Annotated in this window: 56 protein-coding genes and 1 tRNA gene (2 of these 57 cut by a window edge); 21 read left to right on the top strand and 36 right to left on the bottom strand. The window is 68.2% G+C overall.

Features of this window, described 5'->3' with window-relative positions:
- The 3 genes from JOE48_RS30570 to JOE48_RS26800 all read right to left on the bottom strand — a co-directional run.
- Nucleotides 1–301, bottom strand: the 5' portion of a protein-coding gene (locus tag JOE48_RS30570; RefSeq protein ID WP_245252975.1) for a hypothetical protein. It extends 200 nt beyond the left edge of the window; 301 of the gene's 501 nt are visible here — the first part of the coding sequence; its start codon is at nt 299–301; its stop codon lies beyond the left edge, outside the window.
- An 856-nt stretch (nt 302–1,157) separates the two neighbouring features.
- A complete protein-coding gene (locus JOE48_RS26805; RefSeq protein WP_210034350.1) occupies nt 1,158–2,030 on the bottom strand; it encodes a class I SAM-dependent methyltransferase in 873 nt (290 codons plus the stop codon).
- Between the two features lie 106 nt (nt 2,031–2,136).
- Entirely contained in the window at nt 2,137–3,750 is a 1,614-nt protein-coding gene (locus JOE48_RS26800; protein WP_210036080.1) for a GMC family oxidoreductase, read from the bottom strand.
- 650 nt (nt 3,751–4,400) lie between these two features.
- Here JOE48_RS26800 and JOE48_RS26795 point away from each other — a divergent pair.
- The 6 genes from JOE48_RS26795 to JOE48_RS30930 all read left to right on the top strand — a co-directional run bounded on the left by JOE48_RS26795 (nt 4,401) and on the right by JOE48_RS30930 (nt 9,755).
- Nucleotides 4,401–5,081 carry a Crp/Fnr family transcriptional regulator gene (locus JOE48_RS26795; protein WP_210034345.1) on the top strand — a complete coding sequence of 227 codons (681 nt, stop codon included), beginning with the start codon at nt 4,401–4,403 and terminating at the stop codon, nt 5,079–5,081.
- A gap of 22 nt (nt 5,082–5,103) precedes the next feature.
- On the top strand, nt 5,104–5,625 hold the full coding sequence (locus JOE48_RS26790; protein WP_210034344.1) for a FecR domain-containing protein: 522 nt from the start codon (nt 5,104–5,106) through the stop codon (nt 5,623–5,625).
- 14 nt (nt 5,626–5,639) lie between these two features.
- Entirely contained in the window at nt 5,640–7,511 is a 1,872-nt protein-coding gene (locus JOE48_RS26785; RefSeq protein ID WP_312893381.1) for an adenylate/guanylate cyclase domain-containing protein, read from the top strand.
- Between the two features lie 100 nt (nt 7,512–7,611).
- Complete coding sequence (locus tag JOE48_RS26780; protein ID WP_210034343.1) at nt 7,612–7,956, top strand: hypothetical protein; 345 nt, start codon at nt 7,612–7,614, stop codon at nt 7,954–7,956.
- A 408-nt stretch (nt 7,957–8,364) separates the two neighbouring features.
- On the top strand, nt 8,365–9,549 hold the full coding sequence (locus tag JOE48_RS26775; protein WP_210034341.1) for a DUF3095 family protein: 1,185 nt from the start codon (nt 8,365–8,367) through the stop codon (nt 9,547–9,549).
- An 83-nt stretch (nt 9,550–9,632) separates the two neighbouring features.
- Entirely contained in the window at nt 9,633–9,755 is a 123-nt protein-coding gene (locus tag JOE48_RS30930) for a hypothetical protein (RefSeq protein WP_280921337.1), read from the top strand.
- A 300-nt stretch (nt 9,756–10,055) separates the two neighbouring features.
- Here the strand turns inward: JOE48_RS30930 and JOE48_RS26770 are convergent, their stop codons facing one another.
- From JOE48_RS26770 to JOE48_RS31275, 6 genes are all read right to left on the bottom strand, one after another.
- Nucleotides 10,056–10,823: an alpha/beta fold hydrolase gene (locus tag JOE48_RS26770; protein ID WP_245252974.1), complete on the bottom strand. Its 768-nt coding sequence runs from the start codon at nt 10,821–10,823 to the stop codon at nt 10,056–10,058.
- A gap of 280 nt (nt 10,824–11,103) precedes the next feature.
- The gene (locus tag JOE48_RS26765; protein ID WP_245252973.1) at nt 11,104–11,541 is read right to left on the bottom strand and encodes a hypothetical protein; all 438 of its coding nucleotides are present in this window, start codon (nt 11,539–11,541) and stop codon (nt 11,104–11,106) included.
- Nucleotides 11,542–11,550: 9 nt separating this feature from the next.
- Nucleotides 11,551–13,917, bottom strand: a complete 2,367-nt coding sequence (locus tag JOE48_RS26760; RefSeq protein WP_312893380.1) for an MMPL family transporter — start codon at nt 13,915–13,917, stop codon at nt 11,551–11,553.
- 98 nt (nt 13,918–14,015) lie between these two features.
- The gene (locus JOE48_RS26755) at nt 14,016–14,531 is read right to left on the bottom strand and encodes a hypothetical protein (protein ID WP_210034337.1); all 516 of its coding nucleotides are present in this window, start codon (nt 14,529–14,531) and stop codon (nt 14,016–14,018) included.
- Between the two features lie 100 nt (nt 14,532–14,631).
- Entirely contained in the window at nt 14,632–14,961 is a 330-nt protein-coding gene (locus JOE48_RS30565) for a hypothetical protein (RefSeq protein WP_245252972.1), read from the bottom strand.
- Between the two features lie 97 nt (nt 14,962–15,058).
- A complete protein-coding gene (locus JOE48_RS31275) occupies nt 15,059–15,163 on the bottom strand; it encodes a hypothetical protein (RefSeq protein WP_409518649.1) in 105 nt (34 codons plus the stop codon).
- A 466-nt stretch (nt 15,164–15,629) separates the two neighbouring features.
- Between JOE48_RS31275 and JOE48_RS26745 the strand changes: the two genes are divergently transcribed.
- Nucleotides 15,630–15,911, top strand: coding sequence for a hypothetical protein (locus JOE48_RS26745; protein ID WP_210034335.1), 282 nt, complete (start codon nt 15,630–15,632; stop codon nt 15,909–15,911).
- Between the two features lie 55 nt (nt 15,912–15,966).
- Here the strand turns inward: JOE48_RS26745 and JOE48_RS26740 are convergent, their stop codons facing one another.
- Entirely contained in the window at nt 15,967–16,689 is a 723-nt protein-coding gene (locus JOE48_RS26740) for a Crp/Fnr family transcriptional regulator (protein WP_210034333.1), read from the bottom strand.
- A 546-nt stretch (nt 16,690–17,235) separates the two neighbouring features.
- Nucleotides 17,236–17,481 carry a hypothetical protein gene (locus JOE48_RS26735; RefSeq protein WP_210034331.1) on the bottom strand — a complete coding sequence of 82 codons (246 nt, stop codon included), beginning with the start codon at nt 17,479–17,481 and terminating at the stop codon, nt 17,236–17,238.
- A gap of 296 nt (nt 17,482–17,777) precedes the next feature.
- Here JOE48_RS26735 and JOE48_RS26730 point away from each other — a divergent pair, with 296 nt between their 5' ends.
- The 4 genes from JOE48_RS26730 to JOE48_RS26715 all read left to right on the top strand — a co-directional run bounded on the left by JOE48_RS26730 (nt 17,778) and on the right by JOE48_RS26715 (nt 20,216).
- Nucleotides 17,778–18,527, top strand: a complete 750-nt coding sequence (locus JOE48_RS26730) for a sigma-70 family RNA polymerase sigma factor (protein ID WP_210034329.1) — start codon at nt 17,778–17,780, stop codon at nt 18,525–18,527.
- Nucleotides 18,528–18,607: 80 nt separating this feature from the next.
- Entirely contained in the window at nt 18,608–19,024 is a 417-nt protein-coding gene (locus JOE48_RS26725) for an energy transducer TonB (RefSeq protein ID WP_210034328.1), read from the top strand.
- Nucleotides 19,025–19,510: 486 nt separating this feature from the next.
- Nucleotides 19,511–19,783 carry a hypothetical protein gene (locus tag JOE48_RS26720; protein WP_210034325.1) on the top strand — a complete coding sequence of 91 codons (273 nt, stop codon included), beginning with the start codon at nt 19,511–19,513 and terminating at the stop codon, nt 19,781–19,783.
- A 193-nt stretch (nt 19,784–19,976) separates the two neighbouring features.
- Nucleotides 19,977–20,216 carry a hypothetical protein gene (locus JOE48_RS26715; RefSeq protein ID WP_409518614.1) on the top strand — a complete coding sequence of 80 codons (240 nt, stop codon included), beginning with the start codon at nt 19,977–19,979 and terminating at the stop codon, nt 20,214–20,216.
- A gap of 37 nt (nt 20,217–20,253) precedes the next feature.
- Here JOE48_RS26715 and JOE48_RS26710 read toward each other — a convergent pair whose 3' ends face one another.
- The gene (locus JOE48_RS26710; protein WP_245252970.1) at nt 20,254–20,457 is read right to left on the bottom strand and encodes a hypothetical protein; all 204 of its coding nucleotides are present in this window, start codon (nt 20,455–20,457) and stop codon (nt 20,254–20,256) included.
- Nucleotides 20,458–20,985: 528 nt separating this feature from the next.
- Here JOE48_RS26710 and JOE48_RS26705 point away from each other — a divergent pair.
- Complete coding sequence (locus JOE48_RS26705) at nt 20,986–21,207, top strand: hypothetical protein (protein WP_210034322.1); 222 nt, start codon at nt 20,986–20,988, stop codon at nt 21,205–21,207.
- Between the two features lie 159 nt (nt 21,208–21,366).
- The gene (locus tag JOE48_RS26700) at nt 21,367–21,576 is read left to right on the top strand and encodes a hypothetical protein (RefSeq protein ID WP_210034320.1); all 210 of its coding nucleotides are present in this window, start codon (nt 21,367–21,369) and stop codon (nt 21,574–21,576) included.
- 937 nt (nt 21,577–22,513) lie between these two features.
- Here JOE48_RS26700 and JOE48_RS26695 read toward each other — a convergent pair.
- From JOE48_RS26695 to JOE48_RS26630, 14 genes are all read right to left on the bottom strand, one after another.
- Nucleotides 22,514–22,939, bottom strand: a complete 426-nt coding sequence (locus JOE48_RS26695) for a DUF4399 domain-containing protein (protein WP_245253535.1) — start codon at nt 22,937–22,939, stop codon at nt 22,514–22,516.
- 38 nt (nt 22,940–22,977) lie between these two features.
- Nucleotides 22,978–24,519: an SUMF1/EgtB/PvdO family nonheme iron enzyme gene (locus JOE48_RS26690; RefSeq protein WP_312893378.1), complete on the bottom strand. Its 1,542-nt coding sequence runs from the start codon at nt 24,517–24,519 to the stop codon at nt 22,978–22,980.
- 295 nt (nt 24,520–24,814) lie between these two features.
- Nucleotides 24,815–26,329, bottom strand: coding sequence for a class I adenylate-forming enzyme family protein (locus tag JOE48_RS26685; protein WP_210034308.1), 1,515 nt, complete (start codon nt 26,327–26,329; stop codon nt 24,815–24,817).
- Nucleotides 26,317–27,141, bottom strand: a complete 825-nt coding sequence (locus JOE48_RS26680) for a VOC family protein (RefSeq protein WP_210034306.1) — start codon at nt 27,139–27,141, stop codon at nt 26,317–26,319. The genes JOE48_RS26685 and JOE48_RS26680 overlap by 13 nt, the downstream gene beginning before the upstream one ends.
- The gene (locus JOE48_RS26675) at nt 27,138–27,569 is read right to left on the bottom strand and encodes a PaaI family thioesterase (RefSeq protein WP_210034304.1); all 432 of its coding nucleotides are present in this window, start codon (nt 27,567–27,569) and stop codon (nt 27,138–27,140) included. Before JOE48_RS26675 ends, JOE48_RS26680 begins: the two co-directional genes overlap by 4 nt.
- A gap of 11 nt (nt 27,570–27,580) precedes the next feature.
- Nucleotides 27,581–28,597 (bottom strand): zinc-binding dehydrogenase, encoded by a 1,017-nt coding sequence (locus JOE48_RS26670; RefSeq protein ID WP_245252969.1) that lies wholly within the window; start codon nt 28,595–28,597, stop codon nt 27,581–27,583.
- Between the two features lie 48 nt (nt 28,598–28,645).
- A complete protein-coding gene (locus JOE48_RS26665) occupies nt 28,646–29,626 on the bottom strand; it encodes an ABC transporter substrate-binding protein (protein ID WP_210034303.1) in 981 nt (326 codons plus the stop codon).
- Between the two features lie 52 nt (nt 29,627–29,678).
- Nucleotides 29,679–30,494, bottom strand: coding sequence for an ABC transporter permease (locus JOE48_RS26660; RefSeq protein ID WP_210034295.1), 816 nt, complete (start codon nt 30,492–30,494; stop codon nt 29,679–29,681).
- Entirely contained in the window at nt 30,488–31,255 is a 768-nt protein-coding gene (locus JOE48_RS26655) for an ABC transporter ATP-binding protein (protein ID WP_210034294.1), read from the bottom strand. The genes JOE48_RS26660 and JOE48_RS26655 overlap by 7 nt, the downstream gene beginning before the upstream one ends.
- Nucleotides 31,252–32,013: a GntR family transcriptional regulator gene (locus JOE48_RS26650; RefSeq protein WP_245252968.1), complete on the bottom strand. Its 762-nt coding sequence runs from the start codon at nt 32,011–32,013 to the stop codon at nt 31,252–31,254. The genes JOE48_RS26655 and JOE48_RS26650 overlap by 4 nt, the downstream gene beginning before the upstream one ends.
- A 415-nt stretch (nt 32,014–32,428) precedes the next feature.
- Nucleotides 32,429–33,913, bottom strand: coding sequence for an amidase (locus JOE48_RS26645; RefSeq protein WP_210034293.1), 1,485 nt, complete (start codon nt 33,911–33,913; stop codon nt 32,429–32,431).
- A complete protein-coding gene (locus JOE48_RS26640; protein WP_210034292.1) occupies nt 33,910–34,695 on the bottom strand; it encodes an ABC transporter permease in 786 nt (261 codons plus the stop codon). The genes JOE48_RS26645 and JOE48_RS26640 overlap by 4 nt, the downstream gene beginning before the upstream one ends.
- Nucleotides 34,692–35,486 (bottom strand): ABC transporter ATP-binding protein, encoded by a 795-nt coding sequence (locus JOE48_RS26635; protein WP_210034290.1) that lies wholly within the window; start codon nt 35,484–35,486, stop codon nt 34,692–34,694. The genes JOE48_RS26640 and JOE48_RS26635 overlap by 4 nt, the downstream gene beginning before the upstream one ends.
- Nucleotides 35,483–36,589, bottom strand: a complete 1,107-nt coding sequence (locus JOE48_RS26630) for an ABC transporter substrate-binding protein (protein ID WP_210034288.1) — start codon at nt 36,587–36,589, stop codon at nt 35,483–35,485. The genes JOE48_RS26635 and JOE48_RS26630 overlap by 4 nt, the downstream gene beginning before the upstream one ends.
- A 443-nt stretch (nt 36,590–37,032) precedes the next feature.
- Between JOE48_RS26630 and JOE48_RS26625 the strand changes: the two genes are divergently transcribed.
- The 3 genes from JOE48_RS26625 to JOE48_RS26615 all read left to right on the top strand — a co-directional run bounded on the left by JOE48_RS26625 (nt 37,033) and on the right by JOE48_RS26615 (nt 38,133).
- The gene (locus tag JOE48_RS26625; RefSeq protein ID WP_210034282.1) at nt 37,033–37,284 is read left to right on the top strand and encodes a hypothetical protein; all 252 of its coding nucleotides are present in this window, start codon (nt 37,033–37,035) and stop codon (nt 37,282–37,284) included.
- A 315-nt stretch (nt 37,285–37,599) separates the two neighbouring features.
- Nucleotides 37,600–37,770, top strand: a complete 171-nt coding sequence (locus tag JOE48_RS26620) for a hypothetical protein (RefSeq protein WP_210034280.1) — start codon at nt 37,600–37,602, stop codon at nt 37,768–37,770.
- A gap of 9 nt (nt 37,771–37,779) precedes the next feature.
- Nucleotides 37,780–38,133, top strand: coding sequence for a hypothetical protein (locus tag JOE48_RS26615; RefSeq protein WP_245252967.1), 354 nt, complete (start codon nt 37,780–37,782; stop codon nt 38,131–38,133).
- A gap of 142 nt (nt 38,134–38,275) precedes the next feature.
- Here the strand turns inward: JOE48_RS26615 and JOE48_RS26610 are convergent, their stop codons facing one another.
- Complete coding sequence (locus tag JOE48_RS26610) at nt 38,276–38,587, bottom strand: hypothetical protein (protein ID WP_210034278.1); 312 nt, start codon at nt 38,585–38,587, stop codon at nt 38,276–38,278.
- 357 nt (nt 38,588–38,944) lie between these two features.
- Between JOE48_RS26610 and JOE48_RS26605 the strand changes: the two genes are divergently transcribed.
- Nucleotides 38,945–39,739, top strand: a complete 795-nt coding sequence (locus tag JOE48_RS26605; RefSeq protein ID WP_210034276.1) for an ABC transporter permease — start codon at nt 38,945–38,947, stop codon at nt 39,737–39,739.
- A gap of 345 nt (nt 39,740–40,084) precedes the next feature.
- Here JOE48_RS26605 and JOE48_RS26600 read toward each other — a convergent pair whose 3' ends face one another.
- The 6 genes from JOE48_RS26600 to JOE48_RS26575 all read right to left on the bottom strand — a co-directional run bounded on the left by JOE48_RS26600 (nt 40,085) and on the right by JOE48_RS26575 (nt 45,324).
- Entirely contained in the window at nt 40,085–40,339 is a 255-nt protein-coding gene (locus JOE48_RS26600; protein ID WP_210034274.1) for a hypothetical protein, read from the bottom strand.
- Between the two features lie 506 nt (nt 40,340–40,845).
- Nucleotides 40,846–40,992: a hypothetical protein gene (locus JOE48_RS30555; RefSeq protein ID WP_245252966.1), complete on the bottom strand. Its 147-nt coding sequence runs from the start codon at nt 40,990–40,992 to the stop codon at nt 40,846–40,848.
- A gap of 61 nt (nt 40,993–41,053) precedes the next feature.
- A tRNA-Gln gene (locus tag JOE48_RS26590) sits at nt 41,054–41,128 on the bottom strand.
- Between the two features lie 95 nt (nt 41,129–41,223).
- The gene (locus tag JOE48_RS26585; protein ID WP_210034273.1) at nt 41,224–42,801 is read right to left on the bottom strand and encodes an aldehyde dehydrogenase (NADP(+)); all 1,578 of its coding nucleotides are present in this window, start codon (nt 42,799–42,801) and stop codon (nt 41,224–41,226) included.
- Between the two features lie 61 nt (nt 42,802–42,862).
- Entirely contained in the window at nt 42,863–44,533 is a 1,671-nt protein-coding gene (locus JOE48_RS26580; protein WP_210034272.1) for a thiamine pyrophosphate-binding protein, read from the bottom strand.
- 125 nt (nt 44,534–44,658) lie between these two features.
- Nucleotides 44,659–45,324, bottom strand: coding sequence for a GntR family transcriptional regulator (locus tag JOE48_RS26575; protein ID WP_210034271.1), 666 nt, complete (start codon nt 45,322–45,324; stop codon nt 44,659–44,661).
- 227 nt (nt 45,325–45,551) lie between these two features.
- On the opposite strand from JOE48_RS26575, the gene JOE48_RS26570 reads away from it, so the two are divergent.
- The 4 genes from JOE48_RS26570 (at nt 45,552) to JOE48_RS26555 (ending at nt 50,514) form a co-directional block, all read left to right on the top strand.
- Nucleotides 45,552–46,271: a ribonuclease activity regulator RraA gene (locus JOE48_RS26570; RefSeq protein ID WP_210036071.1), complete on the top strand. Its 720-nt coding sequence runs from the start codon at nt 45,552–45,554 to the stop codon at nt 46,269–46,271.
- An 81-nt stretch (nt 46,272–46,352) separates the two neighbouring features.
- The gene (locus tag JOE48_RS26565) at nt 46,353–47,711 is read left to right on the top strand and encodes an MFS transporter (RefSeq protein WP_210034270.1); all 1,359 of its coding nucleotides are present in this window, start codon (nt 46,353–46,355) and stop codon (nt 47,709–47,711) included.
- Between the two features lie 16 nt (nt 47,712–47,727).
- Nucleotides 47,728–49,458, top strand: a complete 1,731-nt coding sequence (araD, locus tag JOE48_RS26560; protein ID WP_210034269.1) for an L-arabinonate dehydratase — start codon at nt 47,728–47,730, stop codon at nt 49,456–49,458.
- Between the two features lie 51 nt (nt 49,459–49,509).
- Nucleotides 49,510–50,514, top strand: coding sequence for an SMP-30/gluconolactonase/LRE family protein (locus JOE48_RS26555; RefSeq protein WP_245252965.1), 1,005 nt, complete (start codon nt 49,510–49,512; stop codon nt 50,512–50,514).
- A gap of 133 nt (nt 50,515–50,647) precedes the next feature.
- Here the strand turns inward: JOE48_RS26555 and metH are convergent, their stop codons facing one another.
- The 3 genes from metH to JOE48_RS26540 all read right to left on the bottom strand — a co-directional run.
- Nucleotides 50,648–54,400 (bottom strand): methionine synthase, encoded by a 3,753-nt coding sequence (metH, locus tag JOE48_RS26550; protein ID WP_210036068.1) that lies wholly within the window; start codon nt 54,398–54,400, stop codon nt 50,648–50,650.
- Nucleotides 54,401–54,702: 302 nt separating this feature from the next.
- Nucleotides 54,703–55,623, bottom strand: a complete 921-nt coding sequence (gene metF / locus JOE48_RS26545) for a methylenetetrahydrofolate reductase [NAD(P)H] (protein ID WP_210034268.1) — start codon at nt 55,621–55,623, stop codon at nt 54,703–54,705.
- 56 nt (nt 55,624–55,679) lie between these two features.
- Nucleotides 55,680–55,774, bottom strand: the 3' end of a protein-coding gene (locus tag JOE48_RS26540) for an ArsR/SmtB family transcription factor (protein ID WP_210034267.1). The gene runs 916 nt beyond the window's last position; only the last 95 of its 1,011 coding nucleotides appear in the window; its start codon lies beyond the right edge, outside the window; its stop codon occupies nt 55,680–55,682.

The following is a 55,774-nucleotide window of genomic DNA, read 5'->3' as shown; positions in this document are numbered from 1 at the left end:
GGACCAATTCCCGCGCTAAGCGCTCGTCGAGGCCCGGCGCCACCCAGCCCGAGGGCGGCGAACAGGTCGTCTTCGTATACATCTCGGCGGTGGAGCGGGTCGGCCGGCGCCACTTCGGATGATGCCGGCCACCAACGCGCTCGACCAAGCCTTCACCCTCCAGGACATCGCAGGCCAGTTTGACGAGCTCGCCACGCCGCCGCGCCGTGATGCCAGTCCGCGCCGCAAGCTGCAGCGTTCCGATCGGCTCGTCGGTCAGAGCGATCAGGATGCAGGCACGGAGCGAGGGTTGTCGGCTCATGGTCACGCGGATCCCTTGGCCATGATGGCGGCCGGGCGCCGTCCACCGTGGCTGTTCCCGCAACGGTTGAGCCGCCCAGACCGTTCATCGATCCCTTGATGAACACCCTCAGCCTGCCGGATGCCTGGGCCGATTCCGGCGAAGCGATCTCGCGGAGATGGTGCGACGGAGGACCCGTACTCGGAGGCGTTGTCCCAAGTGTCTGAGGCCTCGCTGGTGACGGGCCGCAGCGTCTCTCCTTGGGCCGGATCCGCGACGCCGGCACCGCCGCCGGATGAACCGCCCGCATGGCTGCCGCCCGGTCTACTCCTCGACGCACCGGATGAGTCGCCCGTCGGCCCTGATCCGTTGTCTGCCACGGTTAGCTCTCCTCCCGCGCTCTGAGAGGCACAAGAGGGAGAACGGCTCAGCGGTGGAGGTGCTCCCCGTAAGCGTTCCGACCGTGTGCTGGGCGGCCACTTCAACGAGCCGAGCCGCATGCGACTGGCCGATCGCAGCCCGTAGCGTCCGCTTACGGGCCGTCACCAGGGCCTTCGGAATGACCGGGATGGGCGCCGACCCGAACGTCCGGTCTTGCACGCGATTGGGATCCGGCGCGACGCAGTCTGGCCGAGACCCGCCGGTCCGCTTCGGGGGCCAACTGCACGGGAGCGGACACTCGAAGCGGTTCAGGCAGCGGCCTCAGGGTGCGCCCCATCAACCGGATCGCGGCTTCGGAAGTCATTCGATAGCGCGACGCGGCAGCGGCTCTCGAGCCGCCCGATCGTCGGTCCTGATCGCGCTGCCTTTGGACCCGGCCGTACTGGCCGGCTTGATGCGCCGCGTCGCGGCAGGCCGCCGCCTCGACGGAAAGCCTCTACACGCGTCGTCCCATCACGAGCGTGACCGGCTGTCCCGCAGAAGTCTCGATGGCGGTAAATCTACGGGCGCGAAGTTCAGCCTCCATCGCAGCACACGACCATAGGTGGCCGCCGCTTCGGGCCAGCCGCAGGGCTGCAAGCGCGGCGCCGACCGGATCCGGAGGCGGAGCGTAGAGACCGACAACAAGGTATCCCTTCGGCTCGAGGGCAACCGTCAGCCGGTCGAGCGCTGTCCGAGCCGCGTCCTGGGAGAGGAAGGGCGCCGGAAGCCACGTCAGCGCGTAGCCGGCTGGATCATCGAACTGGGTCACATCCTGCAGGCGGAGATCAATACGGCGGCGGAATGGGCTTGCCGCCACGTTCGCACGGGCCAGTTCGAGGGCCGGCTCCCAGATGTCCAGGCCCACGACACGCAGCGAGGGCCACTGCGCTGCGGCTTCGAGAGCAATGCCGCCCACACCCGTTCCGACATCCAGGAAGCGCCCGGTGAGCGCGGCCGCGAGCGCCGGGCGGTCGGCCGCCAGGGCCGCCAAGCGCCGTACGACGACCCGCGAGGCTTGGCCCTGAGCCTGCAACATCGCAGGATCGCGGACCTGCCAGACGGGCGGTCGCTCGGGACACTCCAACAAATCCCGCGCCTCCTGCAGCGCGTGCGTGACGGAGGCCAGGGACGCGGAGACCTGCGCCTGATCAAGGTCATCGAGGCCGCCCGGCACCACGGCGGCGACCACGTCGTGCAACCGGCGCGCGACCTCGGGATGAATGTCCGGCGCCTCCTGCCGCAGGCGTAGGGCTGCACCGATCGCGGCAAGGCCTCTTGCCGCATCGCCCATCTGCCGCAGCGTGTGTTGAACGTCTTGGAAAGTCATCGGCGACCGCCAGAATGATCTTCACCACGACGCGGCGTGGCGCCCGAAGCAGAAGAGCCGGATCCGGCAGCCTCGGAACCCGGCCGGGCCGCGACCCGCAGGGTGATCACAGGCCGTGCGCCTGAGCGATCATCTGTGCCGCCCGCTCTCCGATGATGGCGCAGGGCGCCTGCGTGTTTCCCGCCGTCACACGCGGCATGATCGAAGCATCCGCGATGCGCAGAGCGTCGATCCCGTAGACGTTCAGCGATGCATCGACCACCGACATGGCATCGCGGCCCATCTTGGCCGTGCAGCTCTGGTGCCAGTAGGTCACGGCGGCATCACGGATGAAGTCTTCGAGTGCGTCTCCCCTGATGTCGCCCGGCATGGCCTCTCCGCGGACATGCGGCCGAAACGCCTGGGCGTTGCCCAGCGCGCGGCACAGATCCACGCAGGCGACGGCCGTCGTCAGATCCGCGGGATCGGACATCATGTTGGCCTCGATCGCCAACGGCACTCTGGGATCGGTACTCGTCAGCCGAAGCCGGCCGCGGCTCGCCGGGCGCGCCAGACCGGCGAACATCGTCCAGCCCTGCGCCGGCACACCGCGCGCCGCGGTCCGATCGCTCGGCACGGGAAATTCGACCTGGCAGAAGAGCACGTCCGGCGCATCGAGCCCGGGGCGGCTCGTCCAATACAGGGTCGCCTCGCTGCCGCTGTTACGGGGGGCGATGGGTTCGGCATACTCCCAGATGCATCCGAACGAGACATGGTCCTGAAAGTTCTGGCCGCCGCCCGGCAGGTGCTGCACCACCGGGATGCCGAAGCGCGTCAGCTCCGCATGGTCCCCGATGCCGGAATGCATCAGAACCTTGGGCGTCTGGATGGCGCCCAGGGACAGCACCACCTCGGCCCGGGCTCTGATCTCCAGGACCTGCCCGGCGCGGACCACTTCGACGCCGACCGCGCGCTGCTGCTCGATCAGGACGCGCCGCACGGTCGTGTCGGTGAGGACCGTCAGGTTGGGGCGGTCGAGCCAAGGGTGGACATAGGCCCGGTAAAGCGATTGGCGCCGGCCGTCGCGAACCAGCATGTCCGAAATCGAGGCGCCGCCCGGCCCATCCATCATCTGGCCATTCGGATGCGCGAAGGTCGGGATGCCGACCTCGCGGGCCGCATCGAGAATCGCGTATGCGATGGGGCTGGGATCCGAGGCGGGCTGGACCCAGACCGGCCCGGACTCGCCGCGATACCGCGGATCCGGTGAACCCTGCCAGTTCTCGATTCGACGATAGATCTGGAGGACGCTGTCGTAACTCCACTCGGCATCGCCCGCCTCCGCAGCGAAGTAATCCCAGTCACTGCGATGCCCGCGCGCCCAGACCATCACGTTGATGCTGGAGCCGCCCCCGAGACCTTTGCCCATCGACATCGACAGGGCACGACCGTTCAGGTGCGGGTTCGGCTGCGCCTGAAATCCCCAATCCCGCTCGCTGCCCAAGTTGGCCGGCCATTGTGCAGGGTCGAGCACCGTCTCGGCATCGTCGCTGCCTCCGGCTTCGATCAGCAGCACGCGCAGGTCGGGATTTTCCGCGAGGCGCCGCGCCACGACCGAGCCCGAGGATCCGGCGCCGCAAATGATGACATCGTATTGCGAGCGCAGGTCGGCGACCAGGCGCTGCTGGTTCTCCTGCGCGCGCCGGGATGAATCGCGGTCCTCGCGACGAGACTGGCTCATGATAGGCAACATCCTTCTACTGCTGCGCTGCCGTTGCTGAGGAGCGGTACGATTTGTCCCGCCAACACGGCGGGTCCCGCGAAAATGATCCTGAGCCGCAGGAATTCGGGTGGATGTTCCATGCCTTCGACCTCCGCGACTGTGATCGACGTCACATTGGAAGCGCGGGATGAAGTTCACGAGGGCCTGTTCGCTTCGGCTCCCGAATGCGTTACGGAGATCTTCGCGGACCTGCATGCCGCGCTTCTCGTGATAGGCTCGGTTCACCCCCACGCCATTGTCGTCGATCTTGCGGACGGAGATGCGTCTTGGTCCGGCCTTCTGCAAAGCCTCGGGGCGAACCGATCCCTCGGTCACAGCCGCATCCCGGCTGTGGAAAGCTCCGACATAGCAGGCCCGTCCGGAGGTTCGGCGGGCGGCTCGCATCGCGTCTCCCCGAGCGGCGGTGGCGGCCATACGCCGATCGCTGGCCGATAGCCGATAGCCGGTCCTCGTGGGACGGCGTGGCCAGCCGGGCTGTGAGTTTTGTCACGGACCCGCCCACCGGTCAGAGGCGACACGGTGCGGCATCATGCTGACACCAGGCTGCGCCGCGGAGAACTCTGCGGAGCGCACACGAGCCTGGGTCGGCGCAGTCGAGAGAGGATGTCGTGAGCGCGCCGAACAGGCTTGTCGGGCTCCTGGCCGCCAACGCGTTCTTCGCCGAGCTGGGCCAAGACGCTCTTCAAGCCATCGCCGGCCTTTGCCGGATGCGCAGCGTTGCGCGTCACGAGATCCTCTTCCAGAAGGGGGATCCAGGCGATGCCCTCTACGCGATCCGTCGCGGGCAGATCCGCATCGCCACCGGCACCGAGGACGGCCGGTCCGTGACGCTCAACCTCCTCGGCCCGGGCGATGTCTTCGGCGAGATCGCCCTGCTCGATGGCCATGCCCGCACCGCAGAGGCCATCGCGCTCGAGGCGACGGATCTCTTCGTCATCGACCGGCGGGACTTCCTCGAACTCCTGGCGCACGACGCGACCCTGGCGGCGCGGATCATCGGCTTCCTGTGCCGACGGTTGCGCTGGATGAGCGAGCGCATGGAGGAGGCTACGCTCCTTCCCCTCGATGCCCGGCTGGCGCGGCGTCTGGTTATGCTGTCCGAGGATTACGGCGCCGAAATCCAGGTGACACAGCAAGAGCTCGCCGCTTACGTTGGCGCGGCGCGGGAAAGCGTCAATCGCGTCCTTCAGGATTGGCGTCGATCCGGCATCATCGATCTTGGGCGCTCACGCGTGCGTGTGAAGGTCGCGCCGCGTCTGGCGGCCCTCGGCGCGCCCTCACGGATCTGAGGCGGCAGAAGGGATCCACCACATGAGGAATCTCGCGCGCGTCGTGACCGCATGCGCGGCCGTCGTCGTCCCGGTCTCCGTCCATGCCCAGACGCGCTGCACGGAAACGACCCGCTTCGACCCGCCTCTGCGGATCCTGCGATGCACCGACGGTCTCACGCTCGAAGCCGAGCGAGCGGCCACGTTACGGCCGGTGGATCGGGACGGCGACGGGCAGCTCGAGGGAGCGGAGATCGGCGGCAGCGCCGTACTCGTGACCCTGCCGCCGCGCTCGAACACGCGCCGGGGCGGCTTCCAGATCCTCACCCCCCACGCGATTGCCTCCGTGCGCGGCACGATCTACGCCGTCGATGTGACTACCGCCAAGACGGCAGTTTTCGTGGCTCGAGGCCGCGTCGCCGTCGCGCGCCGGAGCACCCCGGCCGTGTCCGTCACGCTCGGCCCGGGTGAAGGCGTCGATGTCGGTGAGGATCAGGCCCCCCTGGACGTGCGACGGTGGCCGCAGGAGCGCGTCAGAAGCCTGCTCGAGCGCTTCGGGCGGTGAGAGCCGCGGGTCTGGTGCCGGGGCTTGAATCGATCTCGCGCCCCGGGCGGACCAAGCGACGCTTCGCCCTCCTCATGTTCGTGGCCGCGCTGGGGTGGAGCGGCTGGCTCGCGCACCTGCACATCGCCGGACGGGCAACGCCCCTCGATTACCTGGAGGCGGCGGCGACGGACCTGCGCATGCGCCTGGCCGGTCCACGCACGCCGCCCAAAGATGTCGCGATCGTCGCCATCGACGACGAAATCGTCCGCCGGGAAGGAGGCTTTCCCATCTCGCGCACGACGATGGCGCGGCTGATCGAAACGATCGCCGCGGCCCGCCCCCGTGCGCTCGCCGTCGATGTCCTGTTCCTCGAAGACGGGCGCCAGCCCGAGGCGGATCATGCCCTCGCCGCCGCCCTCCGCAAGGTGCCCGCCGTCCTGGCGGCGGCAGCCGTCTTCGACGAGGCCACGAACGAAGGGGGCATCCCGGTCGCCACCGCCGTGCATCGCCCGATCCCGGTGATCGGCGCGGCCGCGCTGACGGGACTCGTCAACCTGTCCGAGGACGCCGCCGGCGTTCCGCGGCACCTTCCTCTCGTTGCCAGGGCGGACAACGGCGTTGCGGCCCATTTCGTCCTGCGCACAGCGGCCCTGGCGGCCCGAAGCGATCCGGTTCTGCGCGACGGACAGGTACGGATCGGGCCAACCGTCATCCGGCTCGACCTCGGCTATCATCTTCCGCTCCGTCCTTACGGACCGCGCCGCACGATCCAGACCTTGAGCGCCGCCGCACTTCTCGATGGGACGGCACCCGTCGCCGCTCTGGCGGACCGTGTCGTGGTGATCGGCGCGACGGCACTCGGGGGCAGCGACACCTTTGCGACGGCGTTCGATCCCGTGATGCCCGGCGTCGAACTGCTGGCGACCGGCATCGCCCATCTGACCGCGGGCGACGGACTCGTGCGCGATGCGCGCGTTCGGCGGCTCGACGGGGTGGCGGCCGTGATTCTCGCGGGCGCTGCCGTGCTCCTGATCGCGCTGGCCCCACCGCTCCCAGCAGCCATCCTCGTGCTCCTCCTCCTGGCCGCCTGGTTCGCTCTGGGCACCGTCGCCTTCAGCCAGGGCATCTGGATGAGCGCCGCCCTGCCGCTCGCAGCCGCTGGCCTGCCGACGCTCCTGTGCGCGGTGGCCCGCCAGACGCTGGATCGCCGCCAGGGCCTGAGGCTCGCGCGATCGGAGCAGACCCTGCGCCGACTTCAACCCGCCGCGCTCGCGGAACGGCTCGCCTGGGACCCGACCTATCTGGCTGCACCCCTCACGCGCGAGATCCCGGTGCTCTTCATCGATCTGACCGGCTTCACCGGCCAGAGTGAGCGACTGGGCCCGGTCCGCACCCGCGCCCTCCTCAAGACGTTCCACGATCTCGTGGACGAGACCGCCTCGTCGCACAAAGGCCTCGTCGTCAACTTCATGGGCGACGGCGCGATGGTCGTGTTCGGCGCCCTGGACCCCGATCCGGCGCAGGCGGAAAACGCCGTGCGGGCGGCCAGCGATCTCATCGTCCGGACCCGCGACTGGATCGCGCGCGATCCCGAACTGGCAGGCGCCGGACGGGCGCTCGACGTGCGGATCGGCGCGCATTCCGGACCGGCGATCCTCTCGCGCCTCGGCAGCGACACCAATCAGCAGGTCACGGCGACGGGTGATACCGTCAACGTCGCGAGCCGCCTGCTGGCCGTGGCGTCGGAGGCCAAGGCCCGCCTCGCCGTCAGCGCCGATCTCCTGACGGCTGCCGGCATCGTTGAGCCGGCCGGCCTCTTCGACGAGCGGCGGACGGCTTCCATCCGCGGACGGTCCCAACCCATCGCGGTTTGGTTGACGCGCGAACCTGCGCGGCTGCCATAGATCCCGCGCCACGCCGCGTTTCCGGGCCTCTGTGACCGCGGTCACAGCGGCCGGCCATCGTCGGGCGCAGAGTGCTGTCACCCCAACAGGGAGAAGCACGATGAAGACGACTTCGACGAGGACGATGATGGTCGCAGGTCTCGCGCTCGCGACACTGGCGGGCGGTGCCGCCAGCGCCGATGCCCGCGGGTTCGGTCACGGCGGGTTTGGTCACGGCGGCTTCGGCCATCACGGCGGCTTCGGCCATCGCGGATTCGGGTACGGCCGCTTCGGGGACGGCGGGTTCGGCCACCATCGATACTTCCACCACCGTGGCTACCGTCGGCACTTCGGCGGGTTCGACTGGAATTATCCCACGGGTGGCTACTTCCTCAGCTCGGATTTCAGGGATTGCCGCGTCGTCTACAACCCCCTGTTCTTCGGACACGAGCGCGTCTGCAGCTGACGGAGCATCCGTCTTCGGCTGATTGAGGCCCCGGTGCGCGATCGGCCGCCGCTGCACCCGCAGCGGCGGCCGGTTGGCCGACGTCGTCACACCAAAGCTTGTCGTGACGACGGGATGGGAGCCGGCACCACGGACCCATTCGTCCCGAAGACGCCGCCCGAATATCGAAATTCAAACCGCAACCGCATTAGACATGAGCCGAGCGGCAGCGCGGAGCGGTCGTCAGTTTGTCGCCGCCGTAGCGCGTTCGCTTGAAGGCGTGCACGCGACCGTGGTGATGGTGGTCCCACCAAGGATGATGTCGGTGCCGGGTTCCGGGCGCGCCGCGCGTCCGAGGCTGTGCCGGGGAGCGGGGCGATGGCGGCGACGAGGACATCGGGACGTGCAGAGGAGCCAATCGAACCCGCAATGGGCCGCACGACCCCTGATTTCTACGCGAGCCTGCCCCGGTTCACCGCCTTCTCCAGCCTCATGGATCCAGGCCTCTATCGGCCTCTTCCCACGACTTGGTGGCTGGGTGTGACCGATGTCGTCGGCTCTCAGCAACAGATCGGGCTCGGCCGCTACAAGGCGGTCAATGCGGCCGGCGCAGCCATCATCGCGGCCGTTTCGAATGCTCTCGGCCGGCGCGCGTTCCCGTTCGTCTTCGCCGGCGACGGGGCAAGCTTCGCGATTGCCCCGGAAGACGTGGACGCCGCCAGAGAAGCGCTGGCCGCAACGGCCGTCTGGGTCCGTGAGGCGCTGCAGCTCGAGCTGCGCACCGCTCTGGTACCGGTCTCAGCCGTGCGCGATCGCGGGCTCGACGTGCGCGTCGCGCGCTACGCGCCCAGTGCTCACGTTTCCTATGCCATGTTCAGCGGAGGCGGCCTGCCCTGGGCAGAGGCCGCCATGAAGGCCGGCGACTATGCCGTCGCACCGGCTGAGCCCGGCAGCCAGCCTGACCTGACCGGCCTCTCCTGCCGCTGGCAGGCAATCCGTCCCCGCCACGCGCTGATGCTCTCGCTCATGCTCGTGCCGCAGCACAGTGGCGACGCGCCGGCCTTCCGGCAACTCGTGCAAGAGATCCTGCACAATGTGGAGATCAGTGCCGAGGTCGCACGTCCGATGCAGGATGAGGGACCGCAGATGCACGGACCGTGGGCGGGGCTGGATCTTGAACTGCGCGCCATGCCGGGCTCCCGTCGGAGCCGCCTCTGGCGCAAGCTTCGCCTCGTGGCACGATCGATTCCCGAATACCTGATCTACCGCACGGGCTTGCGGGTGGGAGCGTTCGATCCGGCCGCGCTTCGGCACGAGATCGTCGGGAATACGGACTTCCGCAAATACGATGATGCGCTGCGGATGACGCTGGACTGCACAGAGGCCTTCGCGGATCAGCTGGAGGCGCAGCTCGCCGGCGCAGAGGCACGGGGGATCTGCCATTTCGGGCTGGAACGGCAATTGGCTGCGCAGTTGACCTGCATCAGCCCTCCGGTGCCCGGCAGCGGGCACATGCACTTCATCGATGGCGCTGGCGGAGGCTACGCGGCGGCCGCCGCAAGGCTGAAGGGTCGGGCGGCAAGCGTCGGGGCCGTGGTGCCGACCAGCCCGTGAGGGGGGGGCTGTGAAGCGTGGCTGCTGCCGGACGAAGCGCGGGCGCTCGGGACGACCGACCTCGAGCGGCGTTCAGGATCACTGTGCAGCACCGCATCGGCGAGCGTTTGGTCGATGGCGGGACCTTCGCGGTCGGCGCCAGCCTGACCGGTGCCGCGGCCTGCGCGCGGCGAAAGGTGGAAGGCGCGAAAATCTTCACCGTGTAGGAGCTTCTCCGGCCTGGAATCTTCGCGGATGGGATGTCCGCTGCGGAGCGTTCTCGAAACAGGCTGAATGACCGGGATGGGCGCAAAGCCGAAAATCCGGCTCGGCAGGTGCAGCCCGCAGACACGCGCGATCCCATATGGGCGCCTGCCAGCCAGCAGCCGAAGCCGGCCATCCGGACGCCAAGAGCCGACCGCAAAACTGGGAAAATTTGATCGCGGCAGTGCTCGACAGGCACTGCCGATTTCTCGGTACGATGTCCGCTGGCTATCGGCGAAGGAACATCGGCTGCGCTTCCACCGTCAAGCGGCTATGAACGCGATCAGATCCGCATTCACCTGATGCTTGTGCGTCGAGCACATACCGTGCGGCGCGCCCGGGTAGATCCTGAACTCGGCGTCCTTGACCAGCTTCACTTGCAGCTCGCCGGCGCCCGCAATCGGCACGATCTGGTCGTCATCGCCGTGAAGGATCAGCGTCGGGATCGTCACGCTTTTCAGATCGTCGGTCTGGTCAGTCTCCGAGAAGGCCTTGACGCAGTCATACTCGGCCTTCAGCCCGCCCATCATGCCCTGCAGCCAGAAGGAGTCGCGCAGGCCCTGGCTGACCGTCGCGCCGTCCCGGTTGGCGCCGTAGAAGGGACCGGAGAGGTCCTTGAAGAACTGGGAGCGATCGCCTGCGACGCCCGCGCGGATGTCGTCGAACACCGTCATGGGCAGTCCGCCGGGATTGGCTGGCGACTGCACCATGATCGGCGGCACGGCGCTGATCAGCACGAGCTTGGAGGCGCGGCCGTGCGCGTGCTGAGCGACGTAGCGCAACGCTTCGCCACCGCCGGTCGAATGGCCGACATGGACAGCGTTGGTCACGCCGAGGGCCCCGACGACGGCCGCGAGATCGGCCGCGTAGGTGTCCATGTCGTGACCCGACCAGGTCTGGCTCGAGCGTCCATGCCCGCGCCGGTCATGGGCGATGCAGCGGAAGCCTTGGTCCGCGAGGGCCATCATCTGGTCCTCGAAGGCGTCCGAGGACAACGGCCAACCATGGCTGAACACCACCGGCCGGCCCATCCGCGGCCCCCAATCCTTGTAGAAGATCTGCGTTCCGTCGGCCGTGGTCACAAAGCTCATCGTTGCTCCTTTTCGCGTCAGTGCCGTCGTACTCTCAGCCAGAGGCCGCTGTCATGGGAGTCCATCGACCTGGGCATCCCGGAGGCCGACAGGCTCCGCAAGCCGGACCGCGCGTTCCGTGCGCGATCCAGGATGCGCGCGATGCCGGAGCGCTTGGCCGCCCGGCACCAGGCAGCGTTCATGCCGCCTGTCCGGTCAGGCCAGGGTGCGGTTCATCATCCTACAGCGGCGCCTGCAGATCCAATCGGCAGGTCGTCCCGAAATCGGTCAGGAAGTTCAGCTTCCCGTCTCGCGCAAGCTCATGGATGTCGTGCAAGCTCCGATGGGGAGCGCGATAGGCGTCTACGATCGGGTCGATGACGGCGTCCGCCGCGTGGATCGTTGCCGGCGAGGCGGTCCGCTGCATCTTCGTCAGCAGAGCGTACAGCATGACCAGATCGCCGATATCGTCCCGTTCATGGCTGAGTGCATCGCCGTAGAGACGGACCGCTTCCGTGGTGAAGTCGTTGAACAGATCGATCCGACGCGCTCGTTCCGTTTCGCGCCTCTTGTCCTGGAACTGGCTTCGATGCGTCATCCATGTCGTCGCGAACGACGCCATGGCGCCGATGGTGGCGCCGCCGAGCCCGAACATCGCCGGGCTGTAAGCCGCAACCAAAGCTGCCTCCTAAAGGCCGGCAGACGTGGATTTGCGATCGGCGAGGCTGGAGCCTCCCTTCAAACCGAAGCTGTAGAGGAGCGTAATTGTCGGTCGGAGGATGAACAGATCGGCACCGAGCGCGCACAGCATCGCGAGGGCGCTGAGCCAGCCGAAGAGCCTCAGCATCGGAAGATTTGACAGGATGGTGGTCGCGAGGGCGCAGCTCAGCACCATCGTCGTCAGGATCAAGGGCGGCCCCATCAGGATTGTAGCCCGCTCGACTGCCGGTTCGGGTCTATGCGAAGCAGCCAGATCCAGCGTCATCCGATTGAGGAAGTGGACCGTGGCGCTCAAGCCGAGTCCGAGCGAGACCGTCAGGGCGACGACGCTCGCGAATTGCAGCCCATCGCCGAGCATCCACAGCAACGTCCCCGTCGCGAAGACCGGGAAAACCGCCGGCATGAGGCTCGCCAGCAGGATACGGGCCGAGCGGAAGACGAGACCGAGGAATGCCGCGACGAGCACCACCTCAACCGTGATACCGCGGCTGAGCTTGTCGATCATCTGCGCACTGTTGCGGGCGGCGATGGCCGACAGGCTCGTGACCGTGATGGTGTATCCCGGATACGCCGTGCGCACAGCGTCGAGAGCGTGGTCGAGGTCGCGGACGATCGGCAGAAGGCGGCTGGCATCGACGTCGCGGACGCGGCCGGCCACGAGGACGGCCTGATCGTCCCTCGCGATGAACTGCTGCACGAGGAACGCCGGCAAGGCGGCGACATACGCCTTGAGGGTCCCGACGTCGGAGCGGTGGACGTTCCGGGCCAGCCAGTCCCGCAGGGTTTCGAGCGACCACACGTTCCCGACGCCGGATTGCTGCGACAGGATTCGGTGGACCGTGTCGATCAGCGCCAAGGTGCGCGGCGCGTAAAGATCCTCGCCCTGCGGGAACGCGATCATGACGTTGATGGGGTTTGCCCCCGTCAGCTCCTGATCGAGCTTGTCGCTCGCCGCGACCGCCTGCTCATGGCTGGGAACCTGGTCGGCGAGCCGGTAGCGTGGCTGCAGCTGCGCATAGCAGAGCGCCAGCAGGGAGACGAGGACGACGCTGAGCGCGGTGTAGGCGGCCGCGTGGTGGACCATCTGCCCCGCGATCCGCGCGCAGAGGCGCTGAAGGATCCCGACGCCGCGATCCGCGTCCCGAGCCGCTTCGACGAACCCATCCGTGCGCCTGAGCAGCATCAGACCGAGGACCGGGATCAGGGCCAGAACCGCCAGCAGCGAGATCGCGGTGGCCAGGAGCCCGGCCTGACCGAAGCTGCGGATCAGATCCGATTCGGAGACCTGGAGGGCGATGAAGGACAGGGCTGCCGTCGCATGGGTCAGGACACAGGCGGGCCCGACGACCAAGAGGGCGTCGCGGATCGCCGACCGGGTGCTCGCACCGGCGATGAGCCGGGCGCGAACGTCGAAGGTCAGCTGCATGCTGTCGGAGAAGCTGATCACCATGATCAGCGGCGTCATCATGTTGAGGAAGATGTTGAGCTGCAGGCCGAGCCAGCCGAACGCGCCCAGCGCGAGGAGGATCGAAGCGAGCGGCGGCCCGGCCGCCATCAGCATGAAGGACAGGCGCCGGAAGAACGCGATCGCGATGAGGCATCCGACGAGGAGACCCGCCGCGTTGTAGACGAGGCGATCATGCTCGATCGCGTTGCGGATCTCGAGCTGCATGACCGGGACACCCGTCAACTCGGTCTTCAGCGTCGTGGAACTGAGATCGGTGCCTACGAGTCCGTTGAGTTCCTGGATGAGGCGCGCCAGCTGCCTGCTCTCGACCCTGTCGGGCTCGAGCGCCAGCACCATGAGCGTCAGCTGACCGTTTGCAGAGAGCAGCTTGTCCTTGATGATCTCGTTCGTCTCGACGGTCTGAACGAGCTGTGCGTAGGCCGGTCCCTCCGGCAGGGTGTCGGGGAAGAGCGGACCCGGCAGGGCGCCATCCAGCGGCGCGGTGCGTGCCGAGAAGAGCGAGACGATGCCGCGGACGCCATCGACCAGCTGCAGATCCGTAGCCAGGTTGCGCAGCGCTTCGATCGACTCCCGCTGCAGGATTGGACCGCTGACGACGACGAGAACGTCGTATTCACTCGAAGGAAAACGCTTCGAAACGGTCTCGTACTCGTGGAACTCTGTCGTATCGGAACGAAACAGCTGGCTGATCGAGTCGTCGACGCCGAGGCGGCGAACGCCGAGAACCGCCAGCAGGATCAACATCACCGTCGCGGATCCGACGATCGCCGGGTGCCGTAACGCGACGAACCCCAGGCGTTCGACGCCGAAAGCGATGGAGAACGACCGGACCTGCGAAGGCGCCTGATCTTCGACTGTGGTGCTCACGACGGTCGGCCTCGCGCGGGTCAGTTCTGCCGGCGCCCCGCCGGAACCGGCGGGGCTGAGCGATGGCGTTGATCAATCCTTCGCAGGCGCCGAAGCCGTCAGCGGCGGCGGAGCTGGACGACCACTTGCCGGATGTCGTTTCCCTGCGGTGAGATCACGACGTCCTGCCGGTTCCGGCTCGTCGAGAGGCTCAGACCGGCGGTGAAGACGGGAGAGGTCACCTGCGCCTGGAGTTGGCCGCCGCGCAGCGACCCCGACAAGGTGCCGGTCACGCTGCGCGTCGTCTCGGTCCAAGTCCCGGAAATCGCGCCGTTCGACTCCGTCGCCTGGCAGTCGATGTTGAATTTGTAGCTTGCACTCGCGCAGACGAGGCGCTGCTCCACGCTCGCGCCGTCCGGGCCGACCGCATACTGCGCCCGGCAGCGGATCGCCTCGCTGCCGCTTGCGGATTGAACGTAGCCCGAGCCGAACCACGATCCGGCAAAGCCGGCGAACCCGCCCTCTCTTGCCGCGTAGGCGGGCGGGCCGGAGAGTGCGATTGCCAAGCCCGGCAGGACGATCAATCCGCCGACCCATCGGCGCCGCGGGACCTGAAGGCGCGCATCATTCCTCATCCGGCTTGTCCTTGCGTGAGTCTACTGTTTGCGGAAGGTGTGGCGTGAAGATTGAAAACCCGATCAACTGATGTCTTGTCCAGAGTCGCAGTGTATCGAATCATGCCAGATTGTTCTTGAGGATCTTGAGGTCTGTGACAGGATACGCCATCCCGAAGCGATAGCCGCGCCCAATCCGGCGTGGCGCAAGCCGGTGCATGGCCTCGCCCTGACCTTCGGGGAGGCTGAGCTCGGCCGACCCGTGCCAGACGTCGACCCCGGCCAGATCGTCCGTCAGCGACAGCGTCGGCTCGTCCACGGCCGGCCGATCCTGCCGGCCGGCAACGAGGGTCGGGAAGTAGCGGCGCATCGTCGTCGGGCGGCTGAAGACGGTCCGCGGATCGTCGACCTGTCCCGCGCTGGAGGCGCGCCGTGGCGAGGCGTTCGCCATGGGCCGACAGGCTCGCACCGAAGCGGCTTCCGGCGGCGAGGGGAGCCGCGGCCGCGCTCGGTGCCGCGAAGGTGCGTGTCTGGAAGACGCTGCCGAGCTACTTGGGATAGCCCTGAGCCCACCCCCGGGCCAGCGCGGCATCGTTATCGAGGAAAATATATGGGCAGTCATTGACCGGCTGCCCCGCGAACTCGGCTTCCACCAAGACGAACGCCTCGCGGTACAGGCGTCGGTGGCCAAGGTGATGAACGCCACCCGGCAGCGTTGCCGGGTCCACTTCATGAGAACCATGCTCGCCCATGCCGGCTGCTCGGGCGTCTATTGCGCGCTTTGTGAGTTTCACGGTAGCTGCCGGCATGTGCCGGTGCCGCGGTGACCACCGCAGCGGGAAACGTCGGTGTCACATGAGTTCATCTATTGCAAAAGAAGCTGAGACAAAACAATTACTTAGGGACTCTACGGATAACTCAGGTAACAAGTGGGATACGCCAAAGTTATGAGTGGTGATGAAGAGGTGGAGGGTCCAATCCTCTCTCGCGGCACCAGCACTCTCTCGGATCTTGTCGCCATTCCGTTGATGCTATGTGTTCCGTGAGCGAGCCCGTCGCAGTCTGTGTTTTCACTGCGGCCGCCCTGCCGGATCCATGCGCTGAAGGGATCGTGCGGACGTGAATTCGACAGCCCTGATCACGATGCTGGGCCTCGTCATCGGCTGGGCCCTCCTGGCCGGCGCCGCTGTGGTCACCGGCCGGTTCTCGACCTTGGCCTTCCTGATCCTGACCCTGACCGCCCTCTACCTCTATGTCCCGTGGGTGCGTCTGCGCGCCAGCGGGCTTGATGGCTCCAGCCGGCCGGTCCGATTCTGGACGAACGTCGCCATGCTGGCCGTCAGCTTGGCCGCCTGCCTCGCCTTCGGGATGATGCTCGCCCGCCGAACCGGGTATCTCTGATCGCGAGCGGGCTGGGAGACCGGGCCAGGGACAGGCCGTCTCGCGCCAAGCGCGCTCACGGGGTATCGGCCCAGATCTCCAGGTAGGCCGGATCGAACTGCGCGAGTCGCTCCAGCCGCGGTCGGTCGAGGATGGTCAGCCGTCCGCTCTTCAGGTGGATCAGCTGGCTGTCGCGCAGGTACTTCAGCACGCGATTGACGTGCACCGACGTCAGCCCGAGCGCGTCGGCAAAATCGTTCTGCGTGATCCGCATCTCGAAGCTCTCGTCGGTGACGAGACCGACCATCGCCAGCCGCCAACGCAGTTCGCAGAGCAGATGCGCCATCCGCTCGATACCGACTCGCCGGCCCAGGTTGACGATCCATTCGCGGGCGACAGCCTCGTCGCGACGCAGGCGGCGGCCCAGGGCTGCGGCGAGGTCCGGGCTGTCGCGGGTGGAGAGCCGCGCGATCGGGATCTCGCCGACGGTGCAGCGGGTGAGCGTGTTGACCGCATAATCCGCGCGGCTCGCGAGGATCGCGCCCAGGTCGCAGAGGTCGCCTGGAACCAAGAGGGCGGTGATTTGCCTGCGGCCGTCCCGCAGCATGCGATAGCGGCAGGCGTGACCGGCCAGCAGCAAGTGCGCGACTTCCGGCTCGGCGCCCGGCAGCAGCAGGTCATGCTGCTTCGGTATCGAGCGCTCGCGCACGGGCAGATCAAAGGTTCTCACGAAGCCGTCCGGGGTGAGCGGGCGGGTCTCCAAAAGGTCTGCAAAATCGGCGATCTGGACGGTGAGCATCGATGCACTCCAAGCCGTTGGCGCCGCGCCGACCGCGGATGAGATGCACAATATAAAACGATAAGATTTCAAGTATAAATCTGATCTATGTATTCCTAGTAACGGCGGAGCGCGGATTATATTATGTGTACGCTACCGTACAGAGTTTGAGCGACGTGGAGACTGACTTATGACGCATCAAATACATGCCAAGCTTGAAGATGGGACTGTGCTGTCAAGCTCTGGCGTGCGCGCCGGGTTGCACGGATCGATCCGCCATGCAGCTTCATCGCCATCGGCCCGATCGGCCTTAGGTCAAGGTTCCGTGCGGTGAACGCGCCGCACCAGCGAAAAGCCAACAGGACTTAATGGATATTAACATGTTTTCCTGTCGCGCTTCAACAATAAAGCGCGACAGAAGGAAAAATTGTCGATGGGTTTAGACTGATCAATCAGCGAAAAATCGCATCGGGCGTGTCTTGATCGTTCTCAAGGCGTTCGGCGATCGAACCGAGGCCCAGAGGCCGGTTTGGTCAGGCATCGGACGGCTCGGCCGGCCGGTCGAGCTCAGTGCTTCGTGAGCGTCTCGACGACCGTGCCCTTCTCGACCGTCTCGGAGAAGCGGGCCAGCCGGTTCCGGCTCGGCTCGTTCAGGCCGCCGGCATGGGCGAAGGTCGTCAGGGCGATGCCGACGAGGAAGCGGGCCTCCTCCAGGGTCACGGCTCGGCCGCTGAGGGTGCTCGCCGCTCCGCGCACGGCCAAGACGGCCTGCTGGAACGCCGGATCGTCTTCGAGGTCGGTCAATCGGGTCATGGGCGTCGTCCTGGGGTTCGGTCCGGTCGAGGGCGGTGGCGCGGCCCGGATCTCGCAGTCGCGAGGATCTTCCGTGCGGTGCCGCAGATTCCGGGTGGCGGCGGCCAGATTTGCGCTCGAAATTTTCTCATCGAAGACGCTGTCCCGCTCCGCATGTCTGTCGCGTTGATCATGGTATCTATCATAGATCAGTCTTAGGATCTGGCTAACCGCTGATCTATGTTGCGGCAATAAGCTGGTACCTGGGGATTAATGACCGTACCCGCTCTTTCATCCCGCTCAGGTGATCGGCTGTCATGCTCGAATTCTCGCTCGACGGTGATACAATCGCCGCGCAGGCGCCCCGGCTCCCGGACAGCGTGCAGTATCACCTCGGCCATCTTCTGGCGGCGACCTACGCACAGGATTCAGTCCAGCCTCCCATCGCGGACCGCTTCGCCGAACTGTTGACGCTGCTCGATGCGGCGTTCGGCAAGGCGCAGGACGGCCGCGAGAAGACGTTCCAGACCTCCCTGCTTGCCATGGTGCCGAACCTGCAGCGCTTCGCGCGCTCGCTGCTGCGCAACCCTGTCGGGGCCGACGACCTCCTGCAGAACACCCTTCTGCGGGCGTGGCGGTCGCGCGCCAGCTTCGCTCCGGGCACCAACCTGGAGGCGTGGCTGTTCACGATCATGCGCAACCAGTTCTACAACGAGCACCGTAAGCGCGGCCGCGAGGTCCAGGACGAGGACGGCACACAGGCCGAGCGGATGGTGTCGTTGCCCGAGCAGGGCGGCCACCTGGACCTGAGCGACGTGCGCACCGCCCTCGACCGCCTCGCGCCTTCGATGCGGCAGGCCCTGGTTCTCGTGGCGATCGAGAACCTCACCTATGAACAGACAGCCACCGTGATGAACTGCCAGATCGGCACGGTGAAGAGCCGCGTCTGGCGCGCCCGGACGCAACTCGCCGAGATGCTGGGCTACACCGGCCTGGAGGTCGGCAGCGACGACGTCATGCTGGCCGCAGCCGGCCCGAAGGGCCGGAAATCGGTAACGCTTTCCTGAGCGCACGCGGTTATCCGGGAGCACGAGAGGCCGGCCCGCGTGTCGGGCGGGTCGCCACGCGCCCGGAGTGCCCGTCCCGCATGCCATTACGAATGCTCGCCCCGGGGATCGTCGCGGTCGGTCTGCTACTGGTCCCCTGGGCTGCGTCGGCGCAAGGCGCCCATGGCGCGACGGTACGCGCCTGGCTGTCGGACCTCGTCACCCGGATCGATGCCGTGGACCGCACCGGCAGCCGACCGCGGCCGGCCCGGCGGGCCGGGACCGTGCTGGTTCACGTGGAGATCGCCGCGGACGGGTCACTGCAGCGGGCGGAGATCGAGCGGAGTTCCGGCTCGCCGGACCTCGATCAGCGAGCGCTCCGCGCCGTCCAGCAGGCCGTTCAGGGCACGGTCGCCGGCACGGGTCAGGGCACCGGCCGGCTGGCCGCGCCGCCGGCCGGGCTGCTCGGCGAGGCGGGCGTCGCCGACCTCAGCATCCCGGTCGATCTCGGCCGCTGAGCGTCCGGCAGCCGCCGCAGCAGCGCGCTGACCTGCCTGGTCACATGGGGCATCCCGGGACACTGCCTTCTGCGGCTCTGTTCGCGGATCGAGCCCGGATCTCGGCCGGGCGGCGGGGCGGCTGCATGCGGCAGGAAGGCCATGTTGGACGGGACGCGACGTTCGCGCGTTACCGGCGCTCCAGCCTTCACTTATGTTAGTATTTGCTGCATGAAATCGTTCCTTTCTGGGTAATAGATCAGGAATAGATCCGAATAGGGTGTGATATTAAAAATATCTCCGCAGGATAAATGACGTTATTTTAGGACGAAACACGCTGATGCACTTCGGGATTGGTCGATCCAGGCAGAAACTGGCCGGAGGCTTCGAATGAGCACTGTTCGACCCGTGCGTTCGCACGCCGCCGTCGTCCGCCCGCCGGCGGCCTGACCCGCACGATGCGCCGTCGTCCCAGCTTTCCGCCCCGCGCTGCTTCTCGCTGCAGCCTTGCCCCTCCTCTCCGGGTGCCAGCAGCACAACGTCCTCGACGGGAAGGGCCCCGTCGGGTCGGCCGAGGCGAACATCCTGATCATCGCCACGGTCATCATGCTGGCGATCATCCTGCCGACGATGATCGCCACGGTGGTGTTCGCGCTCTGGAACCGGGAATCCGACCCGAAGGCGCTCTGCCGGCCCGACTGGGCCTTCTCGGGGCGGATCGAACGCGTCGTCTGGTCGGTGCCGTTCCTGACCATCGCGTTCCTGGGCGGCATCGCCTGAATCGGCACGCACCAGCTCGACCCGGCCACGCCGCTCGCCTCCGACAAGAAGCCGCTGGAGGTGCAGGTCGTCTCGCTCGATTGGAAGTGGCTGTTCTGGGATCCGGGGCTATCGCATCGGCCTCGCCCTGGCGACGCTCCTGACAATCTGCTCCTTCGCGATCGCGCATGCCAAATTCGCCTGGGCGCCGGCCGTGCCGGTGGCGGTCCTGGTCTGCGCCGTCGCCCAGATGGGCGTGTACCTCGTGTTCCTCCTCCACATCACCACGGGGCCGGACAACACCAGCAGCGTCACGGCGCTGGCCTTCGGCGTGCTGGTCGTGGTCGGCGGCTCGGTCTGGATCATGAACAACATGAAGCCGGCCATGCCCCCATCGGCCATGCCGCACTCGGCGACACCGCAGCCGCCGATGACCCAGCCGATGCGTCGCTGATGCGCGGCCGGGCAGACCGGCGCCGAGGGCCCCGCATTTAGCGATCTTCGCTGGCCGCGCCGCGCCAATAGGCGCCGACGAGGTAGCCGGCCTGGTGGGCGGCGAGGTCGGCGAACAGCAGCAGGACCTTCTCGAGATCGAGCGCCACCCAGACAAGCGCCCAGAGGGCCAGCCAGCCCAGGCCGACGAGCATCGAACTCGCCATGAGCGCCGTCGCCCGGTAATTCCAGCCTTCGGCCATGCCCAACGCGAAAAGTAGGGCCGCAACTAGCAATGGGCGGCCTCCTTTCGCGAAAGAAGATCAGATTCGACGCATCCGATCTTCGTGAGCGTAAAGCCCGGCGCCTGTGAGCCCGACTCTCCGGGTCGGAAATTAATTTTGCATTAACCGGTCAAGCCGCGGCGATGGCCGTCAACGGGCGGGGCGAACCAGTCCAGAACGGCCGCAGGTGGGCTGATGAGCCGTTCCGGAGCGGTGGCCCGGGCAACCGCGGGTGCCGACGTCGTCGACAGGCTTGCCGCGTAGACGATGTCCGGACCAAACCGGACCAGGACGATGAGACCGACGAGAACCGTGCGCAGAGCGTGCAAACACCGCAGCGGCGCAATCAGTCCCGCGCGGACTGGGCCCAGCGCGCCATCCGACGCCCGCAATCATTGACGACATCGATACGGGTTATCGATCGCATCTGTTTGGATCATGTTGCTGTGCAACGTAAATAACGCCTCGACGCCGGGTTGAGACCGGCCAACGAGAGGATTGCACATCATGACCCTTCGCTCCTTCGTTCTTGCCGCCCTCGCTGCCGGTTCGCTGGTCGGCCCTGCGCAGGCTGACGAGACCATCAGCCTGACGCCGCCGCTCTATCGGGCGCAGGCCCGGTCGACGGCCGCCCTGCGCCCGGCTTCCGAGCTGACCACGACGCCGCGTCTCGTTCCGACCGCCCCCGCCACCCCGCGGGTCGTCGCCACGGCGGTGCCGACCCGGTAGGCCAAGCCATGATCGAACGCGTTGCGGGCACGATTTCAAAGCCCGCAACGCCGATGCCGCCGGGTCTGCACGCCCCGCCGACGGCGCATCGTTGCCATGTCCCGCGCGGGCGTGTCCTCCTGAACGGAAGGTGTATCCTCCGCCAAAATGGAGGAAACGATGGCCTACAAGATCACCTTCCGAAAGGGGAAACGGGTCAGCGCCACGAAGCTTTGGCCCTGCGACCTCGAAGCCGCCATCGCCCATGCCAGGGCACAACTGCCGCTCCAGCGCGACCAGGGTGGCGCGACCTCCGTGAGCGTGACCTGCGAGCGGACCGGGGACGTCGTATTCACCTGCACGGAGCAGCCTGAACCTCTCGGCGTGTAGCGCCGGGCGTCCCTCGACCCCGCGCCGGGAGCGCCCGATGGCTTCACCTCCGACGAGGCCGAACGACCAAGCGGCCGAACCGCCCGAGCCGGACGCTCGCGCGTATGGCGCGTACAGCTCGCCACCCTGTTTCATGCACGAACTCGGTCCCGATTTCCTTGGTTCGACGCGCCTTGACCCGCCTCCCGGTTCCCGGCCCCAGGGCGGCGCGGGCCAGCGGCCGGCGATCCGCCGCTGGCGGACATCGGTGCTGGCGGGGCCGGTCAGCCGGCGTCTGCGCCTCTCGGCCCGGCGCGGGCCGTCGCAAGCGCGTTGAACGCCACTCGAGCCGCGCCCGGTCGCGTTGCGGCACCGGACATGACGGTACCCTGGACCCCGGCGATGCCTGGAGCCCTCCTTCGAGGCGGCTCACGCCGCACCTCAGGATAAGGGGATGAGCCGGACGGCCGTGTTTCGGGAGGGCCTGCCGCCGGACGCAACACGGCCGAGCACGGCATTGGACGCCCGAATGCCAGCCCCTCCCGGAAATCGACGCCTGCGATTGTCTGAACGCGGGTCATTCACAGCACCGACGCATAAACCTCCGCGCCGGACGCGCGGATCAGCAGGACGTGCGGATCAGCACCGACTTGCGGGGCCGTGACGCGGCATCGTTCTCTCCTGGCTAGATGGGGAGGCACCGATGCTGAGTCACATAGCCGTTACGCTCCGTTCTCTATTCGCCACCAAAGCCTGCGGCCGCGATCTGTGTCGGCTCGATTGTCGATGCCTTGAGGACATAGGGCTGCATCCGGGAGACGTGGTCTCCACCTTGAACCGCTTCCATCATGGATTGAAGCACCATCCATCCTGGGATGGGGAAGTCAGAAACCCACTCTACGGCCCGGCACCGCCCTTGGAATAGACTGATCTGCGATCGCGAAATCTGGATCGGGATCTAATTCTTTGTAGCGGTGCTCATATTGGGCCGCAGAACCCTGATGCGAATGGTCTTCGACGCGACCAGCGGCTTGAAGGGTTTGTGGTTGGCGTCTCCCAAGACCAATTGCAGTGTGTGTGGTCCCGGCGGCAGATCCACCTGCGTTTCCGTCTGACCGGATCCGAAATGGAGGTACCGCTTGTTCGACGGAAGCGGTTCGGTTGGACTGATCGGCTCCGTGACATCGACCAGAAGATGATGGTGGCCCATATTGGGCGTCGTGTCGCCCGCATGGGTCACGCCCATATGCTTCAGGCCGAAGCGGACCGTGATCGGACCTCTGAGCCTCGCGCCGTCGCGCGGTGAGATGAAGTAGAGTTCGGCATCATCCGGTGCGGATGTCTGAGCCGAGCACGGCGTAGACGCCAGGAGCGTGCCGATCAGCCATAAGCCGTAGCGTGTCGTCCTCACTGACCGTCTCCTCACTCGCCCAGGGCGACCCGGAACCCGTGTGCCGGGTAGCGGACATTGGTGTCGTAGTGTTCGCGACTGCTGACTTGAATATCCGCGGGCTCGCTCAACCAGGACCCGCCGCGCAGGACGTGCTCTCGGCACTTCGGAGAGGTCCAGGCCCCGGCGCGAGGGGCGCCGTGATAATCGCTGTGCCAGCAATCCTGGACCCATTCCGCAACGCCCCCGCCCATGCCCTGCAACCCGAAGGCGTTCGGCGGCAGCAAGCCGATCTGGATCGGCTTCTCCAGATCGTGCGGCGTCCCGCAGCCCTTACAGTTGGCGAAGCCAGGCACCATTTGTGCGCCCCACCAATAGGCGGTCGCGGCTCCGGCACGCGCCGCGTATTCCCACTCGGCCTCGCTCGGCAGGCGATACGGCTTGGATGTCAGCTTCGACAGCCACGCCGTATATTGCTGCGCGTCGTTCCAACTCACATTGCGCGCCGGCAGGTCGTCGGGGCCGTCCGGCCGGTAGGTACAGGCGCCCGCTCGGACACAGGCCTGCCACTGCGCCTTCGTCACGGGCAGGCGGCTGAGCGCGAACGGGGCGACAACGACCTGATGCACCGGCTTCTCGCTCGGATCCGACGAGCCGCCCATCCGGAAGGCCCCGCCGGTCAGCTTGAGCATCTCGGGGCAATCGACGCAGTCCTTGAAGGCATTGGACGGCGCGGGCGGCTCCGGTTTCCGGGCCGGCGGCGGCGGTATGGCGAAGGCGACCGGCGCAGGTTCGAGCGCCGGGGCGGGCGGAGCTGCGACGGCTATCTCTGGTCTCGCCGTGTCGATCACGGGAGCGGGTATCGGGACCTGGGCCGTGTTGGTCCCACGCCGTGTTGACGCCTCAGGCGCGGGTACCTCGCCGGGGCCGATGACGATGCCGACCGGCTCAGGGCGGTCCGTCATCTTGTGGGCGGCGAACCAGACGCCAACGGCAAAGGTCACCGCGCAGGCACCGACGATCGGGACGAGCGTCCGAACAGCGCGCTTGATCCCGTGCTCGGCCCGGACGACCGCTGACGGATCCGGCAGGACGCGGTAGATCCGAACGGGATCGGTGATGTTCTTCAGGCGTTCGTCACCGAGCGATTGGTAGCCGCAGACCAGCTTGTTCTTGATCTGCTCGTAGACGCCGCCCGAGATGTTGACGTCGCCGGGTCTTGCCGCGGTCTGCAAGCGTGCGGCTACGTTCACGCCGTCCCCGAAAACATCATGCTCTTCAAATATGATATCGCCAAGATTGATGCCGATACGGTACTGTAGCCAGCTGGATTTGTCAGATACTGCGGCATTGCGGGCGGCGATGGTTTGTTGGATGACGATCGCGCAGCGCGTCGCCTCGAGCGGGCTGTCGAAGACGGCCAGAAAACCGTCGCCCATGTGTTTGATGATCGTGCCGCTGTGCTCCGCAACGGTTGGCTCGACGATGTCCCGTCGATAGCGGCTCATCCGCGCATGTGTTCCTTCCTCGTCATGCCCCATCATGCGGCTATATCCGGCTATGTCGGCGCTCATGATCGCGCAAAGCCGGCGTGGACTTACCGCCGAATGGGATGACGCATCTCTGACCATGCGGGAAACCTCCAGGACCAGCCTGCACGGACGCGGACCGGAATCCTAACCGGTTCGATAAACTCTATTTATGCGCCAAAATGTACTATTATGGTGCATTGATTGCAATCTTCGGCCGCGCTCCAGTCAGTGGACGAAGCAAGCCGATTTTCAATCCTGCAAACAGATGATCCGCAGCGTCCGATCCATCCATCACCTCCGAACGACGGGATCGGCGCGGCGGCTGACGGGGCCTAGCTCACACGGCGCGAACCGCTGCCGCCGCCCGCTGCCGCAATCCGGTCCGGTCGATCTTGTTGGTCGAGGCGAGCAGCATCGAATCGAGGAACCACACCCGCCGCGGATGCTGATAGGCCGGGGCGTTGGCGAGGACGTGCCGCTTGATCTCGGCCTCGTCGGCTGTTGCGCCCGGACGGAGTACGACGAAGGCCACCGGCTTGGTGCCCTTGATCGCGTCCTCGACCGGAACCACGCAGGCCTGCAGCACGTCCGGGTGGCCCTCGATGACCAGTTCGACCTCGCCCGGGAAGATGTTCTCGCCGCCGGAGACGAACATGTCGTCGGTCCGGCCCAGAACGGTATGGAACCCGTCCTCATCCCGGCGGAAGATGTCGCCGGTGTCGTAATAGCCGTCCGCGGTGATCGGCGACGGCGTATCCGGCCTGTTGTGGTAGCCGAGCATGAGGGCGGGGCTGCGGATCTGCAGCACCCCGGTCGCCGGAGCGTTCGGACCGACGAGGCGCACCGAGACGTCCGGATGGGGATAGCCCACGGAGGCGACCGGAGTCGGCAGCCCGTCCGGGTGCTGCGTGAACACGATCGGACCGCCCTCGGTGGTGCCGTAGGCGTTGATGATCCGGGCATTGGGCAGGAGGGCCCGGATCTGGTGCGCCAGGGTGTCGTTGACCGGGGCTGAGCCCATCCGCACCGCACGCACGCTCGTCAGATCGGCCTGCGCGAGCGTCTCGACCTCCCGCAGCATCATGGCGATCATCGGCGGCACGGCGGTGAGCCATGTGCACCGGTGCCGGCTGATCGCCTCGATATAGGCGCGGGCCTCGAATTGCGGCAGCAGCACCATGGTGGCGCCGGACGCGCAGACCAGGAGCGCCAGGGCCAGCGCGTTCATGTGGTAGAGCGGTGCCGCGATCAGGACGCGGTCCTGCCGCAGGTCGTCCTCCGCCATGCGCGTGCGCGCCACCCAGAGGTGGCTCGCGTGCGACAGCATCACGCCCTTCGGACGGCCGGTCGAGCCGGACGTGTACAGCAGCAGGCCCACCTCGTCCGGGCGAGGGTCGATCGGGTCGAATGGTCCCGGATCGAGCCAGGGCCCGATCCCGTCCTCAGCCGCGGCATCGAAGTCGGCAACGCGCAGATCCGGCGGCAAGTCGGCGGGAAGCTGCACGCGTCGCGGTGCATCGCAGACGACGAGGCGCGCGCCGCAATCGACCAGCACGTGCCGGATCGTGGCGGCGGGGAATTTGTGGTTCACCGGCGTTGGGACGATCCCGGCGCGCATCGCCCCGAGCAGGAGCGCGATGAACTCGGGCCGGTTGGCCGACAGGATCGCGATACGCTCGCCCCGCCGCAGCCCGCCGCGGAGCAGCCCGCGGGCGAAGGCGTCGGCCATCGCGTCGAGGCTTTCGCGGGATAGGATCGTCGGCTCGGCGCCCGGACGCAGTCCGATGATCATGGGGGCATCCGGATCGCCGGCGCGGTCGACCAGGGCACCGAGATTGGTCACGGGGCGCATCGGGCGCTCCTGCAGCGCAGCGTGAGCTGGAATTCCGGCAGCGCCAGCTCCGCCTCCTCGGAGGCGAGCCGGGTCCAGTCCGCGTCCGGTACGGCGCGGGCCCGGGCCTCGAGCGCGGTCAGGTCGGTGAAGTGCAGCACGAGGCCGGCGAAGCGCGCCGCCGGGCCCGGCACGATCGTCACGCGGGTCTCGCCCAGGCGGAAGGTCCAGGCCCCCCCGGCCCGCTCGGCCGCCGCGCCGCAGGCGGCGGCGTAGCGCGGCGCCTCCGTCTCGGGCTCCGGACTGGCCACCGTGAAGCCGCCGATGCCGCAGAACCCGTTCGGGTGCGCGAACCAGGGCTCCCGCCAGACCAGGTCCGGGGTCAGGTGCTGGCAATGGTAGATCCGGCCGGCCGGAAACAGCGACGTCGGCAGGCGTACGGTCCGGAACCGGGCCTGCTCGGTCCTGTCCCCCAGGGTGACCGGCCGCGAGAACGCCACCGGCGGCCCGACCGGCAGGCCGGCCGCCGAGAGCCGCGCGAAGGTCTCGTCCGCGTCGGCGCTCGCCACGACGAGGCCGTTCAGCCCGAACGGGCTGTCGAGGACGTCCTGGCGCTGCGCGCCGTCCTCCGGCACGCCGACCAGCTCCAGATAGGCGCCGGGCGTCATCATCAGGTGGTTGATGGACCCGAGCGAATGGCGCCCGCGCGGCGTCAGCTGGAAGCCGAGATCGGTGAACAGGGCCGCCGCCGCATCCATGCGGCGGAGGACGTTGATCACCACGTGGTCGAGGGCGGGACCCGGCAGGACCGCCCTCCCCGCGGCGTCGCTCATTTCGGCGGCGCGGTCATGTAGACGCCGCGGCCGCTGGCGAGCAGACGGCCTTCGGAGTCGAGGATCTGCGCCTCGGCCACCGAGAGCTGGCCGCCGAACTTCACCACCGTGCCCCGGCAGGTCAGGTCGCCCTGCATCGCCGGGCGGTGATAGTCGACGCGGAGGTCCACGGTCGGCACGCCGCGGCCGGTCTTGGACACCAGCGCCCAGTCGGCGGTCAGATCGACCAGGGTCGCCAGGATGCCGCCATGGACGTAGCCGCGCTCGGCGTTGACGACCCATTCGGGACGCCACGTCGCCTTCAAGGTGATCTCGCCCGCGCCGACCGAGACGACGGACAGGCCGAGCCACTGGTGGAACGGCCCGCGCAGGAGCAGCGCCTCCACGTCTTCCCGGCTCAGGGGCGCGGGGGTCTGGGTTTCCGACATGGCGGTTGCTCCTACGGCGTGACGACGATCTTGCCCATGACCTCGCGGTCGCGGATCATCCGCAGGCCCTCGGCCGCCTCCTCCAGAGGCAGGACCCTGTCGATCGTGGGCTTGAGGGTGCCGGCCTGGATCATGTCCATCAGGGCCGCGAGATTGTCGTCGTAGAAGCTGTTCGAGCCGATCACCTTCAGCTCGAAGCTCCAGATGTAGCGGAGATCCTCTTTCGGATCGTGCCCCGCGGTGGCGCCGCAGACCAAGAGCGTGCCGCCGCGCTTCAGGCATTTGAGCGAGGGCACCCAGGTGTCGCCGCCGGTGAAGTTGATCACCACGTCGACGCCGCCCTCATAGGTCCGGCGCTGCGGCTTGCCGTAGGTCTGGATCGCCCATTTCGAGAAGTCGGTCTCGCGGTAATTGACCACGTGATCGGCCCCGAGCGCCGTCAGCGCCGCCATCTTGTCGGCGCTGCCCGCGCAGGCGATCACCTCGGCGCCGAGTTGCTTGGCCAGCATCACGCAGCCGGTGCCGACGCCGCCGCTGGCGCCCAGGATCAGGACCGTGTCGCCGGCCTTCACGGTGTTGTGGGTGATCAGCATCCGGTGGGCGGTGCCGTAGGCCACGGGAAGCGACGCGGCGTCCGCGTAGCTCACGTCGGGCGGCATCGCGATCAGCTGGCTCGTCGAGACCCGGCAATACTCGGCCATGCCGCCGTCGAGCATCTCGCCCATCAGGCCCTTGGCCTTGTTCAGCGGGTTGACCAGCACCCGGTCGCCGACGCGCCAGTCCGCGACGCCGGCCCCGAGCTCGACGATCTGGCCGGCCATGTCGAGGCCGATCACCACCGGCATCGGCACCTTGATGCCGGGCATGCCCTTCACGGTGAACACGTCGTGGTAGTTGAACGAGGAGGCGCCCACCCGGATGAGGACCTCGTCGGGGCCCGGAGCGGGCTTCGGGTAGTCGGCGACGACCTTCAGCGTGTCGATGTCGCCGTGCGCCTCCAGCACGAGGGCTCGCATCGTCTCTGCCATGGGGGTCCAGTTTCCTCTCGGTAAAGCGTCGGGTCTTCTTGCCGACGGTTAGGGGATGGCCTTCGACTGCTCGTAGGGTCCCGGCACGAGGGCCCCCTCGGGCAGGCTGCCCTGGACGGCGCCGACCGCCTTGAAGATCTCGAATTCCCGCTTGAGCGACGCGATGTCGGCGGGTTCCAGGCTGACGGTGTAGATGCCGTCCCAGAGCGCCGCGTAGGCCGCGGCGTCGGTGGCGCTCAGGTTGGCGGAGGCCATCAGGATCTTGGCGACCGCCGGCTTGTCGGCCTTGCCGTATTCGAAGGCCTTGCGCATCGCCGCAACCACCTTGGCGGCGCCGTCCGGATTCTGCGCCATCCAGGCCTTGCGCATCAGGCCGACGCCGAGCACGGGCGGGGCGTCCTGCCGGGTGAGGCGCTTCCATTCCTCGCGAAACGTCCCGAGCCGGCGCATCTTGACGTCCGGCAGAAGCGCCAGGGTGACGGTCCGCAAGGCGGCCGCGTCGATGTCTTTCTGGACGAGGAATTGCGCCAGCCGCGAGTCGTTGCCCGGCACCGCTTGATAATCCGCGGGCTTGAGGCCGTGATTGCCTTCGAGGATCGCGGCCGCGATGGCGGCCGTGCCGCTGCCCGCCGGCGACGTGCCGATCTTCTTGCCCTTGAGATCCGCCATCGTGCGGATCGGCGAATCCGCCGGCACGACAAAGTCGAGATCGGCCACCTGCGTCGCCAGCACGATGCTGAGCGGCAGGCCGTCGGCGGTGACACTGAGGGACGTCCCGGCGCTCGCCGCGATGGCGAAATCGATGGCGCCGGCCGCCATCGCCTTGGTGGGCGCGTTGACGTCGGGGAACTTGACGTATTCCGGCGTCAGCCCCTGCTTCTCCATGAATTGGCCGGCTTCGAGCACCGCGCCGAAGCCGAGGCTGATGCCCGAGCTCCAGTATCCGATGCGGACGCTCTGCGCCTGGGCGCGGGCGGGCAGCGCCGCCGCGAGCAGCGCGCAGGCGAGAAGGGCACCGATCCGTGTCAACGCGGACTCCTGAACTGGGGTGGCGGGGCGACGAGGGTGATCGGGGTCGCGCTCATCCCGGGCTCGCCTTCTTCCAGGCGAACAGGCGCCGCTCCGCCGGCTTGAGGACCAGGGTCTCCAGGCCGATCATCAGGGCGACGAGGGTGAGGGTCCAGGCGAAGACCTGATCGGTCTGGACGAGGTCGGCGGCCTGACGCAGCCTGTATCCGATGCCGCTGCTCGCCCCGAGGCTCTCGGCCACCAGCACCACCCGGGCGCCGAAGCCGATGGCGAGCCGGGCGCCCGAGAAGAAGGCCGGCAGGATGGTCGGCAGGTAGATCTTGGTCAGCACCTTCCGCCGGGGCATGCGGAAGGTGCGGGCGAGTTCGAGATGCTCGGCGCTGACCGTCCGCGTGCCCTGCCAGACATTCGTCAGGATCAGCGGCATCGCGGTCATGAACACCACGAAGATCGTGGTCCAGTTCGACAGCCCGAACCAGATCAGCGCGAAGATCGCCCAGATCGCCGACGAGACGGTGTTCATCACCGTGAGCACCGGCTCGAAGAACCCGCCGAGCGCCCGGCTTCCGCCCAGCGCGAGGCCCAGCGGCAGGCCGACCAGGGCGGCGAGCGCGAAGCCCGCGGCGACGCGGCCGAGGGTGATGCCGAGATCGGCGGCGAAGCTCGGCGTGGCGACGAGGCCGGTCCAGGCCGTCCAGACGCGGGCCGGGCTCGGCAGGACGAAGCTCGGCGCGTGGAGAGAGCCGACCTGCCAGGCGGCCAGGGCCAGCCCGATCAGGGCCAGACGCTGCAGGAGCGTGCCGCCATGGGTGCGGACGACGCCGTGCTTCGGGCGGCGCAGCATGGCCTCGGGCGTCCGGACTAGCATGGGACCGGCTCCGCCGAGAGGGCGAGGCGCAGGCGGCGGACCTGTTCGGTCACCGCCTCCGAAAGCGGATCCCGCGGGCGGTCGAGAGCGACCTCCTGGACGAGGCGCACGCGGCCCGGATGGGGCTGCAGCACGACGATCCGGTCGGCCAGAACCACCGCCTCCTCCACGTCGTGGGTGACGAAGATCAGGGTCATCGCCCGCAGGGCCGCGATGCGCAGCAGCTCGGAATGCATCTGGGCGCGGATCGTCGGATCGAGCTTCGAGAACGGCTCGTCGAGGAGCAGGAGCGTCGGCTCGGTCACGAGGCTGCGGGCCAGGGCGACCCGGCTGCGCATCCCGCCGGAGAGCTCGTGCGGGTAGGCGTCGCGGAAGCGCGACAGGCCGACGAGCTCGAGGGTTTTATCCACCCGCCGGCGTCGCTCGGCCGCCGGCATGCTGCCGGCCTCGAGCCCGAAGGCGACATTCTGCGCCGCCGTGCGCCAGGGCAGGAGACGGTCCTCCTGGAACATGTAGGTCATCGCGCGCCAGTCGCGGAATTCCCGGGCCGCCGTCCCGAACAGGCGCACGCCGCCGGCATCCGGCTCGATCAGCCCGGCGATGATGTTGAGCAGCGTGCTCTTCCCGCAGCCCGACGCGCCGACGATCGCCACCACCGCCCGCTCCGGCACCGTCAGGGCGATGTCCTGGAGGACGTGGAGCGGCGCGCCCTCGCGCTGGCCGAACCACTTGCCGACATGGTCGATCTCGACCGCGTTCACCACCCGCTCCCATCCGCCCGGACAGGCGCGGCCGGCCCGATCACGGCGGTGTCGCGCAGGCTCGCCACCACCTTCTCCAGGGTCATGGCCCGGAAGGTCTCGACGTGGCGGCGCGCCACCTGGGCGGCGCTCTCCGCATCCCCCGCCACGAGATGCTCGATCATGGCGGTGTGGTCGTTCTCGATGTTGGGCCGCACGCCCTGAACGCCGAAGCCGAGCGCCACGAGGCGGGTCATCTCGTCGAGGAGGCCCGAGAGGGCGCGGCAGAGGCGCTGGTTCCCGGACGCGACGGCGATCGCCATGTGGAAGCTGCGGTTGGCCTCCAGGAAGAAGTCGATCTGGTTGCCGACATCGACGTCGATGCGCCGCCGGCAGGCCTGTTCGAGCCGCTCCAGCTGGCCCCGGTTGACCCGCCCGGCCGCGCCGCGGGCCGCCAGCGGCTCCAGCTCGGTGCGCAGGGCGAAGATCTCGTCCACGTCCTTCACGGTGACCGGCGCGACCCGGTAGCCGTGCCGCGGCATGGAGGCGACGAAGCCGTCCTGCGTGAGGCGCTGGAGCGCGATCCGGCAGCTGGCCTTTCCCAGCGCGAAGCGCTCCATCAGCTCGGTCTCGGTGAAGCGCGTGCCCGGCAGCAGGCGGCAGGAGACGATCTCCCGCCGCAGGGTGTCGTAGGCTTGGTTCGCCTTCAGCGTGGCTGATGGCAGGCCCACCACGCTCATCGGCTGAATGGATGCCAGATCGCCGTGCGGCTTCCGCATGGTTCCCCTGAGATGGCTACCGTCTGAACGCTTCGGTTGATGCGTTCCCCTCCGTCATCACGAGCGCAGCGGCGTGACCCGGGACAGCGCGACGTCGGGAGGCGTCGTGCTGACTGGATTGCGTCGCTCCGCTCGCAAGGATGGCAGCGGTGAACGCATCAACCGGGAACGGATGAGACGCTTACCGTGCCTGGTGAGCATCCCACAGAGGCATGGACCGTGCCAGGCCTTTGCCGGCGTGACGCTGCGCGCGCCGCGTGTTTGATTGATTTACTCTCTGCTGCCGGATGTCGGCAGAAGTTTCTGCCTGCGCCGAGCGGGCCGGAAGCAGATCATTCTCGCGCGAAACCGGCAACGGGCTCCCGTCGCGACGCGGACGGGTTCACGCAGCCGGCCCCGCGGCTCGATCTTCCTGTCACCGGCCAGCGGACGGCGCGTAGCGCGGGGGCGGCACGAACGGATGCAAACGTTCGAGTTCGGCCGCGAAAGCGAGCGTCGTCCTGTCTTCGAGATGCGGCCCGATCACCTGGATGCCGATCGGCAGATGGCCGTCATAGCCGATCGGGACCGCCGTCGCCGGCAGGGACGGCAGCGTCGCCAGCCCGGCCCAGAACAGCTGGTCGTTGTAGTCGACCGCGTGTCCGTTGATCTGGAGGACGCGCTCCTCCCGCGGCCGCGCCTCGTCGATCGGGAAGGCGGCGCAGACCGTGACGGGGGCGAGGAGCACGTCGTAGCGCTCGAAGAAGGTGGCCCAATCCCGCTTCAGCGCGGCCCGGCGCTCCTCGGCCAGGATCCAGTCGCGGTGGCGCTGCGCATGCGCCTGCGCCATCCGCGCCACGTAGGGCGTCGCGTTCGTGCCCGGCTCCGTGAGGCGCAGGACGGCTTCCTCGAACACCGCCTGCGGGAGGCGGGCCGACGCCGATCCGCGCAGCAGCTGGAGATAGGTCGCATGATGCGCGGCGTGATCGTCGAAGGGGAGCGCGTCGGCCGTGACCCGGGCGCCCAGGCCCGCGAGGCGCTCGGCCAGGGCCCGGATCGCGGCCCGGACCGGCTCGTCCACCTCGGCGACGGGCGAGTCGGTCACGTAGGCCACCCGGAACGCGGCGAGGCGCGTCGCCCGCGGTGCCGGGAGGTCCAGGCGCCAGGCCTTGGCGGCCGGCCCCGCCGGTCCCGCGAGGACATCGAGCGCGCAGGTGAGGTCGGCCACCGTCCGGGCGAGCGGCCCGCTCACCACGAGATCGTTGTCGAGGAGGCTGGCCCCGCGCTCGTTGCCGGAGACGGGTACGAGGCCGGGGGTCGGCTTGTGGCCGTAGACCCCGCAGAAATGGGCTGGGAAGCGGATCGAGCCGCCGGCGTCGCTCCCGAGTTCGAGGGGCACGAGCCCCGCGGCCAGAGCCGCGCTCGAGCCGCCGGACGAGCCGCCCGGGGTGCGGTCGAGATCCCAGGGATTGCGCGTCGTGCCGTAGATCGCGTTGTAGCTTTGCCAGTCGAGGGCGTTGATCGGCACATTGGTCTTGCCGAAGATGATCGCGCCGGCCGCACGCAGCCGCTCGACGATGACGGCGCTGTGCGTCGGGACCGCCTCCGCCAGGGCGGGATCGCCGTAGGTGGTCGGCCAGCCGGCGACGTTGTTGGTCTCCTTCACGGTCATCGGCAGCCCGTGCAGCGGCCCCCAATCCTCGCCGCGGGCCAAAGCCGCGTCGGCTCGGTCGGCTTGGTCCCGCGCGGCCGGAAGGTCGGTGTAGACGATCGCGTTGATCTCGGGATCGAGCCGCGCGACGCGCTCGAGCTGGAACTCGAGCAGCGCGCGCGCCGTGAATTCCCGCGCCTTCAGGCGCCGCACCAGTTCGGTGGCCGACGCGAAGGCGAGCGCCTCCGGCAGCTTTGCATCCGGGCTCATGCGCGCTCTCCCCGCGTCGATGGATCCGGCGCCCGTTCCCAGAACACGATCCGCCTCTGGGCGAAGCGCACGAGCGCGCTTCCCGCGATGCCGAACCCGGCGAGCAGCAGGACGCCCGCGAACATGGTGGCGACGTTCATGTTCACCGTCGCGGAACCGATCAGGTAGCCGACCCCCTTCTCGGCGGCGACGAACTCGCCGACGATCGCGCCGATCAGCGCCAGCACGATCCCGATCTCCAGGCCCGCGCAGATCGCCCCCGCGGCGGCCGGGAGCTTCACGTGCAGGAAGATCCACCAAGCCGGCCGGGAGAACGACCGGGCCATGTCGATGAGCTCGGGGTCGGTCCGGCGGATGCCCGCGATCGTGTTCACGAGGAGCGGGAAGAAGCAGATCAGCGCGACCAGCACGACCTTGGAGGCGAGCCCGAATCCGAACCAGACGAGGATCAGCGGCGCCAGCGCGACCTTCGGCATCGCCTGGATCGCCACGATGTAGGGGAAGACGAAGCGCTCGAAGGTCCGGCTCTCGGCCACCAGGACGCCGATCGCGACAGCCGCGACCGAGCCGATGCCGTAGCCCAGGAGCGTCGAGGTCAGGGTGAACTGGATGTGCGGCCCGTACTCGCCGCTGACGAGCCCGGTCCACAGGGCCCGGCCGACCGAGAGCGGATCCGGCAGGAGGTAGCTCGGCAGCCCGCCCGGTCCGGTGGCGTAGGCCCAGGCGGCCAGCACCAGGGCCAGCGTGATCAGGGGCGGAACGACGTTGCGCAGGAGCGTCATGCGGCGCGGGCTCCGGGCCGGGCGGCCTCGTCGAACAGCCGGCGCAGTTCGAGCGCGAGGGTCCCGAACTGCGCGCCGCTCAGCGTCTCGAGGGTGCGCGGTCGCGGCAGCAGCACCGGCATGTCGGCGAGGATGCGGCCCGGCCGCCCCGCGAGCACGACGACCCGGTCGGCCAGGAACAGCGCCTCGGGAATCGAGTGGGTGACGAACAACGCCGTGCGGCGCTCCTCCATCCAGAGGCGCTGCAGCTCCAGGGACAGGTGCTCCCGAGTCATCGCATCGAGGGCCGAGAAGGGTTCGTCGAGCAGCAGGAGGCGCGGATCGTGCAGCAGCATCCGCGCCAGCCCGACCCGCTGCGCCATGCCGCCGGAGAGCTGGCCCGGATAGAGCGTCACGCTGTCGGAGAGGCCGACGGTCGCCAGCAACGCGTCGGCACGCGCGCGCTCACCCTTGGATGCGGTGCGCGCGAAGCCGGCCGGTAGCAGGACGTTGTCGCGCACATTCCGCCACGGCAGGAGCATCGGCTTCTGGAACACCATGCCGACATCGCGGCGCGGGCCGGTCACCGGCGTGCCGTCGATCCGGATGGTCCCACCCTGTGGCCCAATCAGGCCGGACAGGAGCTTCAGCACCGTCGACTTGCCGCCACCCGACGGCCCGAGGATCGCGACGAAGGCCCCCTCCTCCACCGACAGCGACAGGTTCTCGAGGACGGGGGTGCCGACCGACCCGCCATAAGCGAAGCGAACGGCCTCGAGGCGGACATGGTCGGAATTGGGCACCGCCGTCATTGCAGCGCGCGCGCCTGCGCCTCGAGGGCCGCGCGGTCGAACCGTGCGAAGCCCGGCACGAGGGCGTTCGAGAAATAGGCGTGCAGGGGCAGGTCGGCCGTCGCGAACTCGCCGTAGCGATGCATCTCGCGGACATAGGCGGCGATGATCGTGAGGTCGAAGGCGCCCGGCACGCGGGCGGCCCCTGCCTCGTCCCGCATCACCGGCTCGATCCACCGCCTGAGCAGCCGGGCGCTCGAATCCAGGGCCTTGTCGCGCTCCGCCTGCGGCGCCACGGACGGATTCTTGCGCCAGAACGCCGCGATGCAGGCTTTCGGGTTCAGGTCGCAGACGACGAGCGCCTTGGTCCAGGCCCGTCCGAAGCGCTCGAGAAGCGCGGGGTTCTGCTCCAGCGTCGATCGGTGCGCGAGGAAGCCGTTGACGACCATGCGCCGGAAGACGGGCGGATAGTCCAGCCGGCGCGCCGGAATGCCCTGGTCCTCCATGATGTCGATCCAGGAGCTGTTGAAGTTGAGCGCCTGGACCCGATCCTCACGGAGCGCGTGGAAGCCGGCCCCGAGCACCCCGGCCGCCACGATGCTGACATCCCGTCCGGGCTCCAGGCCGACCGAGCGCATCAGGGCGCGCGTCTGGGGAATCGTGCCCCAGGTCAGGGCCCCGACGCCAATCCGCTTGCCCTTCAGGTCGGCGAGGCTGCGGATGTCGGAATCGGCCCGGACGGCGAGTTCGAGCGTGTTGCGGGGGCCGGCATTGTAGAAATAGGCAACCGGCAGCGGCGGCTCGCCGGCCTTGTGGGCGGCAAGCAGGGTCTCGGGCAGCGGCAGGGCGATCGTGATGGTCTTCTGCAGCAGCTGCGGCAGCAACGCGCCGGCCCCGGGAAGAACGACATACGTGACGTCCAGGTCTTCTTGCTTGAAGAATCCGAGTTCCTCGGCGATCGCCTGAACGCTGCCGTCGGTGACCGTCGGCGGTATGGCAAGGCCGACCTTGACGCTGTCGAGGGCACGAGCCGGCGCCGCGAGGCAGAGATTCAGGGCGGCCGCCGCGACAGCGGCTCGGAGCAGCGGCGGGGCACCGAGGCGCGTCCAAGATCGCGATGTCAAAATCCCATATACCTGGCTGACCGTCGAGTCCGGCCGGTATATACGAAATACAATTTCGCTGAGGAGGAAATCGCTTACATTTTCAGCTGCTTTGATAGCTTGTTCGTCCAATTTTTAGACGATCAATGCCGTATCCGTTCTCGATGTCGGACACAGCGCGGCTTGCGGCCGCCGAGGCGCACCAACTGAACGCCGGTGGTCTTCGCCGCCAGGCCGTGTTGGAACAGGCAAGGGCTTCGCCTCGAGCCATCCATGATGGCGAGGATGATGGCCAAGCGGCCGGCCGTCTGGGCCGCCCATGCGCCCGACAGAGCGTCCATGTCCACCGCGCTTATGCCGCTCCGGCACTGTGGCGCGGGTCGACCGACCGCGGAAATTTTGGAACAGAATCGACCCGTGCGGACTCTATAGCCCCGACTGAATCTTGCATGCAGAGCCGGGCGATGTCTGAGGATTGCACAGACCAGCTACACAGGGCCGCCCTCAAAACCGGACAGGTCTATTTTGGCGAGACCCTGGAACGTTGCGATTGCCTGGTATGGGATCGCAACAAATCCGGTGCAACGATCGAAGTCGCTTCAGATCTGATCTTGCCAAGAGATGTGCGACTGATCTCGGCAGCCCTGCGCGTCGACCAGCCCTGCACGGTCGCTTGGCAGGATGGCCGCAAGATTGGTCTCGTGTACGCGCGTTGAGTGCCGCGCTCACCCATTCCACACCTCCGGCAGCCCGCCGAAAAGTTCCGCGTTCCGGGGAGTCCGAGAGCGGAGGTGAGGCGCTCGAGGCGCGCTTTACGGTCGCGGACCAGCGCGAAGGCGCCATTCGGATGGTGATGGCGCACTGATCGCGGGTCGCCCTTTATCCACGCGGCGAGGCCCTGACCCGGCTGCGACGTTTGTCGGGAGGCGCGTTCATCATGCCGCTCCCGCGCGTCTCGCATGTGCGCTGGCGCATGCCGGGCGATCGTCACCACAACCAGATACGAACCAGCAATGATGCTGGAGGCGGTCATGAGACGATCAGGCAACGTGGTGTGGCTTCACGAGCTGCGTGCGCCGATCCGGACTGTGGCCAGGAACCAGCCGAAGCGCGGCCTCGCCGACCTGTTCGTGGTCGGTGGGCTCCTGGCCGGTCTGGCCTTCACCGCCCAGAAGCTCGTGCTCGCGTTGAGCATGGGGTGAGAGCGCCAGATGCCGCCGTTCCTTCGCCGTTCGCCGGTGCGGGGGCGTACGCGCCGACCCCATCCATCCCGACAGGAGATCGACGAGATCGAGCTCGCTCTCGCCGCTGCCTTTGCCACAACTCTGGCGACCCCGGCCTTCGCTCAGGTCGTCATCGAAACTCCAACCAGCACGACCGTCATCGTGCCACCCGGCGCCCCGGGCGTCGTGACCCGCCAGCCCGGGTCGACCGGCGATGCGGCCGCGGCGACCGCCTCGCCGACGGGTCGCGCCGCAGACAGCATCGCAACGGACCGCGCGGCGGCCGGCAACGAGGGGCAGCCCTCTCGCGTCGGCTCGACGGGCAGCGGTGGCTCGAAGTGATCCGCAGGGCGCAGCTTTGGAACGTGCCTTGCCGGCGCGGCTTCTCGTTCGTTCCTGAGACCACGCAAAGCCTTGGCCCGCCCGGTCCGCCCGGTGCGGGCTTTTTCATTCACGAGGGCGCGGAGATCTCTGATCGCGGCGTTCAGTACCCGACGTTGCGGATGCCGCTAACGCCACGACCCACAACGGTCTCGATCACCTGCTTGGTCGATGGACTGATACCACCATCGCCGCGCAGACGGCGCCCGTCCGCTCGTTCCAGCCGGGCGACGTCGTCGGAGCAACGATCCAGCGCGTCGTGGACCCGGGATGACAGGGGCGTACCTCGTTGCGCGGCGGAGCCACCCATCTCGAACCGCAGACAGGAAGCCAGGTATCCTTTCAGGTCGTCGAAGGCGGCCGCTTGGGCGCTCGACGTGAGAATTACGAACACCAACGCGGATCGGGCGAGCATCGGGCGCTCCGAGCGAGATCGAACTGTGCAGCCAACGCGCGAGCCAGCCATCGGTGGCCGCGCGTTGCGCTTATTCCTGGTTCGGCGCGCTCTGGAAGCGGGGATCCCGCATCAGGGTCGCGTTGGGTATGGGCTTGCCCACGCCGGTGGGATTGGACGCTTCCCCGTCGCGTGAGCCGATCGGGGCGGAGCCGAGCAGATGACGTCACCGGCAGGCTTGGTGACGCGTTCGTCGCGATTTGCGACGAGCGCTCGTCTCCTGGAGCCGGATACCGATCCGGGCGGCGACGCGTCTAACCAACTTTAGCCCGAATTTTTCGCGGAACAGCCACAGGGACCAGCAGGGATCTGTGCCCGATGTCGACATTACCCAGCACTGCAGCGGTGAAAAGCCCGGGCGAATCCTATCTGCATGTGCTGCACGCCCTGATGCTGCGCGACATGCGCACGCGCTTCGGAGCCTCACTGTGGGGCTATGGCGTCGTCGTGCTCTGGCCCTGCGTGCACGTGTTCATGCTGATCGCGATCTACACGTTCCAGAAGCTGCCCGCCCCTCTGGGTGACGACCGCGCGCTGTTCTTCGCCTCGGGCGCAGTCCCGGTGTTGGTTTTCCAATACATCTCACGCGAAGTCATGAAGGCGGTCATCTCCAACCGCCCGCTGACCTATTATCCGCAAGTTAAGCTGTTCGACGTTATTTTTGCGCGAATTCTGGTCGAGATCGTGACGGGTTTTCTGGCTCTCATCGTCATCATTGCCGTTCTTGTCAGCATTGGTGCCAATCCAGTGCCGGCCGATCCGTTCGTGGCAATGTGCGCCTATCTGTCGGCAATCCTTCTCGGCATCGGCATCGGAACCATCAACGTCGCCATCATCGGCTTTTTTCCAGGCTGGTTGCTGGGATATGCTCTCTTGAGTATTATTCTGTATATATCCAGCGGGGTCATGTTTCTTCCGAGCTATATGCCTGATAAAATATACAGCTGGATGAAATATAACCCGGTGCTTCAGCTGGCAGAATGGATGCGCTCTGCATATTATCATTACGCCAGGATTGAAATAGACTATCTCTATGTGCTCATGTTTGCCCTGGTGTCGGTATCGATTGGTCTTTATCTTGTTAAGCACGTTGTTGCCAAGATGAGCGGCTGATCGGGAACGGCAGGCGCCGGCTCCTCGGCCGCGCGCCGCCTCTCCGTGGCGCTCAGCAGGACGTGGCGTGAGAACGGACACGCCTCCGCTCCTTCGCCTCCGGCACGGCGCGCTCGCCACACGCCACCAACGCCGCGATCTCGTCGAGCGGCCGCGTCACGCGGATCGTTCGACCCGCGGCCGCAATGAACGTCGCGTTGCGCATCAGGTCCGTGTCGCTGGGCGCCTGAACGCTCGTCACGCCCGTCCGGCGGCGGCAGCCGTCACCGTCCTGCACCGGGAAAACATTCCCGACCCGCTGAGCCGCCGCCGTGGCCCTCCGCCGCCTCGCTGGTAAACGCTGGTCTACGCGCCCTGGAGGCTCTCGGCGAAGTCGTCCGGGATCTCGCCCCACTGGCCGAGGATCGTGACGCCTTCCAGCTCGCCCGTCTCGTCGTCGGCCACCACCTTCAGCGCCGCCGCGCCGGGCATCCGCTTGGCCAGGTTCTCGGCCTTCTTCACGGCCCCGCTCTCGGTCTGCGCCGGCTCCTGCCGGGCCGGCCGCAGCCGCTTCCGGTAGATCTCGAACGGCTGCACCACAAACGCCGTCTTCATCGCCATCGTCGTCTCTCGCTCACCCCGGTCGGCCCTCGGTTCGCCGCCAGCCGCCTGCACCGTCTAAGATCAGGCCACGCCTGGCATGTTCGAGCCGAGTTCACATCCATGCAGCGCCACGGGAGAAACCGCCCGCCTGCAGAGTGAACCGAACCGGCACATCGGATTTGTTCTGTGCCCGTTCTAGCATGGCCGAGCGCAGGGTGCACCTCAACCGGATCGACGCGCTGCTGATCCGATGCCGCGACGCGGTTCTCGTGCTGACAGCCGCGGCGCGACGCGAAAGCCCGTCTCGTTGGGGCGATCCGTGATCGGATGGCTGTCCGAATGCCGACCTTCCGCTTTAGGATTTTCGCCCCCGGCCCTCACCTCTTAACCGGCTGCGCCCGCAGGATCGCGGTCCGGACCCTGCTTCGCTCCCAGGCTGGCTTGTCGGTCTTCTGCGCCTCGACCGGCCGCTCGTTGGTGCAGCGCGGATCAACCAGGTCGAGCGTTCAGCCCTTCGCGAGCGGCTACTTTTTGGTCGCCGGATCCGCCGGCGCTGCGTCGGCCGCGGCGTCGATCGCCTGACCGGTGACCGCCTTCGTCTTGACGAGGTCGGGGCGGCCGGGGTGGTGGCCGTTCGGGACTGTGCCGACTTCTGTGCGCCGGGCGAACACCGTCCGGTCCGGTACGTCCGTTATGTCCGGAAGCTGTGAGCTTGGTCGTCCTTGGGAAATTTGGCTGGGGCGCCAGGATTCGAACCTGGGAATGGCGGTACCAAAAACCGCTGCCTTACCACTTGGCGACGCCCCAAGGTGGGCGGTCGCTGTCTAGACGCCGGTGGCGCGTGTGGCAAGCGCTCAGATCGCGGGCGCGGAGCCGTTCCAGCCCTGCGCCCGAAGACCGTCTCAGGCGCGCTCGGGCGCGCCGTCGACGCGGCGCGGCAGGCCAAGGGGGTTGGCGGCCTGGAGCGCGGCCGGCAGCAGGGCGTCCGGAACGTCCTGATAGCTCACCGGCCGCAGGAACCGGTCGATCGCGAGGCTGCCCACGGAGGTCGTGCGCCCGTCCGAGGTCGCCGGGTACGGTCCGCCATGCACCATGGCATGCGCCACCTCGACGCCGGTCCCGAAGCCATCGACCAGGATGCGGCCGACCCGCCGCTCCAGGAGCGGAAGCAGATCGCGCGCCGCCGCGTGGTCCGCGGAGGCGAGGTGCAGCGAGGCCGTCAGCTGACCTTCGAGACGCTCCAGCACCGCCCGCATCGCCGCGAAGTCCGGACAGCGAACGACCAGGGCGGAAGCCCCGAACATCTCCTCCTGCAACGCGGGATCCGCCAGGAAGGCATCCGAGTCGGTGGCGAACAGGGTCGCCCGTCCCTGCGTCGCCGCACCCTCCGGCCCCTCGGCCAGGAGGGTGACGGCACCGTGGCCCGCGACCCGGGCGACGCCCTCGCGGTAGGCGCGCTGGATACCCGGCGTCAGCATGGTCGCGGCCGGGCTCTCCCGAAGTGCCGCCGCGGCCGCGTCCAGGAACGCGTCCAGGCCCGGCCCGGGCAACGCCAGGATCAGGCCGGGATTGGTGCAGAACTGGCCGGCCCCCAGGGTGAGCGAGGCCGCGAAGGCCTGGCCGATCGCCGCACCGCGCTCGTCCAGCGCGGCCGGGAACAGCAGCACCGGGTTGATGCTGCTCATCTCGGCGTAGACCGGGATCGGTGTCGGGCGCCCGGCCGCGATCGCCATCAGGGCCGTGCCGCCGCGGCGCGAGCCGGTGAACCCCACGGCCGCAATCCGGGGATCGGCGACCAGCGCCTGGCCGATGGACTGACCGGCATCGAACAGGAGCGAGAAGGTCCCCTCGGGCAGGCCGCAGGATGCGACCGCCTTCTGCACGGCGCGGCCGACGAGTTCCGAGGTACCGGGATGGGCCGGATGGGCCTTGACGACGACCGGGCAGCCGGCCGCCAGGGCCGAGGCGGTGTCGCCGCCCGCCACCGAGAAGGCGAGCGGAAAATTCGACGCCCCGAACACCGCCACAGGCCCCACCGCGATGCGGCGCAGGCGCAGGTCCGGCCGCGGCAGCGGCTTGCGCTCCGGCAGCGCCGGGTCGATGCGCGCCGCGACGTAGCTGCCGTCGCGCACCACGCTGGCGAAGAGGCGCAACTGGCCGACGGTCCGGGCGCGCTCGCCCTCGATCCGCGGGCGGGGGAGCCCGGTCTCGGCCATGCAGCGGGTGACGAGATCGTCGCCGATCTCCAGGATGTTCGCGGCGATCGCCTCAAGGAAGCCGGCCCGGACTTCCGGATCGGTCTCGCGATAGGCGTCGAAGGCGGCCTCCGCCAGCGCGCAGGCCCGGTCGAGGTCGGCGAGGCTCGCGCCCGGGAAATCGGGCTCCATCGGTTCGCCGCTGGCGGCCTCCACCGCCCGGAACGCCGCCTCGCGGCCGCGCCGGGCCTCGGTCCCGATCAGGTTCTCGCCGCGCACGGTCATGAGCTGCTCCTCTTCAGAAGGGTGCGACCGCGCCGCACCGGGACGGCCATGGCGGAGCCCGTCAGCCCCGCTGCGCCGCGAACGCCTTCTCGCGGATCGCCGCGAGGGTCATGGTCGGGGTCAGCGCCTCGGGATCGACGAGGCAGTGGATCATCGCCGGTAGGCCGGAAGCGAGGCTGCGCTCGAAAGCGGGGGCGAACTCTTCGGTCCGCTCGACCCGCTCGCCGTGGCCGCCGCAGGCGCGGGCGAGTGCCGCGAAGTCGGGATTGCGCAACTCGGTGGCCGAGACCCGGCCCGGATACTCGCGCTCCTGGTGCATCCGGATCGTGCCGTACATGCCGTTGTCGAGGACGACCACCACGACGGCGATACCGTACTGAACGGCGGTGGCGAATTCCTGCACCGTCATCATCACGTCGCCGTCGCCCGCCAGCGCCACGACGATCCGCTCCGGCGCGCTGCGCTTGGCCATCACGGCGGCCGGCAGCCCGTAGCCCATCGAGCCCGATGTCGGCGCGAGCTGCGTCCCGAAGGCGCGGAACCGGTAGTAACGGTGGACCCAGGTCGCGAAGTTGCCGGCGCCGTTGCAGATCACCGCGTCCGGCGGCAGCCGTTCGCGCAGCCACGTGATCGCCTGCCCGTACTGGAAGGCGCCCGGCTTCGGTTCCGGGGTCTCCGACCATGCGCGATAGGAAGCATGGGCCTCGGCGGCGCGTCCCTGACCGGTCGCCGCGAAGTCCGGCAGCGCCGCGCAGAAGGTGTCCGGTGTCGCCTCGATGGCCAGGGCGGGCTGGTAGACCCGGCCGAGTTCCGCCGCGTCGGGATAGACATGGACCAGCGGCAGGCCGGGATCGGGGATTCCGAGCAGGCCGTAGGATTGCGCGGGCATCTCGGAGAGGCGTCCGCCCACCATCAGCAGCAGGTCGGCCTCCTTGATCCGGGCCAGAAGGGCCGGGTTCGGCCCGATGCCGAGCTCGCCCGCGAAATTCGGGTGATCGGCGGGACAAAGCTGCGCCCGCCGGAATGAGACCGCGACCGGGATGTCGTGACGCTCAGCCCAGGCCGCGAACGCCGTGACGGCGCCCGCGGTCCAGCGCGAGCCGCCGAGGAGCGCCACCGGCCGCCGCGCTTCCGCCAGCATCGTCCGTAGGCGCTGGGCGTCGCCCGGGGACGGGGCGGGCTCGGTCGGGACGACACGCGGCGCGTCGGTCGCGGCCACGACATCGTCGAGCATGTCCTCCGGCAGGGCGATCACCACCGGCCCCGGGCGGCCCTGGAGGGCAACCCGGAACGCCCGGGCGAGGATCTCCGGGATGCGCGCCGCGTCATCGATCTCCACGGCCCACTTGGCGACGCCGCCGTACATCTGCCGGTAGTCGATCTCCTGGAACGCCTCGCGGTCCCGCATCCGCCGGGCGATCTGGCCGACGAACAGGATCATCGGCGTCGAATCCTGGCGGGCGATATGGACGCCCGCCGAAGCGTTGGTGGCGCCCGGCCCGCGCGTGACGAAGCAGATGCCGGGACGGCCGGTGAGTTTGCCGGCAGCCTCCGCCATGATCGCCGCGCCGCCCTCCTGCCGGCAGACCAGGACGTCGATGCCGCTGTCCCGCAGGGCGTCCAGAACCGCCAGGTAGCTCTCGCCGGGCACGCAGGTCACGCGCTCGACGCGTTGCGCGAGAAGCTGGTCGACGAGCACCTGCGCGCCGGTGCGTGAGGGCAATCCGCTCAAGCTGTTCCTCCCTGGCAATCAGGCCGCGCCCGAAGCCTCTTGCGAGATCATGCCGCCCGCCGCTTCGCTGAGATACATCTGATATCCCAGTGCGGATTGTGAGCATCCCGATGGACTTGAGCCTGTCAGACGAGCGGCCTGCGGTCGAGGGCGCGGCGGGTCATTTGCTCGAGAAAGTCGAACAGCCGGCCGATCCCGGCAAGCGCCGTCTCGCGATCGCGGGCCGTCACGCCCGCGGCGATGGCGACGTGCAGGCCGGCGCAATCGAGGAAGCTGGCGGTCGGCTCGTGCGTGTACCAGAACCGCCTGGACTGGGCATGGAGAGCCGTCATGGTGCTGGCGAGGGTGGTGTTGTAGGCCGCCCCGACCAAGGTCTCGTGCATAGACCGCTTGGTCCGGAAATAGACCTCGCGGTCCCGCGCTTCGGCAGCCACCAGCAGGTCGGCAACGCAGGCCCGCAACCGCGCCATGTCGTCGTCCGAGCCGCGCGCGATCACACAGCGCGCCACGGTCTCGTCCAGGGGGCGGCGGACCTCGAGAAGCTCGAGATGCTTGATGATGTCGACCTGCGTGACGAGCACGCCGCGCCGCGGGTGAACCTCGACGAAGCCGATCGATTTCAGACGCGCCAGCGCCTCGCGGACCGGCGTGCGCCCGAGCGCCAGTTCCGCGCCGAGTTCGCCCTCCGAGACCATCGCGCCCGGGGTCAGGCGGCGGCTGATGATCATCTGCTCGATGGCGTCGTACGCGGTCTCGGCCAGCGAGCGCGGCCTCTGCGCCTCCGCCGGCATCGCGCTCGCACCACCCGCAAATCCCGATCCGGCCAAGGGCTTCCCCGTCGATGTCAGACCGTGCCTGTCGCAATCTGCGTCGATTGACAATGACGCGGCGCGCCATGTTACTCAAGGTCTGGGATATCAGTCCGTGCGCAGCGCGGACGGGAGCCAAGGCCGGGGCAAGCGACGCGTGATTGGCACCGTTCGCCGGCGTCGAGACCGAGGCCCGGGAGGAGAAGCGGATGGCCGGGTTGTCCCCTGAGACGCGCGCCAAGCTGAAGACCGTCGGCACGGCGACGCTGATGACCGCCCTGTTCAAGCGGGGCTTCCGGAACCAGATGATCCAAGGCGTGCAGCCGCTGAAGCCCGGCGGCGGCACGATGGTCGGCGAGGCCTTCACCCTGCGCTACATCCCGGCCCGCGAGGACCTGAACCCGATCACGGTGTTCCGGGACCGCGCCCACCCGCAGCGCAAGGCGGTGGAGGAATGCCCGCCCGGCGCCGTGATGGTGATCGACAGCCGGAAGGATGCGCGGGCGGCCTCCGCCGGCTCGATCCTGGCCACGCGGCTGATGGTGCGGGGTTGCGCGGGGCTCGTCACCGATGGCGGCTTCCGCGATGCCGACGAGATCGCCCAGCTCGAGATGCCGAGCTACCACGTGCGGCCTTCCGCGCCGACAAACCTCACCCTCCATCAGGCCATCGACATCAACGTGCCGATCGGCTGCGGCGATGCCCCCGTCTTCCCCGGCGACGTGATCGTGGGCGACGGCGACGGCGTGGCGGTGATCCCGGCCCACCTCGCCGACGCGATCGCCGACGAGGCCGTCGAGATGACCGCCTACGAGGATTTCGTGACCGAGGAGGTACGCAAGGGCCGCACAATCCTCGGCCTCTATCCTGCGACCGACGAACAGAGCCTGACCGACTTCGCCGCCTGGCGGAAGCGGACCGGACGCTGAGCGGGCCGCTTCCGCCCGCTCCGGGTGCGGTCGCCGATCGGTGCCGGGCCGTGACGTCACGGTTTCGGCTCGGAGGGCGCCATGGCGGCGGGCATTCCCACGGTTACGGCAGCGCCGGAGATCGAGCGGCGCACGATCGCCAAGGTGTCGTGGCGTCTCCTGCCGCTGATCGTCCTGATCTACTTCGTCGCCTACATGGACCGGACCAATGTGGGCTTCGCCTCGTTCGGCCTGAACCGGGATTTCGGGTTCTCCGCCACGGTCTACGGCTGGGCGGCCGGCATCTTCTTCCTCGGCTACGTCATCTTCGAAGTGCCGAGCAACGTCCTCCTGGAGCGGGCCGGGGCGCGGCTCTGGATCGCCCGGATCATGGTCACCTGGGGTCTGGTCGCGGGCAGCATGGCCTTCATCACCGGCCCGGCGAGCTTCCTTGCACTGCGCTTCCTGCTCGGCGTCGCCGAAGCCGGCTTCTTCCCCGGTATGATCCTCTACTTCACCTACTGGTTTCCGCAGCGGTACCGGGCCCGGGTGGTGGCCGCCCTGTTCCTGGCCGTGCCGGGCTCGAATGCCCTCACCGCGGTGATCTCGGGGGCGATCCTGCAGCTCGACGGAACAGGGGGGCTGCACGGCTGGCAGTGGCTGTTCATCCTCGAGGCCCTGCCCTCGATCCTGCTGGCCTTTGCGGTCCTGGCGCTGATGACGGACCGGCCGGCCCAGGCGACCTGGCTGAATGCGGAGGACCGTGCCTGGCTGGCGGAGACGCTGGCGGCGGAGCGTACGTGGACACTCCGGACCCACGGGTCTTTCACGCTCCGGCAGGTCCTCACCGACCGGCGGGTGCTCGCTCTCGGGGCGATCTACTTCAACATCGGCACCGCCACCTACGGCATCACCTTCTTCCTGCCGCCGATCCTGAAGAGCCTGCATCTCACCGACTGGGAGACCGGCGTGGCCACGGCGGTGCCCTACGTCGTCGGGACCGTCGGCATGATCGCCTGGAGCTGGTCGTCGGACCGGCGCGACGAGCGGCGCTGGCACTTCGTGATCGCCGCGCTGGTCGCCGCCCTGGGCCTCATCGCCGCCGGTCCGATGCTGGGCAGCCTCTGGGCGCTGACCGCAATGTCGGTGGCGACGATCGGGCTCTACGGGAGCAAGCCCGCCTTCTGGGCGATGCCGGGGGAATTCCTTTCGGGGCCGGCGGCGGCCGGCGGGATCGCCCTGATCAACGCGATCGGCAATCTCGGCGGTTTCGTCGGTCCCTACGTCCTGGGCTGGCTGAAGGATTACACCGGCACCTACGAGGCCGGACTTTACTTTTTGGCGGCTTGTGCCGTCGCGTCCGGAGCCATCACATGGGTCTCGGTCCGGCCCGGCAGGATGTCGGCGGATCGGCGGTTCGACGCGGAGGGCGCAGTCCAGCCGGGCCGCCCGAATCTGTGAGACCGGAGACAGAGCGATGACCGCGCGCAAGAAGACCCTGGGCGACCTGCGCAGCCAGCGCTGGTTCGGCGCCACCGACCTGCGCAGCTTCGGCCACCGCTCCCGCATGCTGCAGATGGGCTACGAGCGGGCGGATTTCACCGGCAAGCCGATCGTCGGCATCATCAACACCTGGAGCGACATCAACCCCTGCCACCTGCATTTCCGCGAGCGGGTGGAGCAGGTGAAGCGCGGTGTTTGGCAGGCGGGAGGCTTCCCGATCGAGCTGCCGGCGCTGTCGCTGTCCGAGAACTTCGTCAAGCCGACCACGATGCTCTACCGCAACCTCCTGGCCATGGAGGTGGAGGAGCTGCTGCGCCAGCATCCGGTGGACGGCGCGGTGCTGATGGGCGGCTGCGACAAGACCACGCCCGGCACCGTGATGGGCGGGATCTCCATGAACCTGCCGATGATCTTCCTCCCGGCCGGACCGATGATGCGCGGGCATTCCGGCGGCACGATCCTCGGCTCGGGCTCCGACGTCTGGAAGTACTGGGCCGAGAAGGAAGCCGGGAATATCACCACACAGGAATGGAACGACATGGAGGCGGGCATCGCCCGCTCGGCCGGCACCTGCATGACCATGGGCACCGCCTCGACCATGACGTCGATCACCGAGGCGCTGGGGCTGTCGCTGCCCGGCTCGGCCTCGATCCCGGCGGCCGATGCCGACCATCCGCGCATGGCCGGCGCCTGCGGCCGGCGGATCGTCGAGATGATCTGGGAGGACCTGAAACCCTCCGACATCCTCGACCGTCGGTCGATCGACAACGCGCTGGTCGTCCACAACGCTTTGGCCGGCTCGACCAACGCCATGATCCACCTCGTGGCCATGGCCGGGCGCGCCGGCATCCCGGTCAAGCTCACCGAGTTCGATGACTTCGCCCAGAAGGTGCCGGTAATCGCCAATCTCCGTCCCTCGGGGCAGTGGCTGATGGAGGATTTCCACATCGCGGGCGGTATCCGCGCGCTGATGGTGCGGCTCGCCCCGCTCCTCCACCTCGACGCCCGCTCGGTCACCGGCGCCACGATCGGCGACGGACTCGCCGGCATGAAGGTGTTCAACGACGACGTGATCCGGCCGCTCGACCGGCCGATCGTGTCCATGGGCGGGACCGCGATCCTGTACGGCAACCTCGCCCCCGACGGCTGCGTGATCAAGCCGCCGGCCGCCGACCCGCGCTTCCTGAACCATACCGGGCCCGCGCTGGTCTTCGACAGCTACGACGCGATGAACGCCGCGGTGAACGACCTCACCCTCGACGTCACCCCCGACCACGTGATGATCCTGCGCAATGCCGGCCCGATCGGCGGTCCCGGCATGCCCGAATGGGGCATGCTGCCGATCCCCAAGGTCCTGCTCCGGCAGGGCGTGCGCGACATGGTCCGCATCTCGGACGCGCGGATGAGCGGCACGAGCTACGGCGCCTGCATCCTGCACGTGGCGCCGGAATCGGCCGCGGGCGGCCCCCTCGCGGCAGTGCGCGACGGCGACCTGATCACGGTGGACGTGCCCGGGCGGCGGATCCACCTGCACCTCGACGAGGCCGAGATCGTCGCGCGGGTGAAGGCTTTCGTGCCGCCGGACCGGGCCTATCCGCGGGGTTACAACCGCCTGTTCGCCCAGCACGTGCGCCAAGCGCATGAGGGGTGCGATTTCGACTTTCTGGAGGGCGCCGGGGGGATCCCGGAACCCGAGATTCACTGACCGGCCCGAGCCGTCGGCAACAGGCGGCGGGCCACATCACAGGGAGGTACCATGGTCATGATCGCACGCAGGGGGCTGCTCGCCGGGGCGGCCCTCGTGGGCGCCGCGCGGGCGGCCGGAGCCGGCTGGGAGCCGTCTACGCGGGTGCCGGATCCGTCCGTCGAGATCCTCGATCCGGCCTTCGCAAAGTACCGGCTCGCCTCGGCGACGGTGGAGCGGGTCGCCACCGGCTTCCGCTGGGCGGAGGGGCCGGTCTGGTTCGGCGACATGGGATCGCTGCTGTTCAGCGACGTTGTCAACGACCGGATCATGAAGTGGGAAGAGGCTTCGGGCAGGCTCTCGGTGTTCCGCAAGCCGTCGAACTACGCGAACGGCAACACCCGCGACCGACAGGGCCGCCTGATCACCTGCCAGCACCGGACCCGCAGCGTGACCCGGACCGAGTACGACGGCAGCCTCACCACGCTGATGGACCGATTCGACGGCAAGCCGCTGAACTCGCCCAACGACGTGGTCTGCCATTCCGACGGCGCGGTCTGGTTCACCGATCCGGCCTTCGGGCCGAACCCGCACGAGTCGATGGCCGCGCCGGAGCTGCCCGGCAACGTCTACCGGATCGACCCGAAGACGGGACAGGCGAGCGTTGCCGTGGAAGGCGTGGCGGGTCCGAACGGGCTCTGCTTCTCGCCGGACGAGTCCAAGCTCTACGTCATCGAGGCCCGGGCGAAGCCCAACCGGCTGATCCGCGTCTACGACGTGGTCGAGAACGGCACCAAGACCGCGAACGGCCGCGTGTTCTACGATGCCGGCACCGGCACGCCGGACGGGTTCCGGGTCGATGTCGACGGCAACCTCTGGTGCGGCTGGGGGATGAGCGAGGCCGAGGACGGGGTCATCGTGCTCTCGCCGCAGGCCAAGCTGATCGGTCGGATCCGCCTGCCGGAGCGCTGCGCCAACCTGTGCTTCGGGGGTATCAACCGCAACCTGCTGCTGATGACCGCCTCGCACGCGGTCTATTCACTCTACGTGAACACGCGGGGTGCGGGGACCTGCTGAGATCGGACGGGCGGCTCGGGCCGCCCGGCCGTCCTTGCGAGCGGGGCGAAGCGATCCGAGGGCGCCACGCCGACCGGTGCCGCGCCGCCCTGGCTCGCTTCGCTGTGCTCGCGATGACGGCGGTGTCCCGCCCCTACTCCGCGGCCTGCGCCAGATACCGCGCCGGGTCGTAGTTGAGGATCGGCCCGAGCCAGCGCTCGACCTCGCGGACATCCATGCCCTTGCGGACGGCGTAATCCTCGACCTGATCGCGCTCCACCTTGGCGACGCCGAAATAATGCGCGTCCGGGTGGGCGATGTAGATCCCCGACACCGACGAGCCCGGCCACATGGCATAGGATTCGGTGAGCTTCACGCCGATCCGGCTCTCGGCCTTCAGCAGGTCGAACAAAGTCGTCTTCTCGGTGTGGTCGGGCTGGGCCGGGTAGCCCGGGGCCGGGCGGATCCCGGCGTAATCCTCCTTCATCAGCTCCTCGGGGGCGTAGGTCTCCGCAGCCGCGTAGCCCCAGAACTCCCGGCGCACCCGCTCGTGCATGCGCTCGGCAAAGGCCTCGGCGATGCGGTCGGCGAGCGCCTTCACCAGGATCGCCCGGTAATCGTCGTTGGCCCGCTCGAACCGCTCGGCGATGCGCACCTCCTCAAGGCCGGCCGTCACCACGAAGCCGCCGATGTAGTCGGCGATGCCGGTCTCGGCCGGCGCCACGAAGTCCGACAGGCAGGTGTTGGCGCGCCCGTCGCGCTTCGAGAGCTGCTGGCGCAGGCCGTGGAAGGTGGCGAGCCGCTCCGACCGGCTCTCGCCGGTGAAGAGCGCGATGTCGTCGCCGACGCTGTTGGCCGGCCAGAAGCCGATCACCGCCTTCGGGTTGAACCAGCGCTCCGCCACGATCTGCTTCAGCATCTCCTGCGCGTCCTCGTAGAGGGCGCGGGCGGCAGCGCCCTGCTCGGGGTCGTCCAGGATCGCCGGGAAGCGGCCCTTGAACTCGTAGGTCTGCAGGAACGGCGTCCAGTCGATGTAGGGGACGAGGTCGGCGACCTCGTAGGAGCCGTAGACCCGGGCGCCGGTGAAGGTCGGCTTGGCCGGCTTGTAGCCCGACCAGTCGATCTTGAACGGATTGGCGCGGGCCTTGGCCAGCGGCAGCCGCTGCTTGTCGACCTCCGAGCGCTTGTGGGCGTCGGCGACCTTGGCGTACTCGGCCCGCACCTTCTCGATCGTGGGCCCGCGGGTCTCCTTCGAGATCAGGCTCGAGACCACACCGACCGCCCGGCTCGCGTCGGTGACGTAGACCGCCTGCCCCTTGGCGTAGGCCGGGTGGATCTTCACCGCTGTGTGGACCCGGCTGGTGGTGGCGCCGCCGATCAGCAGGGGGACGTCGAGCCCCTCGCGCTCCATCTCGCCCGCGACATGGACCATCTCGTCCAGCGACGGGGTGATCAGGCCGGACAGGCCGACGATGTCGACCTGCTCGCGCTTGGCGGTCTCCAGGATCTTGGCGGCCGGCACCATCACGCCGAGATCGATGATCTCGTAGTTGTTGCAGGCCAGCACGACGCCGACGATGTTCTTGCCGATATCGTGGACGTCGCCCTTCACGGTGGCCATCAGCACCTTGCCGGCAGCCTGCCGCTTGCCGTCGCCGCCATTGGCCAGTTTCTCGGCCTCCATGTAGGGCTCGAGATAGGCAACCGCCTGCTTCATCACGCGGGCGGACTTGACCACCTGCGGCAGGAACATCTTGCCCGCGCCGAACAGGTCGCCGACCACGTTCATGCCGGCCATCAGCGGCCCTTCGATGACGTGGAGCGGGCGCTCGACGCCCTGGCGGGCCTCCTCGGTATCGGCCACGATATACTCGGTGATGCCGTTGACCAGCGCGTGCTCGATGCGCTTGGCCACCGGGGCCTCGCGCCAGGACAGGTCGGCGGTCTTGGCCTGGGCCGAGGCCCCGGTCTTGAACCGCTCGGCGGCCTCCAGCAGGCGCTCGGTGGAATCGTCGCGCCGGTTGAGGACGACGTCCTCGCACAGCTCGCGCAGCTCCGCTGGGATCTCGTCGTAGACGGCGAGCTGGCCGGCATTGACGATGCCCATATCCATGCCGGCCTGGATGCAGTGGAACAGGAACACCGCGTGCATCGCCTCGCGCACGGGCTCGTTGCCGCGGAACGCGAAGCTCAGGTTCGAGACGCCGCCCGAGATGTGGGCATGCGGCAGGGTCTCGCGGATCGTGCGGGTCGCCTCGATGAAGGCAACGCCGTAGCCGTTATGCTCCTCGATACCCGTGGCGACGGCAAAGATGTTCGGATCGAAGATGATGTCCTCGGGCGGGAAGCCGACCTGCTCGGTCAGGATCCGGTAGGCCTTCGTGCAGATCTCGACCTTGCGCTCGTAGGAATCCGCCTGACCCTGCTCGTCGAAGGCCATCACCACCACGGCAGCCCCGTAGGAGCGGCAGACCTTGGCGGCCTCGATGAACTTCTCCTCGCCCTCCTTCATGGAGATCGAGTTCACGATCGGCTTGCCCTGGATGCACTTCAGGCCCGCCTCGATCACCTCGAACTTCGAGGAATCGACCATCACCGGCACCCGGGCGATGTCGGGCTCGGCCGCGACGAGGTTCAGGAACTCGACCATCGCCTTCTGCGAGTCGAGCAGGCCCTCGTCCATGTTGACGTCGATCACCTGGGCGCCGGCCGCGACCTGATCGCGAGCGACGTCCAGCGCCGCCGCGTAGTCGCCGTTGGTGATGAGCTTGCGGAACTTGGCCGAGCCGGTGACGTTCGTGCGCTCGCCGACGTTCACGAAGGGGATTTCCGGCGTGAGCACGAAGGGCTCGAGGCCCGAGAGCCGCATCAGGCGCGGCACCTCGGGGATCGGCCGCGGCGCCTTGCCGGCGACCGCCTCCGCGATGGCGCGGATATGGTCCGGTGTGGTGCCGCAGCAGCCGCCGACCATGTTGACGAGGCCGGATTCGGCGAACTCGCCGACCAGCTTGCCCATCGCCTCCGGGCTCTCGTCGTAGAGGCCGAATTCGTTGGGCAGGCCGGCATTCGGGTAGGCGCAGACCAGGGTGTCGCAGATCCGCGACAGCTCGGCGATGTGGCCGCGCATCTCGCGGGCGCCGAGCGCGCAGTTGAGGCCGAAGGTCAGCGGCTCGGAATGGCGCAGGGAATGCCAGAAGGCCGCCGGCGTCTGGCCCGACAGGGTGCGGCCCGAGAGATCCGTGATCGTGCCGGAGATCTGAATCGGCAGCCGGATGCCGGTCTCGTCGAAGACCTGCCACGCCGCCGCCACCGCCGCTTTGGCGTTGAGCGTATCGAAGATCGTCTCGATCAGGATCAACTCGGCGCCGCCGTCGATCAGGCCGCGGATCTGCTCGACATAGGCTTGCTTGACCTGATCGAAGGTGACCGCCCGGAAGCCCGGATCGTTCACGTCCGGCGAGATCGACAGGGTGCGGTTCGTCGGGCCGATGGCGCCGGCCACGAAGCGGCGGCGGCCGTCCTTCTCTTCGGCGAGCTTGGCGGCCTCGCGGGCGAGCCGCGCGCCCTGGGCGTTCAGCTCGTGGATGATCGATTCCATGCCGTAATCGGCCTGGGCGATGGTGGTGCCCGAGAAGGTGTTGGTCTCGCAGACGTCGGCGCCGGCCAGGAAGTAGTCGAGATGGATCTGCCGGATCGCGTCGGGCTGCGTCAGGATCAGCAGGTCGTTGTTGCCCTTCTGATCGTGGCCGTGCTCCTTGAACCGATCGCCGCGGAAATCCTCTTCCGAGTACTTGAGCCGCTGGATCACCGTGCCCATCGCCCCGTCGAGGACGAGGATCTTTTCCGCCGCACGCTGGCGCAGGGCCTGGGCGATCTCGGTGCCGTCGACGGGGGCAAAAGCGGTCATCATGCGTCCTGTCAGATCACCTCATCCTGAGGTGCCGGAGCGAAGCGGAGGCCTCGCAGGAGGCCTCCAGATATCTCGGTCTTCCCTGGAGCCCACCTTCGAGGCCGCTCGCGCGGCACCTCAGGAGGGTGAAAACCTTCGTACTACCAGACGCTTCCGTGCCGTGGGCGCGGAAGCGTCCCCGTCTCTGCGAGCGGAGCGAAGCAGTCCAGCCGCGCCACGCTCACGGAATGTGCGCTGCCCTGGGTCGCTTCGCTGCGCTCGCGAGGACGGATCGGGGGCCTCTGGCGCGGTCTCGAGAATCAAGCCGCGGCCTTCGCGGCTGCCAGCTTCGGCGCCTGCGCGCGCAGGCCGAGCAGGTGGCAGATCGCGTAGACCAGATCCGAGCGATTCATCGAGTAGAAGTGGAAGTCGTTGACGCCCTCGTCCACGAGGTCGAGCACCTGCTCGGCCGCCACGGCGCCGGCCACGAGCCGGCGGGTCTCGACGTCGTTCTCCAGCCCCTCGAACCGGGCGGCCAGCCAGTACGGCACCGAGGCGCCGGTGCGGCGGGCGAAGTTCGCCGCCTGCTTGAAGTTCTGCACCGGCAGGATGCCCGGGATGATCGGGATCGTGATCCCGGCGGCCCGGACCTTGTCCAGGTAGCGCAGGTAGATCTCGTTCTCGAAGAAGAACTGGGTGATCGCCTGGTCGGCCCCGGCATCGACCTTCGCCTTCAGGGCGTCGATGTCGGCGTCGAGCGAGGCCGCCTCGGGGTGCTTCTCCGGGTAGGCTGAGACCGAGACCTTGAAGTCGCCGATCCGCTTGATCCCCTCGACCAGCTCGGCGGTCGAAGCGTAGCCCTCGGGATGCGGCCGGTAGGCGTGGCCCACGCCCTCGGCCGGGTCGCCGCGCAGCGCCACGATGTGGCGCACGCCCGCATCCCAGTAGGATTGGACCACCGCGTCGATCTCCTCGCGGCTCGCGTCCACGCAGGTGAGGTGGGCGGCCGGCTTGAGGCTGGTCTCGCGGACCATCCGGGCCACCGTGTTGTGGGTGCGCTCGCGGGTCGAGCCGCCGGCCCCGTAGGTCACCGAGACGAAGCTCGGCTGCAGCGGCGCGAGGCGCTCGATCGAGGCCCACAGGATCTTCTCCATCTCGTCGGTCTTCGGCGGGAAGAACTCGATCGAGACGCGGATCGGGTGGTAGCCGTCGCGGCTGGCGCGTTGAGTGGAGCGGCGCATCGGAGTCTCGTCCTCTATGTCGGTCGGTTCAGACGAAGTCTGCGGAAGTCAGTGTCTCAGGCGACGGCGCGCTGAGGCTGTTCTGTGTCGATGTCGGCCAGCCCGTCCTGAGCCAGCCAGAGGGTCACGGTGAGCTGGCCCGCTTCGCGCG

Source organism: Methylobacterium sp. PvR107 (assembly GCF_017833295.1).
In the GTDB taxonomy this organism is placed as follows: Bacteria; Pseudomonadota; Alphaproteobacteria; order Rhizobiales; family Beijerinckiaceae; genus Methylobacterium.
This window is presented reverse-complemented; position numbering and strand designations above follow the sequence as displayed.

Coding starts and splice junctions, on each gene's coding strand:
- JOE48_RS30565 (WP_245252972.1), bottom strand. CDS start 14,961: ATGGCGAACGCCTCGCCACGGCGCGCCTCCAGCGCGGGACAGGTCGAC.
- JOE48_RS26705 (WP_210034322.1), top strand. CDS start 20,986: ATGACCCTTCGCTCCTTCGTTCTTGCCGCCCTCGCTGCCGGTTCGCTG.
- JOE48_RS26640 (WP_210034292.1), bottom strand. CDS start 34,695: ATGACGCTCCTGCGCAACGTCGTTCCGCCCCTGATCACGCTGGCCCTG.
- JOE48_RS26735 (WP_210034331.1), bottom strand. CDS start 17,481: ATGACCCGATTGACCGACCTCGAAGACGATCCGGCGTTCCAGCAGGCC.
- JOE48_RS26800 (WP_210036080.1), bottom strand. CDS start 3,750: ATGAGCCAGTCTCGTCGCGAGGACCGCGATTCATCCCGGCGCGCGCAG.
- JOE48_RS26680 (WP_210034306.1), bottom strand. CDS start 27,141: ATGAGCGACGCCGCGGGGAGGGCGGTCCTGCCGGGTCCCGCCCTCGAC.
- JOE48_RS26710 (WP_245252970.1), bottom strand. CDS start 20,457: ATGGCCGAAGGCTGGAATTACCGGGCGACGGCGCTCATGGCGAGTTCG.
- JOE48_RS26620 (WP_210034280.1), top strand. CDS start 37,600: ATGAGACGATCAGGCAACGTGGTGTGGCTTCACGAGCTGCGTGCGCCG.
- JOE48_RS26565 (WP_210034270.1), top strand. CDS start 46,353: ATGGCGGCGGGCATTCCCACGGTTACGGCAGCGCCGGAGATCGAGCGG.
- JOE48_RS26725 (WP_210034328.1), top strand. CDS start 18,608: ATGCCATTACGAATGCTCGCCCCGGGGATCGTCGCGGTCGGTCTGCTA.
- JOE48_RS26625 (WP_210034282.1), top strand. CDS start 37,033: ATGTCTGAGGATTGCACAGACCAGCTACACAGGGCCGCCCTCAAAACC.
- JOE48_RS26755 (WP_210034337.1), bottom strand. CDS start 14,531: ATGAGGAATGATGCGCGCCTTCAGGTCCCGCGGCGCCGATGGGTCGGC.
- JOE48_RS26645 (WP_210034293.1), bottom strand. CDS start 33,913: ATGAGCCCGGATGCAAAGCTGCCGGAGGCGCTCGCCTTCGCGTCGGCC.
- JOE48_RS26670 (WP_245252969.1), bottom strand. CDS start 28,597: ATGGCAGAGACGATGCGAGCCCTCGTGCTGGAGGCGCACGGCGACATC.
- metF (WP_210034268.1), bottom strand. CDS start 55,623: ATGCGCCGCTCCACTCAACGCGCCAGCCGCGACGGCTACCACCCGATC.
- JOE48_RS26675 (WP_210034304.1), bottom strand. CDS start 27,569: ATGTCGGAAACCCAGACCCCCGCGCCCCTGAGCCGGGAAGACGTGGAG.
- JOE48_RS26730 (WP_210034329.1), top strand. CDS start 17,778: ATGCTCGAATTCTCGCTCGACGGTGATACAATCGCCGCGCAGGCGCCC.
- JOE48_RS26605 (WP_210034276.1), top strand. CDS start 38,945: ATGTCGACATTACCCAGCACTGCAGCGGTGAAAAGCCCGGGCGAATCC.
- JOE48_RS26555 (WP_245252965.1), top strand. CDS start 49,510: ATGGTCATGATCGCACGCAGGGGGCTGCTCGCCGGGGCGGCCCTCGTG.
- metH (WP_210036068.1), bottom strand. CDS start 54,400: ATGACCGCTTTTGCCCCCGTCGACGGCACCGAGATCGCCCAGGCCCTG.
- JOE48_RS26685 (WP_210034308.1), bottom strand. CDS start 26,329: ATGCGCCCCGTGACCAATCTCGGTGCCCTGGTCGACCGCGCCGGCGAT.
- JOE48_RS26650 (WP_245252968.1), bottom strand. CDS start 32,013: ATGCGGAAGCCGCACGGCGATCTGGCATCCATTCAGCCGATGAGCGTG.
- JOE48_RS26780 (WP_210034343.1), top strand. CDS start 7,612: ATGAAGACGACTTCGACGAGGACGATGATGGTCGCAGGTCTCGCGCTC.
- JOE48_RS26615 (WP_245252967.1), top strand. CDS start 37,780: ATGCCGCCGTTCCTTCGCCGTTCGCCGGTGCGGGGGCGTACGCGCCGA.
- JOE48_RS26790 (WP_210034344.1), top strand. CDS start 5,104: ATGAGGAATCTCGCGCGCGTCGTGACCGCATGCGCGGCCGTCGTCGTC.
- JOE48_RS26610 (WP_210034278.1), bottom strand. CDS start 38,587: ATGCTCGCCCGATCCGCGTTGGTGTTCGTAATTCTCACGTCGAGCGCC.
- JOE48_RS26570 (WP_210036071.1), top strand. CDS start 45,552: ATGGCCGGGTTGTCCCCTGAGACGCGCGCCAAGCTGAAGACCGTCGGC.
- araD (WP_210034269.1), top strand. CDS start 47,728: ATGACCGCGCGCAAGAAGACCCTGGGCGACCTGCGCAGCCAGCGCTGG.
- JOE48_RS26740 (WP_210034333.1), bottom strand. CDS start 16,689: ATGCTCACCGTCCAGATCGCCGATTTTGCAGACCTTTTGGAGACCCGC.
- JOE48_RS26770 (WP_245252974.1), bottom strand. CDS start 10,823: ATGGGCCGGCCGGTGGTGTTCAGCCATGGTTGGCCGTTGTCCTCGGAC.
- JOE48_RS26775 (WP_210034341.1), top strand. CDS start 8,365: ATGGGCCGCACGACCCCTGATTTCTACGCGAGCCTGCCCCGGTTCACC.
- JOE48_RS26600 (WP_210034274.1), bottom strand. CDS start 40,339: ATGGCGATGAAGACGGCGTTTGTGGTGCAGCCGTTCGAGATCTACCGG.
- JOE48_RS26635 (WP_210034290.1), bottom strand. CDS start 35,486: ATGACGGCGGTGCCCAATTCCGACCATGTCCGCCTCGAGGCCGTTCGC.
- JOE48_RS26690 (WP_312893378.1), bottom strand. CDS start 24,519: ATGAGCGCCGACATAGCCGGATATAGCCGCATGATGGGGCATGACGAG.
- JOE48_RS26575 (WP_210034271.1), bottom strand. CDS start 45,324: ATGCCGGCGGAGGCGCAGAGGCCGCGCTCGCTGGCCGAGACCGCGTAC.
- JOE48_RS26660 (WP_210034295.1), bottom strand. CDS start 30,494: ATGCTAGTCCGGACGCCCGAGGCCATGCTGCGCCGCCCGAAGCACGGC.
- JOE48_RS26700 (WP_210034320.1), top strand. CDS start 21,367: ATGGCCTACAAGATCACCTTCCGAAAGGGGAAACGGGTCAGCGCCACG.
- JOE48_RS26805 (WP_210034350.1), bottom strand. CDS start 2,030: ATGACTTTCCAAGACGTTCAACACACGCTGCGGCAGATGGGCGATGCG.
- JOE48_RS26585 (WP_210034273.1), bottom strand. CDS start 42,801: ATGACCGTGCGCGGCGAGAACCTGATCGGGACCGAGGCCCGGCGCGGC.